49 protein-coding genes, 1 tRNA gene and 1 pseudogene (2 of these 51 running past the window's edge) are annotated in these 56,474 nt (G+C 66.9%); 18 read left to right on the top strand and 33 right to left on the bottom strand.

Translation table 11 applies throughout. The features are described 5' to 3' along the window. On the bottom strand, positions 1–101 hold the 5' end (the start) of the coding sequence (locus ASD75_RS19420; RefSeq protein ID WP_056646585.1) for a lipoprotein-releasing ABC transporter permease subunit. It extends 1,153 nt beyond the left edge of the window; 101 of the gene's 1,254 nt are visible here — the first part of the coding sequence; it begins with the start codon at positions 99–101; the stop codon falls past the left edge of the window. Between the two features lie 80 nt (positions 102–181). Between ASD75_RS19420 and ASD75_RS19415 the strand changes: the two genes are divergently transcribed. Both ASD75_RS19415 and recJ read left to right on the top strand, forming a co-directional pair. Further along, complete coding sequence (locus ASD75_RS19415; protein WP_056747736.1) at positions 182–1,144, top strand: hypothetical protein; 963 nt, start codon at positions 182–184, stop codon at positions 1,142–1,144. Next, positions 1,141–2,865 carry a single-stranded-DNA-specific exonuclease RecJ gene (recJ, locus tag ASD75_RS19410; RefSeq protein ID WP_056747445.1) on the top strand — a complete coding sequence of 575 codons (1,725 nt, stop codon included), beginning with the start codon at positions 1,141–1,143 and terminating at the stop codon, positions 2,863–2,865. The genes ASD75_RS19415 and recJ overlap by 4 nt, the downstream gene beginning before the upstream one ends. A gap of 11 nt (positions 2,866–2,876) precedes the next feature. Here recJ and ASD75_RS19405 read toward each other — a convergent pair whose 3' ends face one another. The 3 genes and pseudogenes from ASD75_RS19405 to ASD75_RS24170 all read right to left on the bottom strand — a co-directional run. After that, positions 2,877–3,101 carry a 4-oxalocrotonate tautomerase family protein gene (locus ASD75_RS19405; protein ID WP_056060909.1) on the bottom strand — a complete coding sequence of 75 codons (225 nt, stop codon included), beginning with the start codon at positions 3,099–3,101 and terminating at the stop codon, positions 2,877–2,879. Positions 3,102–3,515: 414 nt separating this feature from the next. After that, positions 3,516–4,303: pseudogene (locus tag ASD75_RS23965) on the bottom strand (methyl-accepting chemotaxis protein); the annotation flags it as partial. A 1-nt stretch (position 4,304) separates the two neighbouring features. Beyond that, a partial coding sequence (locus ASD75_RS24170) for a HAMP domain-containing protein (protein WP_235511660.1) occupies positions 4,305–5,201 on the bottom strand: 897 nt, incomplete at its 3' end. Between the two features lie 183 nt (positions 5,202–5,384). Here ASD75_RS24170 and ASD75_RS19390 point away from each other — a divergent pair. Then, complete coding sequence (locus tag ASD75_RS19390) at positions 5,385–6,242, top strand: 3',5'-nucleoside bisphosphate phosphatase (protein ID WP_056747443.1); 858 nt, start codon at positions 5,385–5,387, stop codon at positions 6,240–6,242. Between the two features lie 97 nt (positions 6,243–6,339). Then, positions 6,340–6,975, top strand: a complete 636-nt coding sequence (locus ASD75_RS19385) for an L-threonylcarbamoyladenylate synthase (protein ID WP_056060901.1) — start codon at positions 6,340–6,342, stop codon at positions 6,973–6,975. Between the two features lie 114 nt (positions 6,976–7,089). On the opposite strand, the gene ASD75_RS19380 is transcribed toward ASD75_RS19385, so the two are convergent. Continuing rightward, positions 7,090–8,238, bottom strand: coding sequence for a methyl-accepting chemotaxis protein (locus ASD75_RS19380; protein ID WP_056747442.1), 1,149 nt, complete (start codon positions 8,236–8,238; stop codon positions 7,090–7,092). A 245-nt stretch (positions 8,239–8,483) separates the two neighbouring features. Here ASD75_RS19380 and ASD75_RS19375 point away from each other — a divergent pair, with 245 nt between their 5' ends. Then, positions 8,484–9,152 (top strand): site-2 protease family protein, encoded by a 669-nt coding sequence (locus ASD75_RS19375; RefSeq protein WP_056060897.1) that lies wholly within the window; start codon positions 8,484–8,486, stop codon positions 9,150–9,152. A gap of 63 nt (positions 9,153–9,215) precedes the next feature. Further along, positions 9,216–10,517, top strand: a complete 1,302-nt coding sequence (locus ASD75_RS19370; RefSeq protein WP_056747441.1) for a tryptophan--tRNA ligase — start codon at positions 9,216–9,218, stop codon at positions 10,515–10,517. Between the two features lie 201 nt (positions 10,518–10,718). On the opposite strand, the gene ASD75_RS19365 is transcribed toward ASD75_RS19370, so the two are convergent. Together ASD75_RS19365 and ASD75_RS19360 are read right to left on the bottom strand one after the other, a co-directional pair. Beyond that, positions 10,719–14,135: a FecR domain-containing protein gene (locus ASD75_RS19365; protein ID WP_082565098.1), complete on the bottom strand. Its 3,417-nt coding sequence runs from the start codon at positions 14,133–14,135 to the stop codon at positions 10,719–10,721. Positions 14,136–14,170: 35 nt separating this feature from the next. Further along, positions 14,171–16,165, bottom strand: a complete 1,995-nt coding sequence (locus ASD75_RS19360) for a CHASE2 domain-containing protein (protein WP_162251098.1) — start codon at positions 16,163–16,165, stop codon at positions 14,171–14,173. A gap of 179 nt (positions 16,166–16,344) precedes the next feature. On the opposite strand from ASD75_RS19360, the gene ASD75_RS19355 reads away from it, so the two are divergent. From ASD75_RS19355 to ASD75_RS19335, 5 genes are all read left to right on the top strand, one after another. After that, positions 16,345–16,605: a hypothetical protein gene (locus ASD75_RS19355; RefSeq protein WP_056747438.1), complete on the top strand. Its 261-nt coding sequence runs from the start codon at positions 16,345–16,347 to the stop codon at positions 16,603–16,605. Positions 16,606–16,652: 47 nt separating this feature from the next. Continuing rightward, positions 16,653–17,660, top strand: a complete 1,008-nt coding sequence (locus tag ASD75_RS19350; RefSeq protein ID WP_082565096.1) for a formylglycine-generating enzyme family protein — start codon at positions 16,653–16,655, stop codon at positions 17,658–17,660. A 118-nt stretch (positions 17,661–17,778) separates the two neighbouring features. Next, on the top strand, positions 17,779–18,477 hold the full coding sequence (locus tag ASD75_RS19345; RefSeq protein ID WP_056060880.1) for a response regulator transcription factor: 699 nt from the start codon (positions 17,779–17,781) through the stop codon (positions 18,475–18,477). 128 nt (positions 18,478–18,605) lie between these two features. Next, entirely contained in the window at positions 18,606–20,294 is a 1,689-nt protein-coding gene (locus tag ASD75_RS19340; protein ID WP_235511659.1) for a FecR domain-containing protein, read from the top strand. A gap of 103 nt (positions 20,295–20,397) precedes the next feature. Continuing rightward, on the top strand, positions 20,398–22,734 hold the full coding sequence (locus ASD75_RS19335) for a CHASE2 domain-containing protein (protein WP_056747436.1): 2,337 nt from the start codon (positions 20,398–20,400) through the stop codon (positions 22,732–22,734). Here ASD75_RS19335 and mnmH read toward each other — a convergent pair whose 3' ends face one another. The 5 genes from mnmH to ASD75_RS19310 form a co-directional block, all read right to left on the bottom strand. Continuing rightward, a complete protein-coding gene (gene mnmH / locus ASD75_RS19330) occupies positions 22,735–23,841 on the bottom strand; it encodes a tRNA 2-selenouridine(34) synthase MnmH (protein ID WP_056747435.1) in 1,107 nt (368 codons plus the stop codon). Further along, positions 23,841–24,893 (bottom strand): selenide, water dikinase SelD, encoded by a 1,053-nt coding sequence (gene selD / locus ASD75_RS19325; protein ID WP_056747434.1) that lies wholly within the window; start codon positions 24,891–24,893, stop codon positions 23,841–23,843. The genes mnmH and selD overlap by 1 nt, the downstream gene beginning before the upstream one ends. Positions 24,894–25,179: 286 nt before the next feature. Next, positions 25,180–25,269 (bottom strand) — tRNA-Ser (locus ASD75_RS19320). Positions 25,270–25,302: 33 nt separating this feature from the next. Beyond that, on the bottom strand, positions 25,303–26,619 hold the full coding sequence (serS, locus tag ASD75_RS19315; RefSeq protein WP_056747433.1) for a serine--tRNA ligase: 1,317 nt from the start codon (positions 26,617–26,619) through the stop codon (positions 25,303–25,305). A 170-nt stretch (positions 26,620–26,789) separates the two neighbouring features. Next, on the bottom strand, positions 26,790–27,728 hold the full coding sequence (locus ASD75_RS19310; RefSeq protein ID WP_056747432.1) for a threonine/serine dehydratase: 939 nt from the start codon (positions 27,726–27,728) through the stop codon (positions 26,790–26,792). A 168-nt stretch (positions 27,729–27,896) separates the two neighbouring features. On the opposite strand from ASD75_RS19310, the gene ASD75_RS19305 reads away from it, so the two are divergent. Further along, positions 27,897–28,625, top strand: a complete 729-nt coding sequence (locus ASD75_RS19305) for an HPP family protein (protein ID WP_056747431.1) — start codon at positions 27,897–27,899, stop codon at positions 28,623–28,625. 131 nt (positions 28,626–28,756) lie between these two features. Here ASD75_RS19305 and ispH read toward each other — a convergent pair whose 3' ends face one another. Continuing rightward, on the bottom strand, positions 28,757–29,752 hold the full coding sequence (ispH, locus tag ASD75_RS19300; protein ID WP_056747430.1) for a 4-hydroxy-3-methylbut-2-enyl diphosphate reductase: 996 nt from the start codon (positions 29,750–29,752) through the stop codon (positions 28,757–28,759). Next, positions 29,752–30,216 carry a peptidylprolyl isomerase gene (locus ASD75_RS19295; RefSeq protein WP_056747429.1) on the bottom strand — a complete coding sequence of 155 codons (465 nt, stop codon included), beginning with the start codon at positions 30,214–30,216 and terminating at the stop codon, positions 29,752–29,754. Before ASD75_RS19295 ends, ispH begins: the two co-directional genes overlap by 1 nt. A gap of 88 nt (positions 30,217–30,304) precedes the next feature. Between ASD75_RS19295 and radC the strand changes: the two genes are divergently transcribed. Then, positions 30,305–31,018 carry a DNA repair protein RadC gene (gene radC, locus ASD75_RS19290; RefSeq protein ID WP_056747428.1) on the top strand — a complete coding sequence of 238 codons (714 nt, stop codon included), beginning with the start codon at positions 30,305–30,307 and terminating at the stop codon, positions 31,016–31,018. Beyond that, positions 31,015–31,731 carry a Smr/MutS family protein gene (locus ASD75_RS19285; protein WP_082565095.1) on the top strand — a complete coding sequence of 239 codons (717 nt, stop codon included), beginning with the start codon at positions 31,015–31,017 and terminating at the stop codon, positions 31,729–31,731. Before radC ends, ASD75_RS19285 begins: the two co-directional genes overlap by 4 nt. 97 nt (positions 31,732–31,828) lie before the next feature. Here the strand turns inward: ASD75_RS19285 and ASD75_RS19280 are convergent, their stop codons facing one another. From ASD75_RS19280 to ASD75_RS19255, 6 genes are all read right to left on the bottom strand, one after another. Continuing rightward, on the bottom strand, positions 31,829–32,356 hold the full coding sequence (locus ASD75_RS19280; protein WP_056747426.1) for a midcut-by-XrtH protein: 528 nt from the start codon (positions 32,354–32,356) through the stop codon (positions 31,829–31,831). Between the two features lie 262 nt (positions 32,357–32,618). Further along, the gene (locus tag ASD75_RS19275) at positions 32,619–34,616 is read right to left on the bottom strand and encodes a bifunctional 2',3'-cyclic-nucleotide 2'-phosphodiesterase/3'-nucleotidase (protein WP_235511669.1); all 1,998 of its coding nucleotides are present in this window, start codon (positions 34,614–34,616) and stop codon (positions 32,619–32,621) included. Positions 34,617–34,805: 189 nt separating this feature from the next. Next, complete coding sequence (locus ASD75_RS19270) at positions 34,806–35,039, bottom strand: hypothetical protein (RefSeq protein WP_056747424.1); 234 nt, start codon at positions 35,037–35,039, stop codon at positions 34,806–34,808. 11 nt (positions 35,040–35,050) lie between these two features. Continuing rightward, a complete protein-coding gene (locus tag ASD75_RS19265; RefSeq protein ID WP_056747423.1) occupies positions 35,051–35,464 on the bottom strand; it encodes a GFA family protein in 414 nt (137 codons plus the stop codon). Continuing rightward, complete coding sequence (locus ASD75_RS19260) at positions 35,461–35,934, bottom strand: RidA family protein (protein ID WP_056747422.1); 474 nt, start codon at positions 35,932–35,934, stop codon at positions 35,461–35,463. Before ASD75_RS19260 ends, ASD75_RS19265 begins: the two co-directional genes overlap by 4 nt. Positions 35,935–36,044: 110 nt before the next feature. Next, on the bottom strand, positions 36,045–37,466 hold the full coding sequence (locus ASD75_RS19255) for an MFS transporter (protein ID WP_056747421.1): 1,422 nt from the start codon (positions 37,464–37,466) through the stop codon (positions 36,045–36,047). Between the two features lie 103 nt (positions 37,467–37,569). Between ASD75_RS19255 and ASD75_RS19250 the strand changes: the two genes are divergently transcribed. Then, a complete protein-coding gene (locus tag ASD75_RS19250; RefSeq protein ID WP_056747420.1) occupies positions 37,570–38,427 on the top strand; it encodes a helix-turn-helix domain-containing protein in 858 nt (285 codons plus the stop codon). A 102-nt stretch (positions 38,428–38,529) separates the two neighbouring features. On the opposite strand, the gene ASD75_RS19245 is transcribed toward ASD75_RS19250, so the two are convergent. The 5 genes from ASD75_RS19245 to ASD75_RS19225 all read right to left on the bottom strand — a co-directional run bounded on the left by ASD75_RS19245 (position 38,530) and on the right by ASD75_RS19225 (position 44,003). Then, positions 38,530–39,621: a M48 family metalloprotease gene (locus ASD75_RS19245; RefSeq protein ID WP_056747419.1), complete on the bottom strand. Its 1,092-nt coding sequence runs from the start codon at positions 39,619–39,621 to the stop codon at positions 38,530–38,532. A gap of 19 nt (positions 39,622–39,640) precedes the next feature. Further along, positions 39,641–40,234 (bottom strand): LemA family protein, encoded by a 594-nt coding sequence (locus tag ASD75_RS19240; RefSeq protein WP_056747418.1) that lies wholly within the window; start codon positions 40,232–40,234, stop codon positions 39,641–39,643. A gap of 113 nt (positions 40,235–40,347) precedes the next feature. Continuing rightward, positions 40,348–40,770 carry a group II truncated hemoglobin gene (locus ASD75_RS19235; protein ID WP_056060835.1) on the bottom strand — a complete coding sequence of 141 codons (423 nt, stop codon included), beginning with the start codon at positions 40,768–40,770 and terminating at the stop codon, positions 40,348–40,350. A 124-nt stretch (positions 40,771–40,894) separates the two neighbouring features. Continuing rightward, positions 40,895–43,084: a cyclic nucleotide-binding domain-containing protein gene (locus ASD75_RS19230; RefSeq protein WP_056747417.1), complete on the bottom strand. Its 2,190-nt coding sequence runs from the start codon at positions 43,082–43,084 to the stop codon at positions 40,895–40,897. A gap of 34 nt (positions 43,085–43,118) precedes the next feature. Further along, positions 43,119–44,003 (bottom strand): neutral zinc metallopeptidase, encoded by an 885-nt coding sequence (locus ASD75_RS19225; RefSeq protein WP_056747416.1) that lies wholly within the window; start codon positions 44,001–44,003, stop codon positions 43,119–43,121. Between the two features lie 112 nt (positions 44,004–44,115). On the opposite strand from ASD75_RS19225, the gene pcp reads away from it, so the two are divergent. The 3 genes from pcp (at position 44,116) to ASD75_RS19210 (ending at position 47,598) form a co-directional block, all read left to right on the top strand. Continuing rightward, positions 44,116–44,790 (top strand): pyroglutamyl-peptidase I, encoded by a 675-nt coding sequence (gene pcp, locus ASD75_RS19220; protein WP_056747415.1) that lies wholly within the window; start codon positions 44,116–44,118, stop codon positions 44,788–44,790. A 121-nt stretch (positions 44,791–44,911) separates the two neighbouring features. Then, positions 44,912–45,901, top strand: a complete 990-nt coding sequence (locus ASD75_RS19215) for a delta(1)-pyrroline-2-carboxylate reductase family protein (RefSeq protein WP_056747414.1) — start codon at positions 44,912–44,914, stop codon at positions 45,899–45,901. Further along, positions 45,898–47,598 (top strand): sensor domain-containing diguanylate cyclase, encoded by a 1,701-nt coding sequence (locus ASD75_RS19210; protein WP_056747413.1) that lies wholly within the window; start codon positions 45,898–45,900, stop codon positions 47,596–47,598. Before ASD75_RS19215 ends, ASD75_RS19210 begins: the two co-directional genes overlap by 4 nt. Here ASD75_RS19210 and ASD75_RS19205 read toward each other — a convergent pair. The 8 genes from ASD75_RS19205 to ASD75_RS19170 all read right to left on the bottom strand — a co-directional run. Beyond that, the gene (locus ASD75_RS19205; RefSeq protein ID WP_056747412.1) at positions 47,550–48,026 is read right to left on the bottom strand and encodes a hypothetical protein; all 477 of its coding nucleotides are present in this window, start codon (positions 48,024–48,026) and stop codon (positions 47,550–47,552) included. The two genes, ASD75_RS19210 and ASD75_RS19205, sit on opposite strands and share 49 nt — an antisense overlap. 135 nt (positions 48,027–48,161) lie before the next feature. Next, positions 48,162–48,734, bottom strand: a complete 573-nt coding sequence (gene dcd / locus ASD75_RS19200; RefSeq protein WP_015012892.1) for a dCTP deaminase — start codon at positions 48,732–48,734, stop codon at positions 48,162–48,164. An 80-nt stretch (positions 48,735–48,814) separates the two neighbouring features. Beyond that, the gene (guaD, locus tag ASD75_RS19195) at positions 48,815–50,113 is read right to left on the bottom strand and encodes a guanine deaminase (protein ID WP_056747411.1); all 1,299 of its coding nucleotides are present in this window, start codon (positions 50,111–50,113) and stop codon (positions 48,815–48,817) included. A 112-nt stretch (positions 50,114–50,225) separates the two neighbouring features. Further along, positions 50,226–51,326 carry a BMP family ABC transporter substrate-binding protein gene (locus ASD75_RS19190; RefSeq protein WP_056747410.1) on the bottom strand — a complete coding sequence of 367 codons (1,101 nt, stop codon included), beginning with the start codon at positions 51,324–51,326 and terminating at the stop codon, positions 50,226–50,228. A gap of 178 nt (positions 51,327–51,504) precedes the next feature. After that, entirely contained in the window at positions 51,505–53,079 is a 1,575-nt protein-coding gene (locus ASD75_RS19185; protein ID WP_056747409.1) for a methyl-accepting chemotaxis protein, read from the bottom strand. 218 nt (positions 53,080–53,297) lie between these two features. Next, positions 53,298–54,350 carry an adenosine deaminase gene (locus ASD75_RS19180; protein WP_056747408.1) on the bottom strand — a complete coding sequence of 351 codons (1,053 nt, stop codon included), beginning with the start codon at positions 54,348–54,350 and terminating at the stop codon, positions 53,298–53,300. Continuing rightward, positions 54,350–55,333, bottom strand: coding sequence for an aromatic ring-hydroxylating dioxygenase subunit alpha (locus ASD75_RS19175; RefSeq protein WP_056747407.1), 984 nt, complete (start codon positions 55,331–55,333; stop codon positions 54,350–54,352). The genes ASD75_RS19180 and ASD75_RS19175 overlap by 1 nt, the downstream gene beginning before the upstream one ends. A 118-nt stretch (positions 55,334–55,451) precedes the next feature. Further along, on the bottom strand, positions 55,452–56,474 hold the 3' portion of the coding sequence (locus ASD75_RS19170; protein WP_056747406.1) for a BMP family ABC transporter substrate-binding protein. It continues 144 nt past the right edge of the window; 1,023 of the gene's 1,167 nt are visible here — the last part of the coding sequence; the start codon falls outside the window, past its right edge — the gene reads right to left on this strand; its stop codon occupies positions 55,452–55,454.

Genomic DNA, 56,474 nt, shown 5'->3' with positions numbered 1-56,474 from the left:
ATGGACACGCCCGAGATGAACGAGATGAAGCCATTGCGCCGCGTGGCGCGGCCCGCGCGCGTGTAGCGCCAGCCCAGGGCCAGTTCGTAGGGAATTTGCATGGATTAGGAAAGAAGGACCTGTACGGTGCGGAATGCACGCTACGGGCCGGGCCGATTGTGGCATCCCGGACAATACGCCCATGTCGGACACCACCCATTTGCTCATTCCCTACGCCGCCAGCGCCTCACCGGGATGCCAGCAAGCCCAACAGGGCCTGGCCCTGCCCCACCTGGACCGGCTGCTGGCCCGGCTCAGCCCCCGCCCCGAACACAACGACACCGGCGAAGAAACCAGCTTCTCAGCCCCCCATGAACGCGCCCTCGCCCGCGCCCTGGGCCTGCCCGCACAAGACGGCCGCATCCCCTGGGCGGCCTGGCACCGCCACCAGCAAGGCCTGACGATCCACGGCGAGGCCTGGGCCTTCGTCACGCCCTGCCAGTGGCAGGTCAGCACCGACCACGTCACCCTGCGCGACCCCGAACAGCTGGGGCTGGACGAAGCCGCGTCCCGCGCGCTGCTGGCCATCGTGGCGCCCTGGTTTGCCGAGGACGGCATCACCCTGCACTACGACCAGCCCACGCGCTGGCTGGCCAGCGGGCCGCTGTTTGCCGACCTGGCCACCGCGTCGCTGGAACGTGTGCTGCTGCGCGACGTGCGCGCCTGGATGCCCGATGTCAAACAAGCCCGCACCCTGCATCGCCTGCACAGCGAGATGCAGATGCTGCTGTACACCCACGCCTTCAACGACGAGCGCTCTACGCGCGGGCTGCCCGTCGTCAACTCGTTCTGGGTGCATGGCACGGGCGCACTGTCCAATCCACCGCCCGCCCCCCCATCCCCCCACATGCCCCACATGCCCACCACCCTGCGGGACGCCGCCTTGCACGACGACTGGCGCACCTGGGTCAGCGCCTGGGCCGCGCTGGACGCAGGCCCCGTGGCCGACCTGCTGCGCCGGGCCGAAAGCGGCACGCCCGTGCAGCTGACCCTGTGCGGCGAACGCAATGCGCTGGGCTTCCACACCGCTCCACGCAGCCTTGCACAGCGGTTTCAAGGTCTTTTTCGCCCCATGCGCTGGTCGAATATGCTGGTGCAGCTATGAAAATAATAGCAAGAGACATTCCGCCCCGCGCCGCCTGGGCGCTGGAGCAGGCCGGCGTGCACCCGCTGCTGGCGCGCCTGTACGCCGCGCGTGGCGTGCGGGCCAAGGACGAGTTGGACGATGGCCTGGGCCGCCTGCTGCCGCCCAGTGGCGACCACGGATTGAAGGGCATTGACGCTGCAGCCCGCCTGCTGGCCGATGCCATGGCACAGAACCAACGGCTCATCATCGTGGCCGACTACGACTGCGACGGCGCCACCGCCTGCGCCGTGGGTGTGCGCGGCCTGCGGCTGCTGGGCGCCCAGAACGTGGACTACCTGGTGCCCGACCGCGTGACCGACGGCTACGGCCTCACCGCCTCGATCGCCCGCCGCGTGGCCGAGCGGGGTGCCGACATGCTCATCACCGTGGACAACGGCATCGCCAGCGTGGACGGCGTGGCCGAAGCCAAGGCGCTGGGCCTGCAGGTGCTGGTGACCGACCACCACCTGCCTGGCCCCGAGCTGCCTGCGGCGGACGCCATCGTCAACCCCAACCAGCCCGGCTGCCCTTTCGAAAGCAAGTCCATGGCCGGGGTGGGCGTGATGTTTTATGTGCTGCTGGCCTTGCGCGCCGAGCTGCGTGCGCGTGGCGTGTTTGACGCCGCCACGCAACCCAAGCTCGACCCCTTGCTCACCCTGGTGGCGCTGGGCACCGTGGCTGACGTGGTCAAGCTGGATGCCAACAACCGCCGCCTGGTCGCCCAGGGCTTGAAGCGCATCCGCGCGGGGCAGATGCCCGCAGGCATCGCCGCCCTGTTCCACGCCGCCGGCCGCAAGGCGCCCGTGGCCACCACCTTCGACTTTGGCTTTGCTTTAGGCCCACGCATCAACGCCGCAGGCCGCCTGGCCGACATGACGCTGGGCATCGAATGCCTGCTGACCGACAACGCAGGCCGCGCCGCAGAACTCGCCAGCACGCTCGACGGCATCAACCGCGAGCGCCGCGAAATCGAAGGCGGCATGCGCGAGCAGGCCATGCTCATGGCCGAGAGCCTGTTTGATGAGAGCGAAGAGCCGCCCCCAGCCATCAGCGTGTTCGACCCCGACTTCCACGAAGGCGTGGTCGGCATCGTGGCCAGCCGCATCAAGGACAAGCTGCACCGCCCCACGTTCGTGTTTGCCGCGAGCAGTGCGCCGGGCAAGGAGCATGAGCTCAAAGGCTCGGGCCGCTCCATCCCCGGCTTTCATCTGCGCGACGCTCTCGACCTGGTGGCCAAACGCCACCCGGGCGTGATCCTCAAGTTCGGCGGCCACGCCATGGCGGCGGGCTGCACCGTGGCGGAGGAATCGTTCGACGTGTTCGAGCAGGCCTTTGCCCAGGTGGCGCAGGAATGGCTGGACGCCGCCACCCTCACCCGCCGCATCGAAACCGACGGCCCGCTGGCCCCCGAATATTGCCGCGCCGACATCGTGGACACGCTGCACCGCGAGGTCTGGGGCCAGGGCTTTGCGCCCCCGACCTTCAGCGAAGAGGTGCAGATCGTGAGCCAGCGCCTGGTGGGCGAGGCCAAGAACCACCTGTCGCTCAAGCTCATCCACCAGGGCAACCCCGTGGATGCCATCTGGTTCGGTCACACCGAGCAGTTGCCTGCCCGGGTGCTGCTGGCCTTCCGCCTGGATGTGAACGAGTGGAAGGGCGAGCGCAAGGTGCAGTTCCTGGTCGAAGGCGCGCAGGTGTAGCGCGCCACCGCTCAAGCCTGCGTCGGCCCCTTGCTTCGCTGGCGGATCACGGTCACCGGCTCTCCGCCTTGCCCCCAGTTCTCGGGGTCCACCTCGTCGATGATGACGGTGACACTTTCCGGCCGCTTGTCCAGCACCTGCTGCATGAGCTGGGTCACGCCCGCAATCAGGGCGGCTTTCTGGGCTGCGGTAGTCGGCAGGTCGCGGCGCGCAAGGCGGATGTTGACCAGGGGCATCGGAGAATCCTTTCAAGGTGCACCAAAACAAAAGGCAGCTCACGCTGCCTTGCTGTCAAATCGGCCGGAATACCGACCACAAAAAATAGCCGCCAGCGCTTGATGGTCATGCGCTGGCCGCTATCGATTTAGAAGCTCTCCCAATCGTCATCGCCACCCTGCGCCGCTGCCTTGGCAGCAGGTGCGGGGGCGGGTGCCTTGGCCGCAGGCAGGCGCGCCGGTGCGGGCGCTGGGGCCTTCGGCGCGGCGGCCGATGCCACGCGGGGCGCGCTGGCCGCTGCCTTGACCACGGCGGGCCGTGGCGCAGGCGCCGGCGCTGCAGCGCGGGGTGCCGCTGTCGGCGCCCGGGTGGCCACCGCTCCCACGTTGAATACCGACACCACCTGCGCCAGGTGCTGTGCCTGGTCACGCATNGCTGCAGCGCGGGGTGCCGCTGTCGGCGCCCGGGTGGCCACCGCTCCCACGTTGAATACCGACACCACCTGCGCCAGGTGCTGTGCCTGGTCACGCATCGAGGCGGCTGCGGCCGTGGACTCTTCCACCAGCGCCGCGTTCTGTTGCGTCATCTGATCGAGGTGTGTGACGGCCTGGTTGACCTGCGCGATGCCGTCGCGCTGTTCTGTCGAGGAGGCCGTGATCTCGCCGATGAGGTCGCTCACCCGCTGTACGCTGGCAACGATCTCTTGCATGCTTTGCCCTGCCTGCGCCACCTGGGCCGAGCCCGATTCCACGTTCTCCACGCTGGCGCTGATCAGGGTCTTGATCTCTTTGGCCGCCTCGGCGCTGCGCTGCGCCAGGCTGCGCACTTCGCTGGCCACCACCGCAAACCCACGGCCCTGCTCGCCTGCTCGGGCGGCTTCCACCGCTGCGTTCAGCGCCAGGATGTTGGTCTGGAAGGCGATGCCGTCGATGGTGCCGATGATGTCGCTGATCTTGCGGCTGCTGTCGGTGATCTGCTGCATGCTGGTGACCACCTGGCCCACCACTTCGCCGCCCCGCGCTGCAGCCTGGGCTGCCGTGCCGGCGAGCTGGTTGGCCTGGCGGGCCGTGTCGGCCGACTGGCTCACGGTGGCCGTGAGCTGTTCCATGCTGGCTGCCGTCTCTTCCAGGTTGGAGGCCGTCTGCTCGGTGCGCGCCGACAGGTCGTGGTTGCCGTTGGCAATCTCCACCGAGGCCGACGAGACCGAGTCCACCCCCTGGCGNTTCCAGGTTGGAGGCCGTCTGCTCGGTGCGCGCCGACAGGTCGTGGTTGCCGTTGGCAATCTCCACCGAGGCCGACGAGACCGAGTCCACCCCCTGGCGTACTTCGCTCACCACACCACGCAGCCGTGACGACATGGCCGACAGCGCCCGGGTGAGCACGCCCAGTTCATCCTTGCGGTCATCGTGGATGTCTTGGGTCAGGTCCCCGGCCGAAATGGCTTCGGCCAGCACCACGGCCCGATCCAGCGGCCGCGTGATGGAGCGCACCAGCAGGGCCGCCAGCAGCATGCCCAGGGCCACCACCGCGATGGCTGCGGCAGCCCCGATCAGCACCAGGTTGCCGCGCGTGGCACGTGCGGCCTGCACCGCATCGTCACGCTGGCGCTCCTGCACGGCCACGAACTTGTCGATCGACTCCAGATAAGCCAACACCTTGGGCCGGTAAACCTTGTCCACATAGGCCTGCTTGGCGGCTGCATCGCCCGCATCGGTCAGCTCCTTGAGCTTGTCGGTCTGGCCCCGGACATCGGCACGCGCAGCGGCCACCGCGGCCAATACCGCCTTGTCCTCGGGGGACACCGCCGCCTTGTTGATCTTTTCCTGCACCGGGGTGATGCGTGCGGTGAGCGCAGCCACCCGAGTATCAAAATCTGCCTTGAGCGCCTGGTCGGTGGTCACAAACCCGGCCATCGACATGGTGACCGCCACTTCCGCCAGGCCACGCCAGCTGACCGCCGTGGTGATGGCGGACTCGTATTTGTTGACGGACTCTTCGGTCGCAGCAGTGACCTGCCGCCCATACCACTGGGTCCAGACGGCGGCCACCAGCATCAGCGCCAGCAGGCCAAGAATCACGCTCCACATCTTGTGGGCGACGCGCAGGTCATTGAATTTCATGGTTGCTCCTGATGCTCTGCAAAAACCCCGAGGTTCCGCGTTGTTGTATCTTGCCCAAGGAAAACCACCACACTGCCGGCGTTCGACCCGGCTGAACACCCGCCAGCCAGGCGAAGTGTGCATGTAACAAGTGTTAATGGATTCCGTGGGGCGCGTTATCAGTACAAGCCCTAAAATGAATCGGTGACCTCCATACTCAACGCCGACCTGCACTGCCATTCCGTCGTTTCCGACGGAACCCTGACGCCCGAAGACCTGGCCGCGCGGGCCAAGGCCAACGGGGTGGAGCTGTGGGCGTTGACGGACCATGACGAGATCGGCGGCCAGCACCGTGCGGCCGCTGCCGCCCGCGCCCAAGGCATGGCCTACCTCACCGGGACCGAGATTTCGGTCACCTTTGCCGACACCACCGTCCATATCGTGGGTCTGGGCTTTGACCCTGACGACGCCCAGCTGGCCCAGGGCCTGGCCGCCACACGCGGCGGGCGCGGCGAACGGGCGCAGGAGATGGCGGCCCAGCTGGCCCAGGTCGGCATCAAGGGCGCCTACGAAGGGGCGCTGCAGTTTGTGGGCAACCCGGCACTCATCTCGCGCACCCATTTCGCGCGTTTTCTGATGGAAACCGGCGTGTGCAAGGACACCTCCGAGGTGTTTCGCAAATTCCTGACCGAAGGCAAACCGGGCTATGTGCCCCACCGGTGGGCCAGCCTGGGGGATGCCGTGCGCTGGATCACACAGGCCGGGGGCATTGCGGTGATCGCCCACCCGGCGCGCTACAAGTTCAGCGCCAATGAAGAATTCGCGCTGTTCTCCGAATTCAAGCAGCACGGTGGCCGGGCGGTCGAGGTCGTCACGGGCAGCCACAGCGCAGCCGAGTACGTGACCTACGCCGACATGGCGCAGGAGTTTGGCCTGGCCGCATCGCGTGGCAGCGACTTCCACAGCCCCGACGAGTCGCACACCGACCTGGGCACGTTGCCCCTGCTGCCCGGCGCATTGACCCCCGTGTGGGAACTGCTGTCCGACCGAATTTTGCGATGACCCCGCGCCGCCGCAGGCGCGCCAGGCGCCCTCTGGACGACCTGCCACCAGGCAAGGCACCCACGCGCAGCGCCACGCATCACTGAGAACCTGCCCCATGGCCCAGTATTTCGAAGCCCATCCCGACAACCCGCAGCCCCGGCTGCTCAAGCAAGCCGCACTGCTGCTGCAAAAGGGCGGCATCGTGGCCGTGCCCACGGATTCGAGCTATGCGCTGGTCTGCCACCTGGACGACAAGGACGCAGTGGACCGCCTGCGCCGCATCCGCCAGGTGGACGAAAAGCACCACCTCACGCTGCTGTGCCGCGACCTGTCGGAGCTGGCCAACTACGCACGGGTGGACAACCGGCAGTACCGCCTGCTCAAGCTGGGCACGCCAGGCCCGTACACCTTCATCCTCGAAGCCACCAAGGAAGTGCCCCGCCGCGTGAGCCACCCCTCGCGCAAGACCATTGGGCTGCGGGTGCCCGACCGCAAAGGCCTGCAGCTGCTACTGGAGCTGCACGGCGCCCCGCTGCTGGCCACCACGTTGATCCCTGCGGGTGAGACCGAGCCCCTGAACGACCCGCAGGAAATCCGCGAGCGCTATGAAAAGCTGGTGGATGCCATCGTCGATGCCGGGGCCTGCCCCCTGGAGCCCACCACTGTGGTGGACCTGACCCCCATGGGCACGGGCGGCGACCCGGTGGTGGTGCGCGAGGGCCGGGGCAGCCTGCAAGCGCTGGGGCTGTAAGAGCCCCCCCGAAGCGGCGCCACCCCCAATACATTCGCTGCGGTGCAGCGGGCTTCGCTCAGCCACCGATAGCGCGCCTTGGAGGGGAGAGCCGCGCGGCGGCTCAGAGACTCGTCAGAGCTTGAACGCCCCGACCGCCTGCTCCAGGTCGCGGGCCTGCGCCGACAGGGCCGACGCCGTGCTCACCGCATGCTGCACCAGTGAGGCCGTCTCCTGCGTGCTGCCGTCCATGTGCGACACCGCCCCGTTGACATGGCTGATGGCTTCGCTCTGCTCGCGCAGGGCGGTGGAGATTTCGCCCAGCAGCGCGCTCACCTGGCCCACAGCGCCGACGATCTCTTCCATGGTCTTGCCCGCCTTGCCCACTTGACCGGCGCCGCTTTCGACCTGCTCGACCGACGCGCTGATCAGCGCCTTGATCTCACGCGCGGCCACCGCGCTGCGTTGCGCCAGGTTGCGCACCTCGCTGGCCACCACGGCAAAACCCCGGCCCTGTTCGCCGGCACGCGCGGCCTCCACGGCAGCATTGAGTGCCAGGATATTGGTCTGGAAGGCGATGCCCTCGATCACCTGGATGATGTCCACGATCTTGCGCGAGCTGCCACTGATGGCCTGCATGGTCTGCACCACCTCGCCCACCACCGACCCGCCCTGCTCGGCAATCGCCGACGCTTGCACGGCCAGGCCGCTGGCCGAATGGGCGCGCTCGGCGTTCTGGCGCACGGTGGCTGTCAGCTGCTCCATGCTGGCTGCCGTCTCGGTCAGGGACGACACCTGGTCTTCCGCCCTACGCGACAGGTCGGTGTTGCCATGGTCAATGTCTGCCGCAGAGGCCGTGATCGAATCAGTGCTTTGCTTGATGCGGGACACCAAGTCGGTCAGCGTGTCCTCCATGGTGCCCAGCGCGCCCAGCAGTCGGCCAAAGTCGCCCTCCAGGTCGGAGTTGAACTCCTGGCTCAGGTCGCCAGACGCCACCGTTTCGGCAATCAGGATGGCCTGGTTGAGCGGCGCCACGATGCTGGCGCGCAGGCTGAGCGTGGCCACCAGGGCCAGCACAAACACCACCACGCTGCAACCGATGACCCAGTTGCGCGCACTTTGCAACTGTGCCAGCGCCGCCTGGGCCGGGGGCGTGGCGCCCTGCAGCGCCTGTTCGGCACCGCCGATGCCGGACAGCGCCATCACCATCAGCAGCAGCACGACGAGTGCGAGGCCGCCAAACGCCAGCAACAGGCGCGTTCCTATCTTCAAGTTGTTCCACATGGCTTCAATGTCTCCAGGCCTGTTGTATGTCGTTGTGGGAGGGGCCGCCGCGCAGCGCAACGCACCAAGGGGCACAAACTGGCACGGGCTGCGGGCAAAAGGTTGATGCTAGCAACGAACACCCCGCCTGGAGACCCGTCAGCATACGTACAACCCACAATACGCGGTTGCCGCCGGGCGCCTGAACACCCGCCGGGTCACCCTGGCAACGCCGGGGGCAGCGGGGCGTCTGAGACAATCCCGGCGTGGACACCTCCAATCTCATCCAAACCGTTCTGATCTACGCCCTGCCGGTGCTGTTTGCCATCACTGTGCACGAGGCGGCCCATGGCTACGCGGCGCGCCACTTTGGCGACAACACCGCGTACATGATGGGGCGCATCACGCTCAACCCTTTCAAGCACATTGACCCGGTCGGCACCATCCTGATGCCGCTGCTGCTGTACTTTGCGACCTCGGGCGCCTTCCTGTTTGGCTACGCCAAGCCGGTGCCGGTCAACTTCGGCAATCTGCGCAACCCCAAGAAGCACATGGTGTGGGTGGCCCTGGCCGGGCCCGCGTCGAACTTCATCCAGGCCATCGCCTGGGCCGTGCTGCTGGTAGTGCTGGTGGGCACGGGGATTGAGGAGCGCTTCTTCCTGGAAATGGCACGCGCCGGGGTCATGGTCAACCTAGTGATGTGGGCCTTCAACCTGTTTCCGCTGCCGCCGCTCGATGGCGGGCGCATTCTGGTGGGCCTGCTGCCCTGGAAACAGGCCCATATGGTGTCGCGCATCGAGCCCTGGGGCTTTTTCATCGTGATGGGCCTGGTGATCGCCGGGGTGGTGGGCACGCTGTGGCTGCGCCCCCTGATGGCCGTGGGCTACACCGCCATCAACCTGTTGCTCACCCCGTTGACGGCCTTGCTGCGCTGAGCGCAGCACAGCCTGTGAGCCCGCCACTTCCTGTTCATTTGATCTGCTGAGTTTTTGTTTCCCATGAGCACCACCCGTTTTCTCACCGGCATCACCACCACCGGCACCCCCCACCTGGGCAACTTCGTCGGCTCCATCCGCCCGTCGGTGGCGGCCAGCCTCACGCCCGGCGTGCAGAGCTTTTACTTTCTGGCCGACTACCACGCGCTCATCAAGTGCGAAGACCCGGTGCGCATCCAGCGCTCCACGCTGGAGATCGCGGCCAGCTGGCTGGCCGCAGGGCTCAACCCTGAAAAGGTCACCTTCTACCGCCAGTCCGACATCCCCGAGATTCCCGAGCTGACCTGGCTGCTGACCTGCGTGACCGGCAAGGGCGTGCTGAACCGTGCCCACGCCTACAAGGCCAGCGTGGACAAGAACACCGCCGCCGGGCGCGAGCATGACGACGGTGTCACCGCAGGCCTGTTCATGTACCCGGTACTGATGGGCGCGGACATTCTGATGTTTAAGGCCCACAAGGTGCCGGTGGGCCGCGACCAGATCCAGCACATCGAGATGGCCCGCGACATGGCGGCCAGCTTCAACCACCTGTACGGCGAGCACTTTGTGCTGCCCGAGGCGGCTATCGACGACCATGTGGCCACACTGCCCGGGCTGGACGGCCGCAAGATGAGCAAGAGCTACGACAACACCATCCCGCTGTTCAGCTCGCGCGCGCAGCTGCAAAAGCTCATCGGTGGCATCCTGACCGACTCGCGCGCGCCCGGCGAGGCCAAAGAGGTCGAAGGCTCGGCCCTGTTCCAGATCTACCAGGCCTTTGCCACGCCTGAAGAGACCGAGGCCCTGCGCAAGGCCTATACCGACGGCATTGCCTGGGGCGACGCCAAGCACCTGCTGCTGGAGCGCGTGGACCAGGTGATCGCCCCCATGCGCGCGCAGTACGAAGAACTCATCCACAACCCCGCCCGCATCGAACAGACCCTGCTGGCCGGTGCCGAGCGCGCCCGCGCGCTGGCCACGCCGTTCATCCGCGAACTGCGCAGCGCCGTGGGCCTGCGCAGCCTGGTGCAGGCCAGCACAGCCGCCAAACCGGCCAAGGCCGCCAAGGCCGCACTGCCCGCTTTCAAGCAGTACCGCGAGGCCGACGGCAAGTTCTACTTCAAGCTCGTGGCCGCCGACGGCCGCCTGCTGCTGCAGAGCACGGGCTTTGACGCACCCAAGGAGGCTGGCCAGGCGATTGCCCAGTTGCAGAAGGACAGCGCAGCCCTGCAGACCCTGGCCCCGCGTTTGGCCCCCGTGGACGGCGTGGAAGCTGCCGAAGTGACGGCCGCACTGCAGGCGCTGGCCGAGGCCGCCGCTGCATAAGCCGGCGCGCCACCGAGCGCAGCGTGCAAGACACACAGCCCGAGCCGCAAGGCTGCGGGCTTTTTTTGTACGCCTTTCAACGCCTATTTGCTACATTTTTGATAGCTACTTGGGCATATCGCACTGGCGCTACCGGCCAAAAAGGCCTCACACACCCTTCCATCACCCGGTAAAGGCGCCCTCTGCACACTGGGCGCCCCTTCAGTCCCGGTACCGCACCAGGGCCCACAGCGTGGGCCGCTCCCCGGTGCGCAGCCCGGTCTGCACCGTGCCGGTAAAGCTCCAGCGCCGGTCCTGCAACTCCCAGCCATGGGCCAGGGCCAGGCTCCAGCCCGGGGCGCGTTGCACAGTGTTGGCCTCGTCGATGTAGCGCATACCGCGCCAGGTCAGGCGCAGCAGCGAAAAGCTGCGCGCCTCATGGCGCCATGTGGTCTGGCCCAGCACCACGTGGCGGGCAAAGCCGGGCAGCCAACGCCCCTCCAGACCCGCCCCGATGTTGCGCGATGTGGTGTGGATGTAGCTGCCCAACACGCTCCAGCGCGGACCCAGCAAATGGTTGACGGACACCGTGGCCTGCGCCAGCTGCCCCTGCCCGAAGAGGGGCGTTTCCTCATAGGTGTTGAGCGTGGTCTGGGCATTGAGCACCACGGGCGCAATGGTGGCCACGTTGTCGAACAGCGCCCCCGTGTTCTGTGCAAACAGGCGACCGTTGGCGGCCACCAGGTTGCTGATGCGCTGCCCCGACAGGCTGGCACCCCAGAAGGTGGTGGGGCTGGCCTCCCAGTCCAGTTGCACCGCGTGCTTGCGGGCGTAGCTGCCCGCCAGCAGGTACTGGTTGTCCACGGCAATGGCGCCCGTGGCGACGGGCGACAGGGTGTGCGTGCCGGGCGCCCGCACGCTCTCCTGCCAGGCCCAATGCAGTGCGCGGCCCGGGCCCAGGCGCAGGCTGGCGCCCAGGCGCGGCAGCAGCCGGTGGTGGTGCGCCGCGCCGTCGTCCTGCGCGGGCAGCAGGTCTTGCCCCGTCGCCGTGTCTGCATAGCGGTCGCGCTGCCGGGTGGTGAACCGGGGCCAGTACGCCTCGGCCATCCAGGTCCAGGCACCGCTGCGCCATTCGCCCGCCACCCAGGGCATGTGGTAGCGCTCGGTGTTGGTGCGCGGCGTGGTGATGCCGGGGTCAGAGATCGCGCTGACGGTGTCCCGGTCCACGCGCTCCCAGCCCACACTCATGCGGTGCGCGCCCCAGAGCACCGTGTGGCGCAGGAACAGGCCCTGCTCGTCACTGGCATAGCGGTAGTCCTGGGGACCCCAACGCGCATCGTCCAGCACCAGGCCGGAGGTCTGGCGCCCGCTGTGCACCTTGAACCAGGTCTGGCTGTCGGCCGACCAGCGCCACGCAGCGCCCAGGTCGGTGCGGCGGGTGCGCGTCTCGGCGCCGCCGGTGAAGGTGATGCCGTTGCCGAAGTCCAGGCCTTGCGGAAAGCGATAGCGCAAGGTGGTGTCACCATGCAGCGCGAACAGCGACAGGCTCTCGTTGGGCCGCACACCCAGCGCCAGGTCCACCCCGGGCGACGACAGGCGGTACTGCGTGGTGGCGGAGCCTTCGCGGGGCCACATCTGCACGTCGTTGGCGCGCACCAGCCAGGCCACAGGCACGCTGCTGGCGGCAAAGCCGCGGTAGCCCACATCGGCCGTGGCGTTGTGGCGCAGCGGGTTGCGTTCAGCGCTCGTGCCCATCGACCATTCACTGCCTGCAGACAGCAGGAGCGGTGCGCGCTTGTCGCTGGCGCCAAACACGGTGGGGTCGGTGAGGTAGCCCTGGAACAGCTCGGAGCGGCGGCTGAAGTCGCTCTCGTACCGGTCGGCCAGAAAGAAGTGGCTGCCCGCCCACAGCGGGTAGTACGACGCGCTGGCGTAGGCCCGTGCCCAGTGCTCCATGCCGAAGTCGCCCAGCGCCTTGCCCAGGTTGGCAGAGCCCTGGCTGTCCGAGGCCAGCGGGTTGAGCGACTTCAGGTAGGGCAGCCGGGTGAGTGCCTCGCGCGCTGCGGCCATGGCCGCCGCGGGCTCGCCGCTGTCGTTGCGCAGCATGGCCTCCACCTGCCAGGGCAGCGGGTCGCGCGCGTCAGCCAAGCGTGCGCGGTCCAGTGCGTCCATCGCTGCGGCGCGCTCGCCCAGCGTGTATTCGGCCACCGCCAGCCACACCTGTGCGCGGGCGTATCGCGGCTCGATCACCAGGGCCTTGAGCAGCGCGGTGCGGGCGGCCTCGGCATCGCCCTGCCGCAGCGCCAGTAGTCCGGCAGCCGCCAGGGCCACGTAGTCGTCGCCCGACTGCACCAGGGCGGCATCCAGGTCGGTGCGCGCCTCGGCCAAGCGCAGGGCTTCGATGGCCGCCGTGGCGGCTTCGCCCCAGTAGGCCGCTTGGTCTGGCGCCAGGGCCACGGCCTGCGCCAGTGCACTGCGGGCCGCACGCAGGTCTCCGCGCACTTGCAATGCGCGGCCCAGCCCTGCCAGGACGGCAGCCCGCTGCGCATCGCCCTCCGCGTGGGTCAACGCCTGCCGGTACAAGGCCAGGGCAGCGTCGCCCTGCCCTTGCAGCCGGTGCCAGTCGGCGTCGGCCTGCAGCAATGGCGCAAAGCCGGGCGACGCGGCCCGCGTGGTATCCATCCAGGTGCGCGCTTCTGGCAGGCGGTCCAGCGCCATCAGCAGGTCGGCGCGGCCTGCAGCGGTGCGGGGGTCTTGCGTGCGCTGCCAGGCCAAGGCCAGGCGCTGCTGAGCGGCGTCGGGCTGGCCGTCCAGCACCTCCAGGTCCGCCAGGGCCAGCTCGACCACCGCCCCACCATCCCCCTGCGCCGACAGGGCCTGCAACATGGCACGCGCCTGGGCCCATTGCCCCGCGCGCAATGCGGTGTGTACCTCCGCCAGAGCGGCTGGCGCCGTTTTCACGGGCTGGAACTCGGTCCAACGCGTCAGGTCGCCCGGGTAGGCGGCCACCCACTGCACCCGCTCGCGGGGGTTGACCAGCAGCCGCTTTACGGGCGCCTGGCCGGGCTCGGCCACGCCCTGCTCGGCGGGCCCCAGTTGCACGCTGCCCAGGTCGTTGCGCAACTCCACAGCGCCGGACAGCACGGTGAGCGTGGTCCGCCCCGCTCCGTCCACCTCCACGTCCCAGTCGGTACCCCGCACCACGGCCAGCGCTGCAGGCGTTTGCAGTTGCAGGTTGGCCGGGGCCTTCTTGGTGCGCGCCCACAGCCGGCCCGCAGCCAGTTCCAGCAGGGTGCGCGCTGGCTGGGCCTCGCACAGCCTCAATTGCGCGTTGGCCGACATGCGGATCTGCGTGCGGTCTGCCAGCAGCAATGCGGCGGATGACAACGCCAGCGTGCGCATGTCTGCCCCCGGTCTCAACGGCTGGGCGAGCGTGGCAGGCAGCCAGGGCTCGGTGCCCGGGGGGCGCGTTTCGCCTTGGCCGCTGAGCGCCACAATTTGCGCAGCCACTGCGTCAGGCGCCAGAGGTACACCGGCACATTGCGCGCTGGCACTGGCAGCACTCCAGGCCGACAGGGCGACACCCACCGGCGTAAGCCACGCCAGGCGTGACGGGGATGACACAGGAGGGATGGGCATGGTGGGCCTCTCTGGGGGAGTCTTGCGCCGGGGACTCAGGTCTTGTCCAGCGCCCGCGCGGTGAATACGGGGGTGGCGCCCACTGCAGGGCCATCCGCCAGGGCCTGCACCCGGGCCTGCCAGCGCAGCGCCTGCCCGTGCCACTGCGGGGCATGCGCTGCCGCGTGTGCGCACGCATCGGCACAGCACTGCAGGGCCTGCGCCCAACGCGCAGCCTGCCAATGGCCCCGCAGCGTTTGGCTGATGGAGGCCAGCGTGGTGTCACCGCACGGGGTGTACACATCCACGCCGGTGCTGCGCCCGGCCAGCACCACGGTGTCCAGCCACATCAGCATCGCCTCTGGGGCACCACCCGCCTGCTGCGCTTCCATCGCATCGCGCGTGGCGCCCGACAGCAGGATGCCTGTACCAAAGGCCTTGTTGGCCCCCTCCAGCCGCGCGGCAGTGTTCACCGCATCGCCCACGGCGGTGTACGTAAAGCGCTCATGCGACCCCAGGTGTCCCACCGCCGCCTCGCCCGTGTGCAAGCCAATGCGCAGTTGCACCTGGGCAAACGGTGTGCCCTGCCACTGGGCCCGCAGGTCCACCATGTCGGCCTGCATGGCCAGTGCGCAGGCCAGAGCTCGGTCCGCATGCCGGGTATCAGGCAACGGTGCGTTCCAGAACGCCATGACGGCGTCGCCGATGAACTTGTCCAGCGTGCCACCGTGCTGGTGCACCGTGTGGGTCATGCGCGAGAAGTAGGCATTCAGCGCCTGGGCCACGGCCTCGGGCGGCAAGTGCTCGCTGGCGGCGGTGAAGCCTGCCAGGTCAGAGAACAGCAACGTCAGCACACGGCGCTCGCCATGCAGTTGCGGCTGGGCTCCGTCGGCCACCAGGGCGTCGACCACAGCGGCAGGCACGTAGCGGGCAAAGTCCGCGCGCAGCTGTTCGCGGCGGCGGTGCTCGCGCCAGTAGCTGTCGGCTGCACCCACGTTCAAATGCAGCGCCACGCCCACCAGCGTGGGCAGCGCCGTCCACCACACCCCTGCCAGGTAGGCCCACAGCCCACCCACCAGGGCCAGCACTGCCAATGCTGCGCTGAACAGCACCGCCCGCCCACCGCGCCAGCGCCGGGTCAAAGCGGCCACACAGCCCACGGCCAGAATGGCCTGCAGCCAAGGGCCTGCCGGGTGGGCGGGCACCACCCAGTCCCCCGCCAAGCCGTTGACCAGGGCCGTGGCATGCACCAGCACGCCGGACTGCGTGCCCGCGCCCAGTGCACGCAGGGGCGTGGCGAACTGATCGACTCCATCCACCGGCGTGTTCTGTCCCAGCATCACCAGGCGCCCCTGAACGGCCACAGCCGGCAGCGCCCGGCCGGCCTCCAGCGCCTGGGTGTAGTGGGCATAGGGCAGCGGGACTTCTGGGGCGTAGTAGCGCAGCAGTGCACCCGGCGGTGGGGGCTGAAAACTGCGCCCGCCGCTGCGCGCCAGCTCCTTCCACAGGGCATCGCCCTGGGTGGGCGCAAGGCGCAGCACACCGTCATCGTCTGGCTGCACGGCCACACTGCCCTGGCGTGCCATGGGGAAGACCGAGGGCACGGTCTGCCGGTACTGGGCTACCTGCGAGGTGTTCACCGCCACATCGGCTGCCGCCAGCACCACTGGCATGCGCCCTTGCAGGGCCGCCGCAAGCGCGGCATCGTCCTCAGAGGACTGTGGTGCGGCAAACAGCATGTCGATGCCCAGCGCCGAAGCGCCTGCCGCAGACAAGGCCTGGACCAGTTGCGCGTGCAGGCGGCGCGGCAGGGGCGGGGTCAGGTTCAGCGCCGCCAGACTGGGTTCGTCCAGCCCGACCACCAGGACGCCCACATCGGGCGGCGGCGCAGCGGTCCAACTGGCCAGCAGGTCTTGCTCCAGCCGCTGCAGCGGCGTCCACACCGGCAGAGCGGGCAGCAGCGCCATGAAGCCCAGCGCGAGCAGTACCCGCAACGCCCAGGGCCGCCAGGCGTCTTGTGTAACCGGTGCTCGCGTACTTGCACTTGCCATCCCGCCCCTCCACCGCTGCATGCAGCAGTGCACGCAGCACCCACTGTAGTGGCTGTGCCTGCGCGTGCACAGTGGGGGCTTACACGCATGACTCGCGCCATGGATGCCCCGCACAACACCTATGGGCAGCCACCGGGCATGTGCGTAAACTGGTCTTTTGATCGGTTTGGGAGACTTCCATGAAACTGCTATGTGCCTCCGTGTCCGTGCTGGCCCTGCTGGCGGGCTGCAATGCCACCAACCCCTACGGCCCATCGGGCCCCATGGCCTCGGGCCGCGACCGCACCTTCAGCGTGCCGGTCTACGGGCCCGACACTTCCCAGGCGTATGCGGCGGCCAGCCGCGAATGCCAGCGCATGGCCTTGCACGCCAAACTGTTGCGCAACGATGGCTCGCGTCTGTTGTTTGAATGCGTGAGCGAGTTGCAGGACAAGCCTTGAGGCCAGCGGCCCCACCAGCGTGCCGCCGCTGGGCGAGCGGTGCGGCCTTGCTGGCTCTGTCCGCACTGCTGGCGGGCTGCCAGCACACACCGTCCACCCAGGCGGGCACAGTCACATCGCCCTGGGTCAACAGCCTGGGCATGGCCTTTGTCCGTGTGCCTGCGGGCACCTTCTGGATGGGGGGCGTGCCCCCCGTCGAAACGCTGGAAAAGAACTTCCCGCTGCTGGAGCGCAAGCGCCTGACCGACCTGGCAGATGAATCGCCAGCGCACGAGGTGCTGATCACCCGCGATTTCTACCTTGGCCAGCACGAGGTCACGGTGGGGCAGTTCCAGCGCTTCCTGGAGGCGTCCGGCTACCGGCCAGAGTCTGAGGCCGACGGCACTGGGGGTTATGGCTACAACCCCGCCTACGACCCGGCCACCACGCGGCGCGGCGATGCGTTCGAGGGGCGCGACCCGCGCTACTCGTGGCGCAACCCCGGCTTTGCGCAGGGCCCGGACCACCCCGTGGTGAACGTGACATGGAACGACGCGCAGGCCATGGCCCAGTGGCTCAGCCGCACCGAGGGCCATCGCTACCGACTGCCCACCGAGGCGGAGTGGGAATACGCCTGCCGCGCGGGTAGCCGCAGCCTGTACCCGCATGGTGACAACCCGCAAGAGCTGGTCTCAGCGGGCAATACCTTCGACCAGGCCGCAGCCCCTCAGTGGTCACGCTGGCGTCAGCACGCGCTGGTGGGCAACGACGGATACGCGTTTACCGCGCCGGTAGGCCGCTTTGCCCCCAATGCCTTCGGGCTGTACGACATGCTGGGCAACGCCTGGGAGTGGACGGGCGACTGGCATGGCGACACCTACTACGCCGAGTCTCCACGCAACGACCCCACCGGTCCGGCCACGGGCAGTGTGCGTGTGCGCCGGGGTGGCTCGTGGCACACCTGGGCGCTCTATGCACGCTGCGGCTACCGCAACTGGAACAGCCCGGAGACGCGCTACACGCTGGTCGGCATGCGACTGGTGCGTGAAGTAGCGGCAGAGCCCCCCGCGCAGTGACCACCACGGGCCGGGAGGGTTAACAAATGTCAAATCCCCTCTCGTTCCGCTCGGCGCGAGCCCGCGCCGTGGTAGTTATCGCCAATAATCCGCAGTTCGATTTTGGATGGGGAGAACCATGCGCATAGCCGCTTTGGACGACGATGCGCTTCAGCTGGATCTGATCAAGCAGGCCACGGAGGCGATGGGCCATGTGTGCCATACCCACCTGACCGGTGCGGAGCTGATGCGCACGCTGCGCCGCGAAACCTTTGATCTGCTGATCGTGGACTGGCACCTGCCCGACACCACCGGACCCGAGGTGGTGCGCTGGGTGCGCCAGAACGTTGCGGCCCGCGTGCCCATCCTGTTCGTCACGCACCGCCAGGAGGAGCGCGATATTGTGGAAGGCCTGGGCAGTGGGGCGGATGACTTCATGGTCAAGCCCGTGCGCATCGGCGAACTCAATGCCCGCGTGGCCGCCCTGCTGCGCCGCGCCTACCCCGACAACACCGGCGGCGTGATGGAGTTTGGCCGCTACCGCTTCCTGCCCGAAACCCGGTCCATCGAAATGGACGGAGTGGCGGTGGAGCTGAAGAACCGCGAATACGACCTCGCCCTGTTCCTGTTCCAGAACATGGGGCGACTGCTGTCGCGCGACCACCTCAAGGAAGTCGTCTGGGGCCAGGTGGCCGATGTGATGTCGCGCTCGCTGGACACCCACATCTCGCGCCTGCGCACCCTGCTCGACCTGCGCCCCGCCAACGGTTTCATCGTGACAGCGGTGTATGGCGTGGGCTACCGTTTTGAAGCCGTCGAAGCCCAGCACAAAGGCTGAAGGCCGCGACAGAGTCCGGCGGGCTCTGCCACCAGCATGCCTGCCCGTTCCGTGCCCCATGAAGGAGACATGACTTGATCACCCCCCTGCCATTTCGCATGCACTCAAGTGCTGCAGCCCTGTTGTGCGTGGCAGCAACCACCGCCTTCTCGGCCCAGCCGGTCGCTGCCCCGGCAGCCCCCCAACAAGGCGATGAAATTGCCCACGCCGTGAAAGAGGGCGACACCCTGGAAGGACTGGCCCGCAGCTACCTCGCCAACCCGCGCCAGTGGCCGTTGCTGCAAGCTCGCAACAAGGTGGCCGACCCCAAGCGTCTGCAGCCGGGCTCGTTGATCTTCATCCCCGTGCGACTGCAGCCCAGCGAATCGGCCACCGTACAGTTTGTGCAGGGCGAGGTCACGGCGCAGGCGCGGGGCAGCGGCACGCCCGCCCCCATTGCGACCGGCAGCAAGCTGGAAGAAGGCACCGAGCTGAAGGTGGGCCCCGAGTCGTTCGTGGCAGTGCAGCTGGCCGATGGCACCGTGGTGCGGGTACAGGCGCAGTCCGAGCTACAGCTGCGCCAGCTGCGTCGGCGGGGGCGCGCAGGCAGCGTGCAGTCAGTGCTGGAGATGCACAAGGGCGGCGTGGAATCGACCGTGCCCCTCAGCGCCGAGCCCCTGCGCCGCATGGAGATCCGCACACCGCTGGCGGTGACCAGCGTGCGGGGCACGCAGTTCAGCGTGGCACTGGCCGATTCGGGCCAGACCACGGCGTCGGTAGAGCATGGCTCTGTCGCGGTGCAATCGCGGCGTGACACTGACAGCGAGCCCGGCGCTGCACTCGAGGCGCCGACCGCGCTGCTGGCTCCGGGCCAGGGTCTGGCAGTGGCCACGGATGGCACGGTGGGCGCCCCCCGTCCTTTGCTGCCCGCCCCCGATACCTCCGGCATGCCCACCACACTGGGCGATGCGGGACTGCTGGCCATCGACCTGCCCATGGCCTCCGGGGCCACCCGGTATGTGGCGCAGGTGGCGCAGGACCCGACGTTCACCCAGGTGCTGCGCCATGGCAGCTTCCCCGACGGCCGTCTGCGCTGGAAGGCGCTGGACGATGGCCGCTACTACCTGGCCGTTCGGGCACTGGACGATGCAGGCATCGCGGGCCTGCCCGCCGTGCAGCCGTTCACCGTCAAAACACGCCCGGTCGCACCGCTGTACCAGCACCCTGCGCCCGGCGCCGTCGTACCCAGTGGCGCGGCCGAGCTGCGCTGCACGGAAGTCCCCGGCGTGCGCTGGTACCGCGTGCAGGTGGCCGCCGACGCCCAGTTCACCCAGCCCCTGCGCGACGAGCAGCGCCTGACCGAATGCCGCCTGCCCCTGGGGGCGCTGCCCGCAGGCAGCTACTTCTGGCGCATCGCCAGCCTGCTGGCGCTGCCCGACGGGCAGGCAGACCAGGGGCCGTTTGCACCGCCACAGCCTTTCACGGTGGCCGACCGGCCGACCGCCTTGTCCCTGCAAGCTCTGCAGGCGGAGGACGGAGACCCGACCGTGCGCCTGCACTGGCCTGCCCAGGCGGGCCAGCGCTTCCGGCTGCAGCGCACTGTGGCTACCGATCTGGACTTTGCCAAGGTCGCAGAGGACACCGTGCTCGACGCCCCGACCTGGACGGCCAGCAACCTCGCCGCCGGCGAGTACCTGGTGCGCATCCAGGTGCTGGATGCCAGCGGGCTGGAGAGCGATTTCTCCCCCCCGCGCAAGATCCGCGTGGGCACTGGCATCCGCACCGGTGCGGGTTTGCCGGTGTCCACCAGCAGCGGCACGCCCGTGGGGCGCCCTTGAGCGGGGCATGGAGCCCGTCCAGCCCAGCCGTGCGGGTCGCACCAGCGCGCGCAGCGGCCCTGGCATGCGCTGAGCAGACGCCCCGCATCCCACCACCCCTTTCATGCTGACCATCGCCCACCTGCGCCGCCGCCGACGCCGCCTGGAATGGGCGCTGCTGGCCTGCGCGCTGATGGCGCTGGTGACCTGGCTCAGCACCGCGGATAGCCTGAGCCGCGTCAACCACCTGGTGCAGGATGCAGGCATGCGACTGGTCTCGCGGCCCGCACACCCCGACATCGTGATGGTGGCCATCGACGACGCCAGCATCGCCGCCATCGGCCGCTGGCCCTGGCGCCGGGCGCTGCATGCCGAGCTGATCTCGCGCCTGACCACCCAGAACCCCCGTGCCATCGGCATGGACGTGCTGTTCAACGAAGCCGACCTGGACTATCCCGAGGACGACGTGCTGCTCACCGACGCCATCCGGCGCAGCGCCCGTGTGGTGCTGCCCGTGCTGCGGCGCGGCTATGGCTCGGTCAGCAACCAGACCGACCTGCCCTGGCCCGCATTTGCCGAGGCTGCCGCCGGCCTGGGCCATGTGCATGTGGCGCCAGACAGCGATGGCGTGGTGCGCAGCCTGTACCTGCAGGAAGGCCCGGCGGCCGCCCCCTGGCATCACTTCAGCACGGCGCTGCAGTGCGTGGCAGACCGTCAATCTGTGGCCGCCTGCGCGCCCTCGCCCGCCAGCGCATCGGATACCAGCCCCTGGCAACGCAATGACCCCACGCTCATCGCCTACGCCGCCGGGCCATCGCCCTTCACCACCTACTCCTACATTGATGTGCTGCGTGGCCAGGTGCCAGCCGGAGCACTGGAGGGCAAGTACGTGCTGGTCGGCGCTGCAGCCTCGGGGCTGGGCGACATGTTTGCTACGCCCGTCAGCCAGCAGTCGCGCCTGATGCCGGGCGTGGAGGTGGTTGCCCATGTGCTGGATGCCCGCCTGGTCGGCGAACACATCGTGCGCGCACCGCAGGCCTTGAACATCGCCTTCAACCTGGTGCCTGTGGCCTGTGCGCTGGTGGCCTTGCTGCTCATCGGCCCCCTGGCCGCCTTGCTGACCAGCGCCGGGCTGGCCCTGGCCACCTTGCTGCTGAGCATGGCCCTGCCCTGGTGGGCAGGTCTGCAGTTCGCTCCGGCCGCCGCCTTGCTGGGCCTGGCGCTGGCCTACCCGCTGTGGAGCTGGCGGCGCCTGAGCGCGGCTGCGCACTTTCTGCGGCTGGAGATGGAGAACCTTCAGCGCCAAGGCCTGGCCATGCGCTTGCGCAGACGGCCCGGAGACTCCGCCGACTTTCTGGAGCGCCGCATCAACGCCGTGGAGCGCGCATCCCGCCAGCTGCGTGACCTGCACCAGTTCGTGAGCGAAAGCCTGCAGCAGTTGCCCTCACCCACCATCGTCTGCGCCCCCGACGGTGAAATCCTGCTGGCCAACCAGGCGGCCCGCCAACACCTGGGTGGGTCCGCCCAGCCCTCCTTGCAGGGCCTGTCCGTGGTGGACCTGCTGGCCGACCTGGTGCAGACAGGGAATCAAGAGCCGATCGTTACCCAGGCAGCCTTGCAACATGCTGCCTTGCCAGAACAGACCGAGGGCACCGACGCCCGGGGCCGCAGCCTACTGGTGCAGTGCAAGCCTTTCACCAACCTGGCCAATGCAGGCTGGCTGCTGACCCTGGTGGACCTGACCGAGATGCGCCGTGCGCTGCAGCAACGCGACCAGGCGATGCACTTCATCTCGCACGACATCCGCGCGCCCAACGCGTCCATCCTGACGCTGCTGGAGATGCAGCGTGCCTACCCCGGCCGCCTGTCGGACCACGAGTTGCTGGAGCGCATCGAACGTTATGCACAGGCTTCGCTGGGCATGGCCGAAAGTTTTGTGCAACTGGCCAGCGCGCAGACGCAGGAATACCGCATGGCGCCGCTGGACCTGGCCGCCCTGCTATCCGAAACCACCGACGACCTCTGGACCCTGGCCCGTGACCGCAACGTGGACGTGCGCACGGTGTCCACCCCAGACACTGCGCCCTGCCTGGGCGACCGCGCCCTGCTGTCCCGCGCGCTGACCAACGTGATCCACAACGCCATCAAGTTCAGCCCCGATGGCGGCACGGTGCAATGCGCCATCGTGGCGCGAGGTACGCACTGGGTGGTGTCGGTACGGGACCAGGGCCCGGGCATTGCCCCCGAGCAGCAAGGCCGTCTGTTCACGCCCTACCAGCGGTTGCACGACCACAGCCACCCGGCCATAGCAGGGGTCGGCCTGGGCCTGGCACTGGTGCAGACCGTCGTGCTGCGCCACGGCGGGGCGCTGGAGGTGGACAGCGACGTAGGGCGGGGGGCCGAGTTCCGGCTGGTGCTGCCGCAGCGGTTGGATGCGCCGCCGGACGAGCACGAGCAATAGCTAGCGGCGAGGGGCTGACTGCGACTGCAGAAAATCGAGCACCGCCCGGTGGTCGCCCTGGAAAACGATGCGATCAGCCCGGCTTTGCCGCTGGTAGGCATACATCGGGTCGTAATAGTCGCGCATGAGTGCAGCAATCCAGCCGCGGTGCAGAGACAGGTCACCCTGATTGCGTTGCTGTACCAGCGCTGCCTGCATCGACCCACGAAGCGCCTGGTAGCGGTCGCCCCCAAGGCGCTTGGCGAGTTTGCCCAAGCTATCGAGCAACCGCGCTGCAAACAGGTCGGTACCCGCCACCTCGCCATGGACAGCCACAAAATCTGCGCACTGCTGCCACACATAGTCGCGCAAGATGCGCTCCACACGGGCATCGAAAGCGTCCTCCAGGCAGACGATGGGCACCTGCTCCAGCCGCTGCCGCAGCTCCAGGGGCACCGAGCAGCTGCCCACATGGCGACCCTCGTCCTCCAGCACAAAAGTCGCATGGCCCCGTGCTCGTTTCTTCAGCACATCGATGGCCAGCAGGTTCTCAAAATCGATCTGCGTCGGCTGGCCGCTGACGCGCTGGCCAAAACTGGAGCCACGGTGGTTGGCATGGCCTTCCAGGTCCAAGCCGTTGGACAGTTGCGCAATCACTTCGGTCTTGCCGGTGCCGGTCAGGCCACTGAGCACCACAAACCCACACTCCGCCGCCGCAGCCTGCGTGGTGCCGATGAGGAACCCGCGCATGGCCTTGTAGCCCCCCACCACCCGGGGGTAGTCGATGCCCGCCTCGTTCAGCAACCATTGCTGCACGATCTGCGAGCGCAACCCGCCGCGAAAGCAGTACAGCACGCCTTGTGGATGCTCCTGCGCAAACTGCGCCCACGCCTCAATGCGCTGGCGCTTGATGCCGCCAGACACCAGCTGGTGCCCCAGCGCAATCGCGGCCTCCTGGCCCTTGTGCTGGTAGCAGGTGCCCACCTGCTGACGCTCGCCGTCGTCCATCAGGGGAAGGTTGGCAACCCCAGGAAACGCGCCCTGCCCAAACTCCACCGGCGCGCGCACATCCATCATGGGCACATCGTTCAGGAAGATGTGCCGGTAGTCCGTCAGGTTGTCGGGCATCAGCGCAACTCGACGGCAAAGGCCTGTCGCGGGATGAGTTGACCGATGGGCTGCAGCGCCAGGCCCATTTCCGCGGCCACCTGCAGGAACTCGGCCTCGCCCTCCGGCCTCACGGCCACCAGCAGACCCCCGCTGGTCTGAGGGTCGCACAGCAGGTGCTTTTGCACTTCTGTCAGAGGCGCAATCTTCGCGCCGTAGCTGTCAAAGTTGCGCAGCGTGCCGCCGGGCACACAGCCCTGGTCCATGTAGTAGTCCACTCCCTCCAGGCGGGGTACTGCCGCGTAGTCAATCACAGCGCTCAAGCCGCTGCCCTCCGCCATTTCGACCAGATGCCCCAACAGGCCGAAGCCGGTCACATCCGTCATGGCTGCCACGCCTGCCAGCCGGCCGAATCGGCTCCCTGGCCGGTTGAGCGTGCACATCAGGTCGCGCGCCACCCCCACATCCTGTGCGCGCAACTTGGCCTTTTTCTCTGCGGTGGTCAGGATGCCGATCCCAAGGGGCTTGGTCAGATACAGGCGGCAACCCGCCGTGGCCGTGTCGTTGCGTTTGAGATGGCGCTTTTCGACGATGCCCGTCACCGCCAGGCCGAAAATGGGCTCCGGCGCATCGATGGAGTGACCGCCTGCCAGGGGAATGCCCGCCGCGTCGCACACCGCACGCCCCCCGCGCACCACCTCACGCGCCACCTCGGGCGGCAGCACATTCACCGGCCACCCCAGGATGGCAATGGCCATCAGCGGATCGGCACCCATGGCGTAGATGTCGCTGATCGCATTGGTGGCAGCAATGCGCCCGAAGTCGTACGGGTCATCCACGATGGGCATGAAGAAATCGGTGGTGGACACCACGCCGCGCTCTGCATCCAGGGCATACACCGCCGCATCGTCCCGCGAGGTGTTGCCCACCCAGAGCCTGGGGTCCAGGTGCTGCGCCCCACTGCCCGCCAGGATCACGTCCAGCACCTTGGGGCTGATCTTGCAGCCACAGCCCGCCCCGTGGCTGTACTGGGTCAGGCGGATGGGGGATGTTGTCAGGGTCTCAGGGAGCATGCGAGGTTCTTTCGTGGCATCAGGCGCGGGGCGCGCTACCCGTATTCTGGCGCTGCGCGGAACGCGGCCATGCAATGCAACGAATACCCTACCCGTCCTGCGTCTGCACAGCGATACGAACACCATGGCGAATCTGCGAGCCGCTTCACCAGCGCCATCCGAAGCGGGCCAGCGAGCCGCTTCACCAGCGCCATCCGAAGCGGGCCAGCGAGCCGCCTGAATTGTTCCAACGGACCCAAAAAAAAGGCCCTGTGCTATTGATTAGATAGCTACAGGGCCTTGATGCTGGCGGAGAGGGTGGGATTCGAACCCACGGTAGTGTTGCCACTACGCCTGATTTCGAGTCAGGTACATTCGACCACTCTGCCACCTCTCCTATGTGTCGAAGCCTTCGATTATAGCCAGATTTTCAGGGCTTGAGCACAGCGGTGCCGCCCAGGTAGGGGCGCAGCACCTCAGGCACCGTCACGCTGCCGTCGGCCTGCTGGTAGTTTTCGAGCACTGCCACCAGCGTGCGGCCCACGGCCAGACCCGAGCCGTTCAGAGTGTGCAGCAGCTCGTTCTTGCCTTGGGCATTCTTGAAGCGGGCTTGCAGGCGGCGCGCCTGGAAGGCTTCGCAGTTGCTCACCGAGCTGATCTCGCGGTAGGTGTTCTGCGCGGGCAGCCACACTTCCAGGTCGTAGGTCTTCGCGGCGCCAAAGCCCATGTCGCCGGTGCACAGGCTCATCACGCGGTAGGGCAGGCCCAGCTTTTGCAGCACGGCTTCTGCGTGGCGGGTCATTTCCTCCAGCGCTTCGTAGCTCTTGTCGGGGTGCACGATCTGCACCATCTCGACCTTGTCGAACTGGTGCTGGCGGATCATGCCGCGCGTGTCGCGGCCGTAGCTGCCGGCTTCGGAGCGGAAGCACGGCGTGTGGGCCGTGAGCTTGATGGGCAGGTCGGCCTCGGCGACCACCACGTCGCGCACAAAGTTGGTCAGTGGTACTTCGCTGGTGGGGATGAGGTAGAGGGCCGCGTTGTCGGGCACGGGCTCGCCATCCTGGCCGCCCTTCTTGGCAGCGAACAGGTCGCCTTCGAACTTGGGCAACTGGCCTGTGCCCTTGAGCGAGTCGGCGTTCACGGCATAGGGCACGTAGCACTCGGTGTAGCCGTGCTCTTGCGTCTGCACGTCCAGCATGAACTGGCTCAATGCGCGGTGCAGGCGGGCGATGGGGCCCTTCATCACGGTGAAGCGCGAGCCCGACAGCTTGACGCCCATGTCGAAATCGAGGCCCAGCGGGGTGCCGACATCGACATGGTCTTTCACCTCGAAATCGAAATTGGCAGGCGCGCCCCAGCGGCGCACTTCCACATTGCCAGCTTCGTCGCTGCCCACCGGCACGGACTCGTGCGGCAAGTTGGGCACGGCCACCAACATGGCCAACAGTTCGGATTGGATCTGCTCCAGGCGCGCGGCGGATTGCTCCAGCTCCACCTTGCCTGCGGCCACCTGGGCCTTGACGGCTTCGGCGCCGTCCTTGTCACCCCGGCTCATCAGCATGCCGACCTGCTTGGACAGCTGGTTGCGCTGGGCCTGCAGCTCTTCGGTTCGGGTCTGCAGCGTCTTGCGTTCAGACTCCAGGGCCTGGAAAGCGGAGACGTCCAGGAAGGCCTGGGGCTTTTTGCGGGTTTCCAGCCGCGCGATGGCGGTGTCGAGGTCTTTGCGGAGGAGAAGAATGTCAAGCATGGGGTCGATTTTAGAGGGCTGGCAGAAAAGCCAAGTTCAGAGCAACGGCACAGCTGTCGTGCAGAGCCCTGGCAACTGGCACGTACCAGATCAGGGCCCCCGCGCAAGGGCCGTCCCGCCGCGCTGGGGGCGTCCCCCTTGAGGGGGAAGACGCGCAGCGGCCCAGGGGGCTATAGATTTGTCGGATCAAAGTTGGCGCCGCAGAGAATCAGGGCCACCGTTTCTTGTGGCTGGGGCTTGTAGGCGCCGGTTTGCAGTGCGGCCAGGCCCAGCGCGGCGGCGGGCTCCACAGCCAGTTTCAACTCCTTCCACAGCCACAGCTGGGCCGCGCGGATGGCGTCATCGGGCAGCAGCAACGCGTCGTGCACATGGCGCTGGCTCACCTCCCAGCCAATGGCACCGATGCGCTTGGCACCCAGCGAGTCAGCGGCCACGCCGCCCACATCCACATCCACGGGCTGGCCCGCAGCCCGCGCGGCGTGCAGCGTAGGCGCGCGTTCGGGCTCCAGTGCGACCACATGGGCGCGGCTTTCCACCCACGCGGCCACACCGCCAATGAGGCCGCCACCGCCCACGCTGACCAGCACCGAGTCGGGCAAGCGGCCGCCCTGCTCTTCGATCTCCAGCGCCAGTGTGCCCGCGCCTGCCACCACTTCGGGCTGGTCGTAGGCATGGGCCTGCAGCGCACCCGTGGCCTTCTGACGGGCCACGCAGGCTTCAAAGGCTTCGGAATATGCGGCGCCGGTGACGACCACCTCTGCCCCCAGCGCGCGCAGGCGGGCACGTTTGGCCTCGGGCGAGACCTCAGGCACAAAGACCTCGCAGCGCACCCCCAGGGCCTGGGCGGCCGCCGCCACGGCAATGCCGGCGTTGCCGCCGGAGGCAATGATCACACCGCTCTCTGGCACCGGGTTGGCCAGCAGGCGGTACAACATGCCGCGCGCCTTGAAGCTGCCGCCCACCTGCAAATGCTCCAGCTTGAGCCAGACCTCTGCACAGTCCGCGCCCAAGGACTTGCCGGACAGGCGCATCAGCGGCGTGGTGCGCAGAAAGTCGGGCTGGGTGGCCAGTTGGCGGCGGGCAGCGGCAATGGCGGCGCGGTCGATCATGCAGGGGCTCCGAATGGCAGATGGTGTCAAAAGAAGGGGGCAGTGTAGGGGCTGCCCGCAACATGCAGACACAACGCTGACTGCACGCGCGCCGCACAACTGCCGATAACATGGGCAGAGCAGTCCCCACCCCACCGCGCTGGCCGGCCTGCGCGCAGGAGAAAAATCATGTTCTTTGTTTTCGGCCCGTCAGGCCAGATGTACCGGGGTGGCCCCGAAAACCTGGCACGTATTTCTGCGGTGCGCAGCGTGCAGCGCCCGCAGGCCCTGCGCACGCGGGCCATGGACGCACAAGATGGCCAGCCAGGGCCCGTCTTCACGGCCCCGCCCCGCCCCACTGCGGCCGACACCAACGCTGCTGCGCCTGCAGCCATCGTCAACCTGCGCATGCACGACGCCGTGAGCGCCTACGCACAGACCGAGCAAGGCCCACAGGCCAGCACCCGCCAGCCGCTGACCAAGGTGAGCGATGTGATGACCACCGGCGGCGTGAGTGTGGCGCCCGACGTGCGTGTGAACGATGCCTGGCAGACCCTGGCCGAGCACAAAGTGGCGCAGGCGCCCGTATTGGACGCGCTGGGCCGTGTGATCGGACTGCTGCTGAGGGCCGACATGGCGCCACTGGACCTGCTGCCCGAGCCCGGCGCCGTCAAACAGGCCATTGACCTGGCCCGCCGCCCGGTGGCCGAGGTGATGGTGAGCCCGGTGCCCACGGTGTCCCCCGACACCGAGCTGCGCCGCGTGGCCGCCGTGCTGCTGGACACGGGCCTGCCGGGCCTGCCGGTGACGGACGAGGCGGGCGTGCTGTCGGGCTTTATCTCGCGCACCGACATCCTGCGCTCCGTGGCAGCCGACCCGCCACTGGACCTGTGGAGCGGGCCCGCCGTGCCCCTGTAAGGGAATATTTGAATAAAAATGGCCGCTGGTGCTAGAAGAATATGCGCCGAACGCTATCAATTCAGGAGTAAACAAAAAAAGGGCGCCTGATGGCGCCCTTGCACGATCACCGGCGGCCCTTCACGCCACCGTCAGTGGGCCGATGGACCTGTCTCTGGCGTGCGCTCACGAATCTCCAGCCCCGTGGCCGCGTCGATCTTGAGCCCCTTGGGCAGCGGGAACTTGATGGTTTCCTCGATGCCCGCCATGGTGCGGACCGACACAGCGCCCAGCGCCTTGATGCGGTCGATGACCTGCTGCACCAGGATTTCAGGCGCCGATGCGCCCGCCGTGAGCCCCACGCGCGAACGGCCCTTGAACCACTCACCCTGCAGCTCATCAGCACTGTCCACCATGTAGGCGGTGGTGCCCAGCTTGGCCGCCAACTCGCGCAGGCGGTTGCTGTTGGAGCTGGTGGGGCTGCCCACCACGATCACCACATCCACCTGAGGGCTCAGCACCTTGACGGCGTCCTGCCGGTTTTGCGTGGCGTAGCAGATGTCCTGCTGCTTGGGCTCGCGCACACTGGGGAAGCGCGCACGCACGGCGGCAGAGATTTCGGCCGCATCGTCCACCGAGAGCGTGGTCTGTGTGACCACGGCCAGCTTTTCGGTCTGCGCAGGCTGCACGCGCGCCACGTCTTCCACGTCTTCCACCAGGTGGATGCCGTGGTCCAGCTGGCCCATGGTGCCCTCCACCTCGGGGTGGCCCTTGTGGCCAATCATGATGAACTCGTAGCCCTCTTTGGCGAGCTTGGCCACTTCAACGTGCACCTTGGTCACGAGCGGGCAGGTGGCGTCAAAAATGCTGAAGCCACGCGCCTCGGCCTCTTGCTGCACCGCCTTGCTCACGCCGTGGGCGCTGAAGACCAGCGTGGCCCCAGGCGGCACGTCCGACAGCTCTTCGATGAAGATCGCGCCCTTGGCCTTGAGGTCGTTCACCACGTAGGTGTTGTGCACGATTTCGTGGCGCACATAGATGGGGGCGCCAAACTTCTGGATGGCGCGCTCCACGATCTCGATGGCGCGGTCCACCCCGGCGCAAAAGCCGCGCGGCTCGGCCAGCAGGATTTCTTTCGGCGCCAGCATCACAGGATCCCGATCAGCTGCACTTCAAAAGTCACGGGCTGGCCCGCCAGCGGGTGGTTGAAGTCGAACAGCACGGCGCCGTCGTCACGCACCTGCATCACGGCCCCGGCGTAGCTGCCCTGGCCGTCGGGCGTGGGGAACTGCACCACGTCGCCCACGTTGTATTTTTCGTCGGGGTCACCCAGCTCGTTCATCAGCTTGCGCGCCACCCACTGCTGCATGTCGGGGTTGCGCTCGCCAAAGGCCTCGCCCGCAGGCAGCTCGAACGTGGTGCGCGTGCCCTCGGCCAGGCCCAGCAGGCGCTGCTCCACGGCTGGCGACAGCTCGCCCGTGCCCAGCGACAGGGTGGCCGGCTTGTCGGCAAAGGTGTTGATCACATCCCCCACCGGACCAGCCAGGCGGTAGTGCAGCGTGAGAAAGGAGCCCGGCTGAACGGTGGGAAGGGGGGTGGCGGTAGAGGTCATGAGAGTCCCGATAAACTGCCCCGATTGTAGAAAACCGGGCAAACCCCTACCGCAGCCACCGCTGCTGGCGCGTACCACCTCCTCTTCCATGGCCATCAAAGACCTGCCCGCCGACGCCCAGCCCCGCGAAAAACTGCTGGCGCGCGGCCCCGCCGCGCTGGCCGATGCCGAGCTGCTGGCCATCCTGCTGCGCACGGGCATCGTGGGCAAGGGCGTCCTGCAGATGGCGCAGGAGCTGCTGGACCCGCCCGGCATTGACCCGGACACGGGCGCCTTCACCGGCGGCTTTGGCGGCATTGCCGGGCTGTTGCACACCAGCGCGGCCGACCTGGAACGCATCAAGGGCCTGGGCCCCGCCAAACGCGCCGAGCTGGTGGCCGTGCTGGAGCTGGCCCGCCGCGCCCTGGCCCAGCAGCTGCGCGAACGCGAGGTGTTCGACTCGCCCGATACCGTCAAGCACTATTTGCAACTGCACCTGGCCGCCAAGGGACACGAGGTGTTTGCGGTGCTGTTTCTGGACGCACAAAACCGCCTGTTGGCGCTGGAGGAGCTGTTTCGCGGCACGCTCACGCAGACCAGTGTGTACCCGCGCGAGGTGGTGCTGCGCGCCCTGCACCACCAGGCCGCCGCTGTGGTGCTGGCCCACAACCACCCCAGCGGCAGCGTGCAACCCAGCCGCGCCGACGAGGCGCTGACCCAGACCCTGAAGACCACGCTGGCCCTGGTGGATGTGCGCGTGCTCGACCACGTGATCGTGGCGCCGGGCCAGGCGCTGTCGATGGCAGAAAAGGGCCTGGTATGAGCCCTCGGCCATCTCGTTCCTCCATCGCTGACACCTCGGTGACCAATGCTGCCAATGTCATACATTCGCTGCAAGACCTGAAGCAGATTCGCAAGCAACTGGAACAAGACCGCGCCGAGGCCGCCGCACACGAGAAGGCCCGTCAGGAGGCCGATCTCCGCGCCCGCGATGCCCACCGCTTTTTCGAACTGGCTGTGGGCCCGGTGCACCGCATGCGCCCCCCCGGCACCGTGGAGCATGAGCCCAAGTTGCCCCCTCCCATCCCCGTGCAACACCAGTTGGACGAACAGCGCGTGCTGCTCGAATCCATCAGCGACGACTTTGATGTGAGCTCTCTGCTCGAAACTGACGAGGCCCTGAGCTTTCGCCGCCCCGGCGTGGGGCCGGACATCACGCGGCGGCTGCGCAAGGGAGAGTGGACACTGCAGGCCCAGCTGGACCTGCACGGGCTGCGCACCGACGAAGCCCGCGAGGCCCTGGGCCAGTTCCTGCGCGACGCGCAAAAGCAAGGCAAGCGCTGCGTGCGCGTGGTGCACGGCAAAGGCCTGGGTTCACCGGGGAAAAGTCCGGTGCTCAAAGGTCGGGTACACAGCTGGCTGGTGCAGAAAAACGAAGTCCTGGCCTTTGTGCAAGCCCGGGGAGATGAAGGTGGAGCAGGTGCGTTGGTGGTGCTGCTGCGCTCAGCGCGGAAGATGTTGCGAAATAGGCCCTAGCGCTTGCCATAAAAGCACTGATCGCTATATATTTCAGAGCAATCATACGGCATCACCCGCACGATATTCTTCTAAGATTTGACCGTAAAGCTTCCGCTCAAACCGGACCACCCTGAACCCGGACGTAGCAAAAGGGAATGGCGCTATGGGCTGGGATCTTCATTCCTACCTGGCATTGGGGCAGGGTATTGGGCGTCACGACCGTATAACCGGGAGTCGCCTGAATGCTCAGGATAAACACATCTTTATCCCCGGCGTTGTAGACCACCTCGTCAATATTGGCCGGGAAGTTGTACGAAGACCCAATGTAGTTGGCAGCATTGATGCTGCCATTCGAGTAGGCATTGCGTGCGCCAAAGACACTACCCAATACCAGGGTCACCACCACCGCCGCAGCCAACAGAGAGTAGAACTTGGCTCCGTGCCCCGCAAGGCGGAAGGCATTCCAGGCAAACAGTCCCAAGGCACCGACCAAAGCCATCATCCCCCAATCCGACAAGGTGGGAATGGAGGAACCCAATCCGAAGCTGATGACTCCGCCGGAAGCCGGCTGGGCCAGCACCGCAAACGAGGAAAACAGCCCCAACCCTGCGCAGGCCGATTGGCGGATGGCGATTCGGTTCATAGTGACTCCAAGAGAGAATGGCGGGAGATGGGCCCTGATGGGGAGCCATGGTTAGCCCATGACGGTCACTCTAACACGTAACACTTTGTCTCCAAGAGACGGCATTTGTGCCCATCATGAGCCGCCGCTGACAACACCGTCAAGGAGATTCCGTGCACCGAAGCTGCCGTTCGGCCACCCATAGGCAGTCGCAGAACGGCCCCGCCCTCGGCCAACCCGGAAAGCGGGAACTGTGGAGAGCGACCGCCCCTTCACTCCCGCATTACTTCGAGAGGTCGATCCCGTACTTTGACGTGCCCTTGCCCGAGCCGTCATCGGCCGCCAGCAGCGACACGTTGCCCAGCCCGGCCGCCTGCGCCACGCTGAGGGCATTGGCGCCTGAGCTGAACACCACCGGCCCCGCCACCGTGGCCTTGGCAAAGCGCCAGCTCTTGGCAGCGCCGTTGGCCGCGCGGGTCACTGCCGGGTTCTTGCGGATGTAGTCGATGACCACGTCGCGGTTGGCGTCGGGCGAAGCCCAGATGGTGCCCGAGCCGTCGAGCTTGTCGATGAAGCTCTTGCCGCTGGTAGCGCGATAGTTGTTGGTGGCGATCACAAACTCCTGCGCCACATCGATGGGTTTGCCCAGATACGTCAGGTTCTTGATGCGGCTGCCCACGGGCTGGGTCACGTCGATCTCATACTGCATGTCCGCCGTGGTGAACATGTCGAAGTTGTAGCCCGGGAAGGTGCTGATGAGCTGTTGCTCGGTGGTCTTGACCGGGTCGATCTGGTTGAAGCGCTTGGCGGCGGCTTCGAGCCAGTTCTTGATGTCGCCACCGTTGACCTTCACCGCGTACACGGTGTTGGGGTACAGGTACAGGTCGGCCGCGTTGTTGATGGCCAGCGGGCCCACGGCCACGTCGGTGTAGTCCGCCCCGCCCTGGAAGCCGCTCTTGAACGGTGCGCTCACCGACAACACCGGCAGCTGCGCATACTGCGGCAGGCTGGCCTTGATGTAGGCCGCCACATAAGCCTGCTGCGCCTGGTTCACGATCTGGATCGCGCCGGGGTCACCTACATCAGCAAACAGCGTGCTCATGCGGAAGTCGGTCTGGCCGATGGGTGTCTTCACGTACTTGATCGCGGCCTGGTGCTGGGTCTCGATCAGCGGGGCGATGGCGGGGTCGGCGTCCACGGTCACCGTGGCGCCTGCGGCATTCTTGTTCTGGATGTTGCGCAGCTCGCTCTTGCTGGCGGACTTGTTGACCACCCACTTGCTGCCGTCCCATTGCAGCGCCAGTTGCACCACACCCAGGGCCTTGCCCCAGGAGCTGGCCATGACGGCAGGCACGCCGTTGATGGTGCCCGCCTTGTGGTCCACGCCGGCCAGGTTGAAGCTGGGCGTGGCGGCCGTGTCGGGGAACACGCCATGCTGATGGCCCATCACCATCGCGTCGATACCTGCCACCTTCGACAGGTACAGGCCCGGGTTCTCCATGGTGGCCGAGTAGGCGGCACTGTCGAGCCCGCCGTGCAACAAAGCCACCACGATGTCAGCCCCCTTGGCGCGCAGCTCGGGCACGTACTTGTTGGCGGACTCAACGGCGCCTTCGGTGTAGACCTTGCCTTCCAGGTAGCGCTTGTCCCAGTTCATGATGCCGGGTGTGGTGAAGCCGATCACGCCGATCTTGATCGGCAGCTTCACTTCCTTGCCATCCGTACCCTTGGCCACCAGCGTGCGCTCCAGCAGCGTGTAGGGCTGCACCAGCGGCTTCTTGGTCTTATTGCTGTACACGTTGGCCAGCACGGCGGGGTAGCCAGCGCCAGCGCATTTCTTGGAGGGGTCCACGCCGTCCACCTCCAGCCCACCGCCCAGCACCTGGTTCAGGAAGGGCAGGCCGTAGTTGAACTCGTGGTTGCCCAACGTGCCCGCATCAAAGCCCAGCGCGCCCATGGCCTTGTACATGGACAGCTGCTGCGTGCACGGGATAGGGCTGATGCTGGCCTCGTAGTCGGCCAGCGCAGTGCCCTGGATGGTGTCGCCGTTGTCCACCAGCAGCGTGTTGGCAAACTCCTTGCGGGCCGCGCGCACCAGCGTGGCCGTGCGCTCAAAGCCGTAGCTTTTGTCTTCGGCCAGCTTGAAGTAGTCGTAGCTGCGCACGTTGAAGTGCAGGTCGGTGGTCTCCAGAACGGCCAGCGTGGCCGTGGCGCCCGCGTTGCTGCTGGCGTTGTCGCTGCTGCCGCCGCAGGCAGCCAGCGACGCGGCCAGCGCCACCATGCCCCATGCAGCCAGGCGGCGTGAAACATGCGAAGGAGAAATCAGAAAGCCCAGAGTGCGTTCAGACATGAACAGTCCCGAATTGAAACAAGGGACCGAGTGTCTGGGCCGGGTTTGACAGCGGTGTGACGTGGCAACGTGGCCGCAACACTTGTGCTTCGTGCTGCGGTCAGTGCGCCTTGCAGCGACTCACTCGATGCGGTACACGTCGCCGTTATGCGGCGAGGCGCTTTCGTGAAACAGGTCTTCCAGAAACTGTGCCAGCTCATGCTCTTGGACAAAGTCGGGGATCACAAAGCCCGACGGTGAGCGCTTGCCATCTGCGCCCACGCGGTAGGCCTGCCACAGCGCACCTTCGCGGCGCACTTCGACGATCCGGCCGAAAACATTAAAACGGGGGTAAGAGTTCAACGGTGCTGCCATGGGGTACCGATCTATCCTTCGGCCTCTTGCCGAAAACCATCACAGATCACTACCCATGCGGCTTTGGAGGCCACATGGATGTGCTTTTGGGGCGGGGTCTCGTAGGCGGTGTCCAAGGTACCCAGCGGCACGGCCACCCACTCGGTATAGGGGCCTTCGCTGTGCCACAGCAAGGGCGAGCCACACACCGAGCAAAACGTGCGCGTGACCTGGGGCGAAGACCGGTAGGTGCGCGTCAGCCCTTGCCCAGACACGAAGCGATGGTGCACACGCAACACGCTGCCATAGCTGCCAAACGCCGCACCATGCGCCTTGCGGCACATCGAGCAGTGGCAGTGCGATGCACCCTGCAATGGCGCCGTGGTCTCGTAACGCACGCCACCACACAGGCAACTACCTCGGTGCACAGCAGCAGGCGTCGTCATGGCGCCACCGACGCGATCAAGTCCACCTCCACCGTCGCGTTCTTGGGCAACTGCAGCACACCCACCGAGGTGCGGGTGTGGGCACCAGCCTCGCCCAGCACGGCAAACAGCACCTCGGAGGCACCATCGGCCACCTCGCTTTGCTGCGTGAAGGTGGGCGCCGACTGCACGTACACAGTGATGCGCAAAATGGATTGCACGGCATCAAGCGAACCCAGCGAGCGCTGCAGCAAGGCCAGCGCCCGCATCACACACACCTTCGCGGCTTTTTGCGCGTCGGCCAGCGAGGCACCGGCCCCCGCCGCGCCCGTGGCGACCACCGTGTCGCCCACGCGCGGGATCTGCCCGCTCAGGTAGATGTGGTGGCCGTCCCGCACGAGCGGGACGTAGTTGCCACCAATCTTGATCTCGCCATCAAAGCAGTAGCCCAGTACCTGGGCTTGTTCCTCAAAACGGGCATCGCGTGACATGGCGGAAGTTCTCCTGAAAATGGGTGGCGAAGTGGGGACGCGATACCAGCCGAACGACGGGCGGAATACGAGCAACCTCCATCATAGGCAGGCACCAGCACGCCACACCCCTACCCCCTGTGCAAACCCATGGACACCCATCCACACAGGAGGCTGAGAACGGCCGTCAAGTCAAACGCCACGTGGTAACCCGCCAGCAGGGCGGCCTGCGGCACCACCGCTTCTACCCCTTGCCCCACGGACCCGGCCAGTGTGGCCACACAGGCCACTCCCAACGCACCCCCCAGTTGCCTGGCGGTATTGGCCAGCCCCGATGCCAGGCCCGCATCCTGCGGCGGCACGCCCCGCGTCACAGCCAGGGTGGCCGACAGAATCAGCGCGCCCAGACCACAGCCCACCAACAGCACGGGGCCCAGCACGTCTGCCAGGTAGTCGGGCTGCGGCGGCAACACACACAGCCACACCAGCCCGGCTGCAGCCACCAAGGAGCCCCACAGCGGCAGTCGCCCGGCCTTGCCAGCCGCCATGGGCCCCGCAAAACACTGGCGCATGGCCGCCAGGGCCAGCGCCATGGGCAGCAGGGCCAGGCCCGTATCCAGCGGGCCGTACCCCACCCCATGCTGTAGCGCTGCCGACAGCAGATAGACGGAAGCCGCCAGCGTGGCCCCCAGCACCAGCATGAGCACGTTGCCAACGCGCAGCCCGGGCAGATCAAACACCGACAGGCGCACCAGCGGGTGGGCGCTGCGCCGCTCCACCACCACGAAACAGGCACACAACAGCACCGCAGCCCCCAGGCTACCCAACACCCACGGGTTGCCCCAGCCCCGCTGCGCCGACTGCGTGATGCCCCATACCAGAGCTGCACAACCCAACGTAGAGAACAACGCGCCCGGCAGATCCAGCCGCTGGACCTGGCCAGCGCGCAGGGGCGGCAGCAGCCCCCAGGCGACACCCGCCATCAAAGCAACCCCTACGGGCACGTTGACGAACATGACCCAACGCCAGCCCAAGGCTTCGGTCAGCAGGCCCCCAGCCACCACGCCCAACGCAAATCCCGCCGAGTTCAGCGCCGCCCACAGCGATAGCGCGCGGGCGCGTGCCTGCGGGTCATGATGGGTCGCCGCCATCACCAGTGTCATGGAAGAAGTGGCCAATACGGCGGCGCCCATACCCTGCACAGCGCGCGCAACCAACAGCATGGGAGCACCCTGAGCCCACCCGGCAGCCAAACTGGCCACAGTGAACAGCGCCAGCCCCCACTGCAGCACGGGCCGGCGGCCATAGAGGTCGCCCGCACGGGCTGCCAGAAGCATGCAGCCGCCCAGGGTGAGCAAGTAGGCGTCGATCACCCATTGCTGCGTGCCGTGCGCCAGGCCCAGGTCACGCTGCATGGCGGGCAGGGCCACGTTGACGATGGAACCGTCCATCACCACCATGAACGAGGCAATGCAGGCCATGGCGACGATGAGCCAGACAGGAAGCCCCGGGCGCAGCAGTGCGGCGGGAACGGGAGGGGAAACGGAAGACATGGCAGTTGCTCCAGAAGTCAAACAGAAGAAGCCTGCAGTCTCCCGCCAGCACGCGGTATCGTGATAACGTTGTTCAGACCATAAACAATGCATTTGGGCCACAATGCCAGAACCCCTAGCGCGCAATCCATCCAGTCCGGTGAACGCGGCTCTGCGTGAACTCAGCGAGCGGGCGGACGGCCCACCGCTATATGCAGTCTGGGGCGACCATCGGCCTTCTAGCGACTTTCAGCTCGGAACACGCGAGACCGACTGGCACAGCCACCTGCGTGGCCAGATGTTCTGCATCGAAAACGGGCTGATCCATGTACGCACGCACCAGGGCTCGTGGCTGCTTCCCCCGCACCGCGCGGGCTGGATCCCACCCGGCATGCCCCACACCGCCAGCATCAGTGGCGTGACGCGCGGGTGGAATGTGGTCATCACCCCCGAGGCATCGCGCAGTCTGCCGCCGCAACCTTGCGTTTTTGGAGTGAGCGAACTCCTGCGCGCACTGGTGCGCCGTGCCACAGACTGGGACGCACAAGACACACCGACACCCGCACAGCGCCGACTGGTGAAGGTTCTTCTCGACGAAATCCAGGCGGCACCCCACGAGCCACTGCACCTGCCCAGGCCCACCGACCGACGCCTGCTGCGTGTGGCCCAGGCCGTGCTAGCGGCGCCGGGCGACACGCGCACCTTGGCCGACTGGGCCGCATGGGGCGGTATGTCACCGCGCACACTCAGCCGCCTGTGCCAGGCCGAACTGGGCTCCAGCTTTGCGCAGTGGCGTCAGCAGGCAGGGCTGGTGCATGCGCTGGAGGCCCTGGCACGCGGAGAGACGGTGGCCCAGGTGGGCGACACCCTGGGCTACGCCACGCCCAGCAACTTCATCGCCATGTTCCGTCGCTTGTTTGGTACGTCACCCGCCCGCTACTTTGCCCAGCGAGGGAGGGAGGACAACGGGACTGCGGCGTAAGTGCCTGCCTTTAGATGCCCGCACCGCAAGCTGGGCCAAACCGCCATCCTGCAGTAACCACCGCATCCCAACGCGTGCCCCAAGGCTCCGACCGCGTCTGCGCTACATAAATCGTGCAAACGGGTCTACCAGCGAGGCGATTGACACGGCACCGGGCGCCCCACCCTCGTCACGCCGCGCCGATTCATGCCCTGCATGCACGGGCACGGCGGGCAAAGGCTGCATGCGGCGGCCATACACGCGCTGCACGCGGTCGTCGAGCGTGGGGTGGGTATCCAGCCAGCGCTCCATGCGGCTGCGGCCGGGTACATCCACCAGCAGCATGTGTTGCACGGCCGGGTGGGCCACGCCGGTGTGGACGGGGTTCTCGGCATACCCGGCCGGGGTGTCACGACGCTGGGCCATGACCTTGCGCAGTACGCCACCCAGGCCATCGCGGCTGCGGGTCCATTGCACCGCGCGTGCGTCGGCCAGGTATTCGCGCTGTCGCGATACTGCGGCCTTGAGCATGCGGCCGGTGAGCCAGCCCGCAAAGCCCGCCACCATGATGGCCGAGCCGAACCACCAGGCCAGGCCCCGACGCTCGCGCATCGTGTCGCCAAAGTTGTAGACCAGCTCCAGCCCGAACACCATGCCCGCCAGGCGCATCTTCAGGCGGGTGTCGCCCTCATGCAGATGGCTCAGCTCGTGCGCCACCATGCCCTGCATCTCTTCGCGGGTGAGGTAGTCCAGGGCACCCTGCGTCACGGCAATGACGGCGTCGCTCTCGTCCCACCCGGCAGCGAACGCATTGATGGCATCGGTGCGCGGCATGACCATGATCTGCGGGCGCGGCATGTGCGCGGCAATGCACAGCTCGTCCACGATGTTGGACAGCCGCTGCTCGGCGTGCGACAGCGACGGGCGCAACTCGCGCGCGCCCACACGCTGCGCCAACTTGACACCGCCTGCGCGCAAGTTGGACGTCTCCACCCACCAGCCCCCCAGCACCAGCATCAGCGAGACACCCACATTGGCGGCCAGAAAACCTTGTGGAAAGGGCAAGTGCACGGGCAGCACCGCCACCATCAGCCACCAGGCCAACGCCAGGGCAGCGTGCACAGCCGCTACCAGAACGACCACAGCGAAGGCAAAACCCAGCAGCAAGCGACGCGTCTCGCTGCGCGCGTTGTGCTGGTGATCCCAGAACTTCATGCGAATGGAAGCGGAAGGGTCAGAACTTCACCCGGGGTGCGGCGCGCTCTTCATCGGACTGCGTGGATGCCAGCATGGGCGCGGGCGTAAAACCCAGCAGGCGCGCGACGATGAGGTCCGGGAACTGCGCCGCCGCGTCGTTGAACTCCAGCGCCTGGTCGTTATAGGCCTGACGTGCAAAACCGAGGCGGTTTTCCGTGCTGGTGATCTCTTCGGACAGCGACTGCATGGAGGCGTCGGCCTTGAGTTCAGGGTAGCTCTCGGCCACCACCATCAGGCGGCCCAAGCTGCCGCCGAGTACACCCTCTGCCGCCGCCAGCGCGCCCATGGCGCTGGCGCTTTGCGGTGCGGCACGCACCGCCGCAGCCGCGCCCTGCGCCTGGGTGCGGGCCTTGATCACGGCTTCCAGCGTGGCGGCCTCGTGCGCCAGATAGCCACGCGCCACCTCTACCAGGTTGGGGATCAGGTCATAACGGCGCTTGAGCTGCACGTCGATCTGGCCAAACGCGTTGGCAATGCGGTTGCGCAACTGCACCAGCCGGTTATAGACCGCCACCGCCCACAAGCCCAACGCGACCAGCACAACGACCACGACCCATGCGGTTGCCGACATACCCCACCTCCTGTATTTGTTGGAGGGAGCATCTTAGAGCCTGTGGAGGCGGCCCCAGGAAACATACCAGGGCGCCATTCAACGGCGCAAACGGGCACCACCTCGCGGGCGGGCTACACCCCTTTGTTGCGCATCCAGTCCGCCGTGCCCATGAAGCTTTCCTTCAGCCGCACGCGCAGGTCGGAGGGCACGCCGGTCTCGCCCATGGCCTGGTCCATGCAGGCCACCCATTGATCGCGCTCCTTGATGCCGATGGCAAACGGCATGTGGCGCGCGCGCAGGCGCGGATGGCCAAACTGGTCGGTGTAGTACGAAGGGCCACCCAGCCATCCGCACAGAAACATGAACAGCTTTTGCCGCGCCTGGCCGAGGTCGCTGCCATGGGCGGCACGCAGCTCGGTGTAGCCGGGCTCCAGGTCCATCAGGTCATAGAAGCGCTCGGTCAAGGCGCGCACGCGTTCTTCGCCGCCGATCCATTCAAAAGGGGTGGTGGCCACGGGGGCATCTGCGGCGGAGGACGAGGGAGTGGATTCCATGGGGTTGGCAAGGAGAGGTTGCCAGGCGGTGTCGGGAAGCCTTTGATTATAGAAATCAAGGGCCTTTCATTCGCCTTGTGGGACCTTGGGACAGCCGCACTCCGACACCCGATGCCCTGCCCTGCTACTCCAGCACCGCCCGCAGCTGCCGCGTGGTCACCGCCAAGCGCCGGGCGCCGATCTGGGCCAGGTTGTTCATCACCGTGAGGGCCGCCTCGGGGTATTGCCTTGCCCAGGCATCAAAATGCGCGCGCGACAAACGCACCAGATGCGCCGGGCCACGTTCCGCGCCCGCGCAGGCACTGCGGGCCGCACCATTGAGGAAGGCCATTTCGCCAAACGCCATGCCCGGACCGACGGTGGCCAGGCGCAAGCCCTTGTCAGGCGGCCACTGGGTGACCAGCGTGATGTGGCCGGACTTGACCACGAGGAGGTCATGGTCCGTATCCCCCGCATGGAACACCACGCCATGGGGCGGGACGGCCTGGGACACCAGCAGCGCCTGCAAGGCCTCGGCAGCGGCCCTGGGCACGCCCTCGCCCACCTCGCCCAGCACATCGCGCTCGGGGTGCGCAGGGCGTTGCTCGATGGGCCGCTGCGACAGGATACCCACCTCTGCCCATTCCAGCGCCCGGTCCAGGTCGGCAAAAGCGCGCACATGCTCCCCCGCATGCTCGGCGGCCATGGGGTCCAGGGCTGCCACGGCCGCGGCGATGCCCTGCTGGTCCAGGTCACGCACCAGCGCCCGCAGTTGGGCCATTGCCGTGCTGTCCCACGCGGGCACGCGGCCCGCGTCCAGAATGACCCAGCGATGGCGCGGCAGCAGCAGCATGCGCACCTGCTCGGCCAGGTGGGCAGCCACGCCAAAAGACATCACACCTTGCAGTTCAAACACCGCCACCTGGTTCATGCGCGGCGTCAGCCAGCTGTCCGATCCGGCACGGCGCAAGCGCCGCGAGCGCAGCTCGCCATCCAGACGCACATGGCGCAGCACCGTGGCGGCAGAGTCGTGCAGCAGCACAAACGTGGCCACCACCAGGCCAGCCACCAGCGCCCCCACGCCCCCCATCACGGCAAACACCAGCGCCACCAGCCAGCTTTGCGCCCAGGTCACCCGGGACCGGCGGGCATAGCCCAGCGACCACATGAGGCCCGGCACCTGCATCAGCCCCGCCAGCACCAGCCCCCCGGCAAGACAGGCCATGGGCACCCAGTGCAGCCACCACGCCCCGGTGACCGCCACACCCAGCATGATGGCGGCGTGCCAGCGCGGGGCATCGCGCGAGGCCCCCGCCTGCGCCAGCACAATGCGCGAACGCGACGCGCTGGTGGACGCGGGAATCATGCCCATCAGCCCACACAGCGCACCCAGCAAACTCTCGCGGCGCAGCGCCAGGTTGGCATTGCCACGCAGGCCATGGTCCAGCTCCAGCTCCTGGTTGAATACCAGAATCTCCAGGCTGTTGACCAGCGCCATCAGCACCGCCAGCACCACCAGAGCGGAGCCCTGCTGCCGGGCCAGGGCCATCCAGGGAATGCCCGTCCAGTCGGGCAGCATGGGCCAGGCAAACACGCTGGGCGGCACGGCCGGCACAAACACAGTGCCCAGCCCCACACCCCATACCCCCGCCAGCGCCACGGCCAGTGCCACCAGGGCCACGGCCGACAGCAGCCCTGGCATGCGGGGCCAGCGCCGGCGCAGCCCCCAGGCCAACCCCACCACGGCCAGCGCAGCCAGCAAGTGCCAGCCGGTGCGTGCGTCCCACAGCGCATCGGCACCCGCGCCAAAGCCATTGCGCACCTGTCCCACCACCATCGACAAGCCCACACCGGCTGCAAACCCGTGGGTGACCGAGATAGGAAGAAACCGCGCCACCGACGCCAGCCGCAACACCCCCAGCAGCCACTGGAACACAAAGGCCAGCGCCACCGTGGCACCGCTGACCGCCAGCACCTGGCGCGCGCTCAGGCCCAGGCTCGGGGCCGCACCGTGGGCAGTCGCCAGCACGGCGGCAAACAGCAGGGCCACCACCGTGGTCGGTGCATACACCACCCCGGCACGGGGTGTCGCCAGGGTCAGCAGCAGGCCGGGCAATGCAGCCGACCACAAAGCCAGCGCGGCCAGCGAATGTTCGCCCGCCAGCGGCGCAAATGCCAGCAGCCCCAGCCCCACGGCGTGGGGCACGGTGACCGCTGCCGCAGACCACGCCGCCGCTGCGCCCGAGGGCTGCGGCGCCGAAGGCCCGACCTCAGCCCCCGCCGAAGGCCCGGCACGGCGATGCAGCGAGGCAGTCACGGGTGCGGTCGGCGGCATGGAGAAGGTCTAATAATCCCTGGGCATTGCGCGCCTACAGGCTGCGCGCCGCAAAGGTGTCGCAGGTCTTGACACTGCCACTTTGCAGGCCGCTGTTAAACCAGCGCTGCCGCTGGGCGCTCGTGCCATGCGTGAAGCTCTCGGGCACCACCGCGCCGCCATTGGCCCGCTGCAGTGCATCGTCACCAATCTTGGCGGCGGCGTTCATGGCTTCTTCCACGTCGCCCTGCTCCAGGATCTGGCGGGACTTCTGGGCGTGGTGGGCCCACACCCCCGCAAAGCAGTCGGCCTGCAGCTCCAGCCGCACCGACAGCGCGTTGTATTCCACCTTGCTCACACGGCCCCGCATCTGGTCCACCTTGGCGCTGATGCCCAGCTGGTTCTGCACGTGGTGTCCCACCTCATGGGCAATCACGTACGCCTGGGCAAAGTCGCCCGGGGCACCCAGCCGGGTCTTGAGAGTCTCGTAGAACCCCAGGTCGATGTAGACCTTCTGGTCAGCGGGGCAGTAAAACGGCCCCATGGCTGCCTGCCCCGTACCACATGCGGTGGGCGTAGCGCCCCGGAACAACACCAGCCGCGGGTCCTGGTAGCGCCCGCCGCCCTGGCGGAACACCTCGCCCCACACATCCTCCGTGTCGGCAAGCACCGTGGACACAAAACGTGCCATGGTGTCATCGGCCGGTGGGCGGTGGGCCGGGGCATGGGGCTGCGTCTGCACCTGGGGCGCCGGACCGCCGCCGCTGAGCAGCCCCAGGATGGTCAAGGGGTTGATGCCCAGCACCCAGCCCCCCACCAGCGCGATCACGATGGTGCCAATGCCGATGCTGCGCCCACCAAACACCGGCGATCCACCGCCGCCGCCCTCGTCACGGCGGTCTTCCACGTTGTCGGACTCGCGATTGCCTTCCCATTTCATTGCGTCTCTCCAGCGCCCTCCAGGTGGGGCGGCCAAGCCTGCATGTTACGCGCGGGGCCGCCCTGGCGCGGACGATTTACGATGTGTTCCACCCCGCTTTTGCCTGCCTTTCATGACATCTGCCGCACACCATAGCGCGCCCCATGCCGGGCCCACCATTCTTCTGACCGGTTTTGATCCGTTTGGTGGTGGCGCGCACAACCCCAGCTGGCTCATTGCGCAAGCGCTGCACGGGCAACGCATCGCAGGACACCAGGTGGTGGCTGCGCAATTGCCCACGGTGTTCGGGCAGTCGTTGCAGCGGCTGCAGTCGCTGTTGCTAGAACACCGGCCCACCGTCACGCTGTGCCTGGGCCTGGCAGGTGGTCGGGCAGCGCTGTCCATCGAGCGCATCGGCATCAACATCAACGATGCGCGCATTCCAGACAACGGTGGCGCACAGCCCATAGACACCCCGGTGCAGCCCGGCGGACCTGCCGCCTACTTCGCCAGCCTGCCCATCAAGGCCATGCTGCGCGCCGTGCAACGCGCAGGCGTGCCCTGCGAGGTGTCGCAAACCGCTGGCACCTTTGTCTGCAATCATGTGCTGTACGGCCTGATGCATCTGCTGGCACAAGGCATAGGCCCAGAGGGCGCACGGGGTGGTTTTGTGCATGTGCCCTGGCTCAGTGGCCAGGGGGATCCCCATCTGCCCCTGCGCGACATGGTGCGCGGCATGCATGCCGCCCTGTGGGCTGCGATGCTGACGCCGCAGGACATCGCGCTGCAGGCGGGGGCCACGCATTGATGGGCATGGCAGCCATGGCGAACCTGATCCCGCGCGCATCACACGCTGGGTGACCTTGGGCACTGCACAGGTGAGGGCTTCTCCGCTCCCACGAGAGCGGCATGCTGTGTACAGTCCGCCTATGCTTTTTGCCCCCTCTTCAGCCCCCTCGGGCGTGCTGGACGCAGCAGCCACCGCTGCGCGGTTGCCCTGGTCCGATCTGGCTGACGAAATAGCGGCCTTGCTGAAGGACTCCACAGTCGTGGTGCCGCAACGCGCCGTGCTGCCGCTGGCGCAAGGCGGCAGCTTGTTCGTGATGCCCGCCACGGATCAATCGGTGGCCATGACCAAGCTCATCACCTTCACCCCGGGCAACGCGGGCACAGGACGCCCGTCGATCCAGGGCGATGTGGTGGTGTTTGACATCGCCACGGGCGAGCGTCGGCTGGTGCTGGACGGGCCCACCGTCACCGCACGGCGTACCGCCGCGGTCTCTCTGCTGGCCGCCCGGCATCTGGCGCAGGTGCCACAGGGCCCTTTGCTCATCGTCGGCGCAGGGGTGCAGGGCCTGGCACATGCCGAGGCATTCATCCACGGCCTGGGCGTGCGCGAGGTGTGGATTGCCTCGCGCAGCAGCGCCAGCGCCCAGGCCCTGGCAGCGCAGGTTCGCGACCTGGGCGTCGACGTGCAGGTGGTGGCCGATGCCGATGCCGCCGTGCCCCACTGCCCGCTGATAGCGACCTGCACCACGGCCAGCGCACTGGTGCTGAGCGCCCCGCCCCGGCCCGACGCATTTTTGGCGGCCGTGGGCGCTTTCACGCCCGCCATGGCAGAGCTGGCCCCAGCCCTTTGCCAGCATGTGGCACGGCACGGACGCATCCTGGTGGACACCAGCGATGCACTCCATGAGGCAGGTGACCTGCTGCAGGCAGGCCTGGATGTGGCGGCGCTGCCGACGCTGGGTGAGATGGTCCGGAGCCCTGGTGCCGCAGCCCCCGAGCGGCGTTCGGGCCCGGTGCTGTTCAAGAGTTGCGGCTGGGCCGGCTGGGACTTGGCAGCAGCCCGGCTGGCCCTGCGCCGCGCCAGCCCGGCACCGGCCGCGACGGCACACTTGGCAGACCCTTCCGCATGATGCTCATCACACGTTTTTCAGACCACAGCCTGCGCATGCAGATCGCGCTGGTGTTTGGCACGCTGGTCGTGACCCTGTCAGTGCTGCTGTCGCTGGGGTTTGGCGAGTTGCTCAAGCACCGCATTCAGCGCGATGCAGGCAGTTCCTTGCAGGTGGTCGCCGAAAACGCAGGCAAGCTCCTGGCACTGGGCCTCATGCAGCGCAGCCTGGAGGCCGAGGTGATGGCCAGTGCCGAAGTGGTGTGGTCCAAGGGGCTCGACTCTGCCGAGGCCCAGCACATGCTGGCCCGCAGCCAGGCCATGCAGCCCACCAACCTCTGGATCGGTGTGGCCGATGCGCAAGGCGTGGTGCGCAATGCCACACGCGGCCTGCTGGTGGGCCAGAGCGTGGCCCAGCGGCCCTGGTTTCAACACGGACTCGAAGGAGTGCATGTGGGCGACGTCCACCCCGCCAAGCTGCTGGAGTCCCTGCTGCCCCCCACCGCCACCGGCGAACCGCACCGGTTTGTGGACTTTGCAGCGCCCATACGCATCGGTCCCACCACGGTAGGCGTGCTGGGAATCCACGGCAGCTGGCAGTGGACACGCGAGGTACTGGAGAGTCTGACCCCTGCGTCATCCGATGAAAGCGCGCTGGAACTGTTCATCTTTGACCGCGAAGGCCAGTTGATTTTTGCGCCTGGCGGACAGACCGAGGTGATGCGGTCTGCCGGGCAGCGACTGCCCGAGGACATCAGTGTCAACAACAACCGTGATGGCGACCGCACTCAGACCACCGTGGTGCAGTGGAGGGATGGCAAGCGCTACCTGACCGCTGCCACGCAGCTGCAGCCGCGCAACGCGGCCAGCGATCTGGGCTGGCGCATCGTGGCGCGCCAGCCTGTCGAATTGGCTTTCGCGGAGGCAGACAACACCGTGCAACTGGCACTGGTGATTGGCCTGACGGCCGCGCTGCTGGCATCGGCCCTGGCCTGGCTCGCCGCCCGGCGCCTGAGCGTGGACCTGTATGCACTGGCCGACGCGGCCAGTGCGGTGGAGGCCGGGCTCCCCGGCAGCGACATTCCGACCATGCAAAGCAGCCGCGAGGTACAACAGCTGTCTCAGTCTCTGGGCCGCATGACGCACCGCCTGCTGGCCGCCCGCGAGGCGATGGAAGAAAAAGTGCGCCTGCGTACGCTGGAGCTGGAGGCCGCGAACCGCGCGCTGGACCTGCAGGCGCGCACCGACGCCCTCACCGGGTTGCTGAACCGGCGCGGCTTCGAGACACAAATGGCCTTTGCGGTGGCGCTGGCTCGGCGCAGCAGCCGTCCGCTGAGCCTGATCACCGTGGACGTGGACCACTTCAAGCGGGTGAACGACACCTACGGGCATGAAGCCGGAGACGAGGTCCTGCGGCGACTGGCACGCACGCTGGAGTCCCGCCTGCGTGGCTCCGATGTGGTGGCGCGACTGGGGGGAGAAGAGTTCGTGGCGTTGCTGCCCGACACCGACCTGGAGGGCGCCCAGTCCATTGCGCAGGCCCTGGTCACCGCCATGGCAGAGCAGCAGAACCCGGTCGTGGGCACCATCACCGTCAGCGCAGGTGTCGCAACCATGCGCAGCGCAGACGACAACGGCGCCGCCATGCTGCGTCGGGGCGATGCAGCGCTCTACGAGGCCAAGGGCCAGGGACGCAACAGGGTCTGCGTGGAGGCGTGAGGGCTGCCCGAGCCCGCAGTGGCTCCGTCCCCCGGTGTTGCGGGCCGTGGCTCCGGGCTTTCGGCTTGCAGCACGGGTGCCTCAAAATACGGCTGCAGCTGGGCTGACAGCTCTTGCAGGCCAGCGTCCGGCACGCCGGACGCCAACGCCAATCGCTCCAGGGCATAGGGCCGGTGGCCCAGCATCATCGACATGTTCACGCAGTGGCCGTGTGCTGCCATGCGCAGCACAAAGGCATTGAGCAACTCACAGGGCCAGTAGGTGTGGTGTGCCTGGCAGTCGGCGTCTGCGGAATGCGGCGCAGCGTCTGGGCGTCGGGGCGGCGGGATGACAGAAGGCGCAGGGGCTGGAGCGGGATCGGCCAGCGCTGGCGCCAGAGCGCGGATGGGCGCAAAGAACAAGGTTGAGGCGGCAGCGGACATCAGCATGGTGAAACTCCATCAGCCTCCATCTCCCGGGAGGCGTGTCACCGATGCTAGAAAACTTACCGATGCTTGCATTTCAGCCAAGGCGCATGGCGCGTGTAGGACACAACCCCTGCCACCGCCGGCCATGTGCGCCTGTCAGGCCTTGGGCAGTGTCACGCCCACCTGGCCCTGGTACTTGCCGCCCCGATCTCGGTAGCTGACCTCGCACACGTCGTCCTTGTCGCTCTCGAAGAACAGCACTTGTGCGCAGCCCTCGCCCGCGTAGATGCGCGCTGGCAGCGGCGTGGTGTTGCTGAACTCCAGCGTCACATAGCCTTCCCACTCGGGCTCGAACGGCGTCACGTTGACGATGATGCCGCAGCGGGCATAGGTGCTCTTGCCCAGGCAGATGGTGAGCACATTGCGCGGGATGCGGAAGTATTCGACCGTGCGGGCCAGCGCGAAGCTGTTGGGCGGGATGATGCAGCTGTCACCCTCGAAATCGACAAAGCTCTTTTCATCGAAGTTCTTCGGGTCCACCACCGTGCTGTGGATGTTGGTGAACACCTTGAATTCGGGCGCACAGCGGATGTCGTAGCCGTAGCTGCTGGTGCCGTAGCTGATGATCTTGCGGCCTTCGACCTCGCGAACCTGGCCAGGCTCGAAGGGCTCGATCATTCCGTGCTCGGCCGCCATGCGGCGGATCCATTTGTCGCTCTTGATGCTCATAGCAGAACTCCCTGCGCTGTGGCCCGCTCAGTGGTGGACTGCCGGGCGCTATTAAATACGTAGCTGGTAGCGCATGAATATCAAGCGCTAGAGCCGTATTTTGCTTGAGAAATCACCGTTTGCTGCACCACACGGTCGTCGCCGAGCACGATCAGCGCAAACAAAAGCTCATCGAGGTTGCGCGCCTGGCGGGTCTTGCGCGCCAAAAGCGGCGTGGCTTCGGGGTTCATCACCACAAAATCGGCCTCGCAGCCCGGCTGCAGATTGCCGATCACACCCGCCAGGCCCAGCGCCCTGGCCGCGCCCGCCGTGTGTTGCCACCACAGTTGCTGGGGTGACAGACTCAGGCCCTGCTTGGTCTGGCCCTCACGCCCCACATAGTACGCGGCCAGCATGGTGTGGAACGGGCTGAAGCTGGTGCCCCCGCCCACGTCGCTGGCCAGGCCATAGCCAAACCCCACGCGGTCGGCACCGGCATAGTCGAAAAACCCGCTGCCCAGAAAGAGGTTGCTGGTGGGGCTGACCGCCGCCACCGCGCCGGTGTCGCGCATCAGCGCGCGGTCGTCGTCATCGAAGTGAATGCAGTGCGCATACACCGCACGTTCGCGCATCAGGCCAAAGTCGTCGTACACGCCCAGGTAGCTGCGCGCGGCGGGGAACAGCTCGCGCGCCCAGCGGATCTCGTCGCGGTTCTCGGCCACGTGGGACTGAATCCACACATCGGGGTAGCGCGCAGCCAGCTCGCCCGCGCCGCGCAGTTGTTCATGGGTACTGGTGGGCGCAAAACGCGGGGTGATGGCATAGCCCAGGCGGTCCACGCCGTGCCAGCGCTGGATCAGCGCCTCGGTGTCGATGAGGCTTTGTTCGGTATCGTCGCGCACTCCATCGGGCGAGTGGCGGTCCTGCAGCACCTTGCCGGTGATCAGGCGCATGTGCTGGCGTTGCCCCTCGGTGAACAAGGCATCCACTGAGGCGGGGTGCGAGGTGGCAAAAGCCAGCGCCGTGGTCACGCCATGGCGCAGCAGCTCGGCCACAAAGAACTCTGCCACCTGCGCGCTGTAGTCGGATGCGACAAAGCGCGATTCATGGGGAAAGGTGTAGTTCTCCAGCCAGGGCAGCAGACCATCCGCGGGCGAGCCAATCACGTCGGTCTGCGGAAAGTGGATGTGCATGTCCACAAACCCAGGGGCCAGGATGCGACCCGGCAGGTGCGTGACGGGCTCGTGGGCATACTGCGGCGACAGCGCCTGCCAGGCACCGGCTGCCAGCACCCGCTGGCGGCCCTGGGCATCCGGGCCAATGGCCAGCAGGCCATCTTCGTCATAGAGGGCGTGGCCATCGTCGGCAAAACGCAAAAGGGCGGAACGGTAAACAGGCATGGCGGCAAGCTTAGCGGCAGGGGGCGCCGTTTGTATATGCAGCACCCCATAGTGGCTATGGGGTTGGGGGAGCGCCGACAGGTGATAACGACGGGCGATATGCCTTGCAGGATCAGCGGGACACCTTGCCCACGACACCTTCCACCAGCCAGTTCATCTGCAGGATCTGAGCATCCGACAGCGCTTGGCCCGCAGCAATGCGCTCCTGCCCTTCGTTGTCGCGTACCGGTGCCTTGCCCGCACGGAAGGGGTGCAACTTGCCCGCGCCCACGGCCTTTTGGGCATTCAGCACCTCCTGCTGGACGGCGGCTGGCACCCGGGGGCCAAAGTCGCCGACGCGGATCATGCCCTCGCGCACGCCGCCCCACAGGTTGGCACTCTTCCAGGTGCCGTTCTGCACGGCGCGCACGCGCTCGGTGTAGTAACTGCCCCACTGGTGCGTCACGGCCACGATCTGGGCGTCAGGCCCGGTCTTGCGCATGTCGGAGTGGTAGGCCACGGCCATCTTGCCGCGCTCTTGCGCAGCCGCCATCACGGCGGTGGAGCCCGTGTGGAACGCAATGACGTCCACGTCCTGGTTGAACAGCGCCATGGCCGCATCACGCTCCTTGGGTGGGTCGAACCACACATTGAGCCACACCACCTTGACAGTGGCCTTGGGGTTGACCGAGCGCATGCCGAGCGTGAAGGCGTTGATGCCCTGCAGCACTTCGGGGATGGGAAACCCGGCCACGAACCCTGCAACGCCGGTCTTGCTCATGCGACCTGCGGCAATGCCCGCCAGGTAACGCCCCTCGTAGTAGCGCGCATTGGCGGCGGCCACATTGGGAGTGGTCTTGTAGCCCGTGATGGACTCGAACTTCACCTGCGGATAGTCCTGCGCCACCTTGAGCGTGGGCTCCGTGTAGCCAAAGCTGGGGGTGAAGATGATCTGGTGGCCCGTGGCCGCCAGATCACGGATCACGCGTTCGGCATCGGCGCCTTCGGCCACGTTCTCGACAAAGGTGGTCTTCACCTGATTGCCCAGCGCGGCCTCGACGGCCTTGCGGCCTTCGTCATGCTGGCGCGTCCAGCCTGCCTCGGTGATGGGCGAGACATAGACAAAACCGGCTTTGACCGGATCGGCCGGACTCCCCTTGGCGGGCGTGGTCTGGGAAAAAGCGGGGGAGAAAAAACAGGCGGCCACGAGCGTGGCAGCGAGGTTTTTGTACATGGTGTTCCTCTACATGGCCCTGATGAAATGGACCGGAAGCACCGCAGGACGACGGTGCCACCGGGAAGGTCAGACTGTGCGAAAACTACATGAAGCGATGTTGCAGAGACTGCCGGAAAAAAACGCTTTCAAGCACGTGCGGGGCGCTGCGGCAGCGCGCAGAGCCCCGTGAGCAATTTCAGTTCAGCCGCAGCGCCTGCGGGCCCGCGCCCAAGCGGAAGGCACCGACGACTTCGGCCAGACGCGAAGCCTGGTCCTTCAGGCTTTCGGCGGCGGCGGTGGACTCTTCCACCAGGGCTGCATTTTGCTGGGTCATCTGGTCCAGCTGGGTCACTGCCACATTCACCTGGCCAATGCCCTGGCTCTGCTCCGAAGCGGCTGCGCTGATCTCGCCAATGATGTCGGTCACGCGGCGCACGGAGCTCACGATCTCGCCCATGGTGGTGCCGGCGTTCTGCACCAGGGCAGCACCCGACTCGACCTTCTCCACCGACACGCCGATCAGCGTCTTGATTTCCTTGGCCGCCTGGGCCGAACGCTGGGCCAGCGAGCGCACTTCGCTGGCCACCACGGCAAAGCCACGGCCCTGCTCGCCCGCACGGGCGGCTTCCACGGCGGCGTTGAGGGCCAGGATGTTGGTCTGGAACGCGATGCCGTCGATGGTGCCGATGATGTCGGCAATCTTCTTGCTGCTGGTGTTGATCTCGTCCATGGTGGTCACCACCTGTGCCACCACATCGCCACCGCGCTGGGCCACCTGCGCCGCCGACACGGCCAATTGGTTGGCCTGCACGGCCGAATCGGCGCTCTGGCGCACGGTGCTGGTCAGCTCTTCCATCGAGCTGGCGGTCTCCTGCAGGCTGCTGGCTGTCTGCTCGGTGCGCGCGCTCAGGTCCTGGTTGCCAATCGCGATCTGGGTGCTGGCGGTGGAGATGCTGTCCACCACGCCCCGCACTTGCTGCAGCGAACGATGCAGCGCGCTGCGCATGGCATCCAGCGCGCGCAGCAGGTGGCCGGTTTCGTCATTGGCGTAGCTCGCCTGGGGGGCACCCGTCAGGTCCATGTTGGCGATGGTCTCTGCAATGGCCTCTGCCTTGCGCAGCGGGCGCGTGATGCTGGTGGTCAGCAGCCAGGCCAGCAAGGCGCCCAGCAGCAGCGACACGCCGGTGCAGATCTGCAGCAGCAGAGTGGTCTGGGCACGCAGCTCTTCGCTGCGCTTGCCGGCAGCATCGAGCTCGGCGCGCTGGCCATCCACCATCTGCTGCACACCCGCCAGATAGCTGCGGGAGGTGGGCTCAAACCGCTCGGTGAAAACCTTGTTGGCGTTCTCGGCATCGCCCGCCTGCTTGAACTTGCTCACTTCCTCGCGGGCCGCCAGGTAGTCCTTGCGCAGGTCACCCACCTTGGCAAAAAGCTGCTTCTTCTCCGGCGTGTCCATCTTGGACTCGATGAATTTCTGCAGCTCGTTGGTATCGCGGATCGACGCGGCCGTGGCGGGCGCAAAGTAGGGGATCAGGCTCGCGTCGCTGCTCTTGGCAATGGCTGCCGCGCGCTGCACGCCCGATGTGGTGTGGCGCAGCCAGTCCGAGCCCGCGCGCTCGGTCTTGATGTTGTCGTTGACCATGGCGTCGATCTCCCTGCCCAGCTGGCTGAGCTTGACCACGGCCACCACGCTGCTGGCAAAAAACAGCGCCAGGATGAGGCCAAGCACCAGGGTCAGGCGCTTGCCAATGGAGAGTTGACTGAGAAACATGGAAGGCTCCAAAAAAAGGGGGCAACACGGCACCCGTGCACTCCACAAGGGAGCGCAGGGTAAGGGCCATGGTGGTGGATCACCCCTTGGGCCTGGGCCGGACGCAATTCGAACGAATACTTACTATTTTAAGGGTTTACCCAGATCAGGCCCCTGCCGCACTGGCGACAGTCCCTCTGGCGCCATTTCCCAAGCCCACTGCGCGCGCTACCCGAAGCTCAGTAGTCGTGCTCCACGCACCGCTCGAACGCTTCCTTGAGCTTGTGCTCCCACACCCGCTTGTCGGCATTGCCTGCAAAGCTGGCTTCAAAACTGTTGAAAGCCAACTGGTAGGCATGCTTGGCCGTGAGGCCCGTGGCCGCAAACACCTGGGTGAAGTTCTCGTTGATGTAGCCGCCAAAGTAGGCAGGGTCGTCCGAATTCACGGTGGCAGCCAGCCCGGCATCGAGCAGCTTGCCGAGGTTGTGGTCTGCAAGGTTGGGGAAGACGCACAGCTTCTGGTTGGACAGCGGGCACACCGTGAGCGCAATGCGGTCTTGCGCCAGGCGCTGCATCAGCGCCGCGTCGTGTACCGCCTGCACGCCATGGTCGATGCGCTCGACCTTGAGCACATCCAGCGCACTCCAGATGTAGGCGGGAGGACCCTCCTCCCCCGCATGGGCCACCAGGTGCAGGCCCAGCTCGCGGCAGCGGGCGAACACGCGGGCAAACTTCTCGGGCGGGTGCCCCAGTTCGCTGGAGTCCAGGCCCACACCCACGATCTTGTCGAGCAGCGGCATGGCCTGCTCCAGCGTTTCGAATGCCGACTCCTCGCTCAGGTGGCGCAGGAAGCACAGGATCAGCGTGGCGCTGATTCCCAGTTCGGCGCGGGCATCCTGGCAGGCACGGTGCAGACCGTTGATGACGGTCTCCATCGCCACGCCGCGTGCGGTATGGGTTTGCGGGTCGAAGAAGAGTTCGGTGTGCAGCACGTTGTCGCGCGCCGCACGACCCAGGTAAGCGCGCGCCATGTCGTAAAAATCCTGTTCATGCAGCAGCACACTCGCACCGGCGTAGTAGATGTCCAGAAAACTCTGCAGATTGGTGAACGCATAGGCGCTGCGCAAGGCGTCCACGCTGGCATAGGGCAACGTCAGCCCATTGCGCTGCGCCAGCGTAAAGATCAGCTCGGGCTCCAGCGAGCCCTCGATGTGGATATGGAGCTCGGCCTTGGGCATGGCACGCAGCAGGCTGGGAAGGCGCTCGGCGGAGATGGGGGGGATCTTGAACATCAGCAGACTCCAAAGGTGATGCCACTCTGGCGCAGAAAGCGGCGATACGCAGATGATGCCTTGTCGGCAGCGGTATGCAACTCCGCGCGCAGGTCAAGCGGCAGGCACTGTGGCGTCTGCGACTCCAGCACGGGTTGGTCCTGCGTGAAGATGGTGTGCTGGAAGGCCTGCAGTTTCTCGTCCGGCGAATCGAAATCCGCCACGGCCAGCCGGAACCACACCCGGCTGCGCACCGGCGTCACCGGGCAGATGAACAGCGCAATGGACTCGCGCCAGCCATCCACCGCCGTGGTGCCCGCCTCGGGCACCTTGGTCAGCACGGCTGCATAGGGGGCGGTGACTTCGTAGGTGTATTCGACCTGGGCGGCCGCCGTGGAATGCAGGTTGGATTGCGGTTGCCAGGCCTTGCAGCCCGTGGCCAGGAGGCCCGCGGGCGTGGGCTCCACGCGGTAATCGTCGATGGCCGTTGCCTCACGGCTGCCGAGCCAGCCTTCGTGCACAAAGCCGAAATGCGACATGTCCAGAAAATTTTCGACGATGCGCGGCGCGCTGGCCGCCACGTCGTAGGGACCGCAGTTGAGCTTGCGCAGGCGAGCATCCCCCTCCGCCGCAAACCCAGGCAGTCCCTGCTCGCCTGGTGCGATGCGCACCCACACAAGGCCATAGGCCTCCTGCACCTCGAAATGGCGGGCGCAGTGCGTGGCCAGGGGCACAAAGGTGGGTAGTGCAGGCACGTGCGTGCATTGCCCACCGGCCGCAAACTGCCAGCCATGGTAGGGGCACTCCAACTGGCCCTGGGGCGTCACGCGGCCCAGCGACAGGCGGGCGCCCCGGTGCGGGCACTGGTCGGCCAGCGCGTGCACGGCGCCTGGGCCATCGCGCCACAACACCACGGGTTGCTCCAGCAATTGCACCGCCAGCGGCGCCTCCCCAGCCACGGCCCCTGACAGGGCCACCGGATGCCACAAAGTTGATTCCACCATCGTCCCTGCTCCTCAAAAGACTGCAGGTCACAAAATGCCCCTGCAAAACAAAAGGGCCACCCCAGGGCGGCCCTTTGTCACAGCAGCTCGCAAGAACTGCTGATGAACGCGGTGCGAATTACTTCTTGTCGCCGCCAGGGATCTTGCCTTCCACGCCCTTGACGTAGAAGTTGATGCCGCCCAAGAACTTGTCGTCGGCCACAGTGTCCTTTTCCAGCACGGGCTTGCCGTCCTGACCCACGATGGGGCCCTTCCAGATGCTGAAGCTGCCGTCGGCCAGGCCCTTCTTCACGGCTTCGACCTTGGCCTTGGTGTCAGCAGGCACGTCTTCAGCGATGGAGACGATGTCGATAGCGCCTTCCTTCACACCCCACCAGCTTTGGCCCGAAGCCCAGGTGCCGTCCAGCACGTCCTTGGTGGCCTTGACGTAGTAAGGACCCCAGTTGATCACCGCCGATGCCAGGTGGGCCTTGGGGCCGTAGGCGGTCATGTCGCTGTCCCAGCCGAAGGCGCGCTTGCCCTTTTCCTGGGCGGTCTTGAGCACGGCGGGAGAGTCGGTGTTCTGGAACAGGATGTCGGCGCCGCCGTTGATCAGGCTGGTCGCAGCTTCGGTTTCCTTCGGTGGGCTGAACCATTCATTCACCCACACCACCTTGGTCTTGATCTTGGGATTGACCGACTGCGCACCCAGCGTGAAGCTGTTGATGTTGCGGATCACCTCAGGGATCGGCACCGAGCCCACCACGCCCAGCGTGTTGGACTTGGTCATGGCGCCAGCGATGATGCCGGCCATGTACGCGCCTTCGTAGGTGCGGCTGTCGTAGGTGCGCAGGTTTTCGGCGGTCTTGTAGCCGGTGGCGTGTTCGAACTTCACACCCTTGTTGTCTTCCGCGACCTTGAGCATGGACTCCATGTAGCCGAAGGTGGTGCCGAAGATCAGCTTGTTGCCCTGGCCGGCCAGGTCGCGCAGCACGCGCTCTGCGTCAGCAGACTCGGGCACGCTTTCCACAAAGCTCGTCACGACCTTGTCGCCGAATTCCTTCTCGATGGCCTTGCGACCGTTGTCGTGCGCGAACGACCAGCCGCCGTCGCCCACCGGGCCGACATAGGCAAACGCGATCTTCAGTGGCTCGGGCTTGGG

The sequence above is a fragment of the Acidovorax sp. Root568 genome, assembly GCF_001427445.1.
Taxonomy (GTDB): Bacteria; Pseudomonadota; Gammaproteobacteria; order Burkholderiales; family Burkholderiaceae_C; genus Acidovorax; species Acidovorax delafieldii.
This window is presented reverse-complemented; position numbering and strand designations above follow the sequence as displayed.

What these genes read in the sequence shown, in the direction of transcription:
- ASD75_RS19185 (WP_056747409.1), bottom strand. Translation starts at nt 53,079, where the DNA reads ATGTTTCTCAGTCAACTCTCCATTGGCAAGCGCCTGACCCTGGTGCTT.
- ASD75_RS19180 (WP_056747408.1), bottom strand. Translation starts at nt 54,350, where the DNA reads ATGTTCAAGATCCCCCCCATCTCCGCCGAGCGCCTTCCCAGCCTGCTG.
- ASD75_RS19365 (WP_082565098.1), bottom strand. Translation starts at nt 14,135, where the DNA reads ATGCCCATCCCTCCTGTGTCATCCCCGTCACGCCTGGCGTGGCTTACG.
- ASD75_RS19415 (WP_056747736.1), top strand. Translation starts at nt 182, where the DNA reads ATGTCGGACACCACCCATTTGCTCATTCCCTACGCCGCCAGCGCCTCA.
- ASD75_RS19230 (WP_056747417.1), bottom strand. Translation starts at nt 43,084, where the DNA reads ATGCCGCCGACCGCACCCGTGACTGCCTCGCTGCATCGCCGTGCCGGG.
- ASD75_RS19310 (WP_056747432.1), bottom strand. Translation starts at nt 27,728, where the DNA reads ATGATCGACCGCGCCGCCATTGCCGCTGCCCGCCGCCAACTGGCCACC.
- ASD75_RS19240 (WP_056747418.1), bottom strand. Translation starts at nt 40,234, where the DNA reads ATGTCGGCAACCGCATGGGTCGTGGTCGTTGTGCTGGTCGCGTTGGGC.
- guaD (WP_056747411.1), bottom strand. Translation starts at nt 50,113, where the DNA reads ATGCCTGTTTACCGTTCCGCCCTTTTGCGTTTTGCCGACGATGGCCAC.
- ASD75_RS19360 (WP_162251098.1), bottom strand. Translation starts at nt 16,165, where the DNA reads ATGGCAAGTGCAAGTACGCGAGCACCGGTTACACAAGACGCCTGGCGG.
- ASD75_RS19280 (WP_056747426.1), bottom strand. Translation starts at nt 32,356, where the DNA reads ATGAACCGAATCGCCATCCGCCAATCGGCCTGCGCAGGGTTGGGGCTG.
- selD (WP_056747434.1), bottom strand. Translation starts at nt 24,893, where the DNA reads ATGCTCCCTGAGACCCTGACAACATCCCCCATCCGCCTGACCCAGTAC.
- ASD75_RS19380 (WP_056747442.1), bottom strand. Translation starts at nt 8,238, where the DNA reads ATGTGGAACAACTTGAAGATAGGAACGCGCCTGTTGCTGGCGTTTGGC.
- ASD75_RS19250 (WP_056747420.1), top strand. Translation starts at nt 37,570, where the DNA reads ATGCCAGAACCCCTAGCGCGCAATCCATCCAGTCCGGTGAACGCGGCT.
- dcd (WP_015012892.1), bottom strand. Translation starts at nt 48,734, where the DNA reads ATGAGCATCAAGAGCGACAAATGGATCCGCCGCATGGCGGCCGAGCAC.
- ASD75_RS19285 (WP_082565095.1), top strand. Translation starts at nt 31,015, where the DNA reads ATGAGCCCTCGGCCATCTCGTTCCTCCATCGCTGACACCTCGGTGACC.
- ASD75_RS19270 (WP_056747424.1), bottom strand. Translation starts at nt 35,039, where the DNA reads ATGGCAGCACCGTTGAACTCTTACCCCCGTTTTAATGTTTTCGGCCGG.
- ASD75_RS19205 (WP_056747412.1), bottom strand. Translation starts at nt 48,026, where the DNA reads ATGCTGATGTCCGCTGCCGCCTCAACCTTGTTCTTTGCGCCCATCCGC.
- ASD75_RS19215 (WP_056747414.1), top strand. Translation starts at nt 44,912, where the DNA reads ATGCTTTTTGCCCCCTCTTCAGCCCCCTCGGGCGTGCTGGACGCAGCA.
- ASD75_RS19335 (WP_056747436.1), top strand. Translation starts at nt 20,398, where the DNA reads ATGCTGACCATCGCCCACCTGCGCCGCCGCCGACGCCGCCTGGAATGG.
- ASD75_RS19235 (WP_056060835.1), bottom strand. Translation starts at nt 40,770, where the DNA reads ATGGAATCCACTCCCTCGTCCTCCGCCGCAGATGCCCCCGTGGCCACC.
- ASD75_RS19305 (WP_056747431.1), top strand. Translation starts at nt 27,897, where the DNA reads ATGTTCTTTGTTTTCGGCCCGTCAGGCCAGATGTACCGGGGTGGCCCC.
- ASD75_RS19190 (WP_056747410.1), bottom strand. Translation starts at nt 51,326, where the DNA reads ATGTACAAAAACCTCGCTGCCACGCTCGTGGCCGCCTGTTTTTTCTCC.
- pcp (WP_056747415.1), top strand. Translation starts at nt 44,116, where the DNA reads ATGACATCTGCCGCACACCATAGCGCGCCCCATGCCGGGCCCACCATT.
- serS (WP_056747433.1), bottom strand. Translation starts at nt 26,619, where the DNA reads ATGCTTGACATTCTTCTCCTCCGCAAAGACCTCGACACCGCCATCGCG.
- ASD75_RS19255 (WP_056747421.1), bottom strand. Translation starts at nt 37,466, where the DNA reads ATGTCTTCCGTTTCCCCTCCCGTTCCCGCCGCACTGCTGCGCCCGGGG.
- ASD75_RS19345 (WP_056060880.1), top strand. Translation starts at nt 17,779, where the DNA reads ATGCGCATAGCCGCTTTGGACGACGATGCGCTTCAGCTGGATCTGATC.
- recJ (WP_056747445.1), top strand. Translation starts at nt 1,141, where the DNA reads ATGAAAATAATAGCAAGAGACATTCCGCCCCGCGCCGCCTGGGCGCTG.
- ASD75_RS19210 (WP_056747413.1), top strand. Translation starts at nt 45,898, where the DNA reads ATGATGCTCATCACACGTTTTTCAGACCACAGCCTGCGCATGCAGATC.
- ASD75_RS19355 (WP_056747438.1), top strand. Translation starts at nt 16,345, where the DNA reads ATGAAACTGCTATGTGCCTCCGTGTCCGTGCTGGCCCTGCTGGCGGGC.
- ASD75_RS19225 (WP_056747416.1), bottom strand. Translation starts at nt 44,003, where the DNA reads ATGAAATGGGAAGGCAATCGCGAGTCCGACAACGTGGAAGACCGCCGT.
- ASD75_RS19175 (WP_056747407.1), bottom strand. Translation starts at nt 55,333, where the DNA reads ATGGTGGAATCAACTTTGTGGCATCCGGTGGCCCTGTCAGGGGCCGTG.
- ASD75_RS19385 (WP_056060901.1), top strand. Translation starts at nt 6,340, where the DNA reads ATGGCCCAGTATTTCGAAGCCCATCCCGACAACCCGCAGCCCCGGCTG.
- ASD75_RS19295 (WP_056747429.1), bottom strand. Translation starts at nt 30,216, where the DNA reads ATGACCTCTACCGCCACCCCCCTTCCCACCGTTCAGCCGGGCTCCTTT.
- radC (WP_056747428.1), top strand. Translation starts at nt 30,305, where the DNA reads ATGGCCATCAAAGACCTGCCCGCCGACGCCCAGCCCCGCGAAAAACTG.
- ASD75_RS19275 (WP_235511669.1), bottom strand. Translation starts at nt 34,616, where the DNA reads ATGGTGGCGCTGGCCGCGTCGCTGGCTGCCTGCGGCGGCAGCAGCGAC.
- ASD75_RS19245 (WP_056747419.1), bottom strand. Translation starts at nt 39,621, where the DNA reads ATGAAGTTCTGGGATCACCAGCACAACGCGCGCAGCGAGACGCGTCGC.
- ASD75_RS19265 (WP_056747423.1), bottom strand. Translation starts at nt 35,464, where the DNA reads ATGACGACGCCTGCTGCTGTGCACCGAGGTAGTTGCCTGTGTGGTGGC.
- ASD75_RS19405 (WP_056060909.1), bottom strand. Translation starts at nt 3,101, where the DNA reads ATGCCCCTGGTCAACATCCGCCTTGCGCGCCGCGACCTGCCGACTACC.
- ASD75_RS19370 (WP_056747441.1), top strand. Translation starts at nt 9,216, where the DNA reads ATGAGCACCACCCGTTTTCTCACCGGCATCACCACCACCGGCACCCCC.
- mnmH (WP_056747435.1), bottom strand. Translation starts at nt 23,841, where the DNA reads ATGCCCGACAACCTGACGGACTACCGGCACATCTTCCTGAACGATGTG.
- ASD75_RS19260 (WP_056747422.1), bottom strand. Translation starts at nt 35,934, where the DNA reads ATGTCACGCGATGCCCGTTTTGAGGAACAAGCCCAGGTACTGGGCTAC.
- ispH (WP_056747430.1), bottom strand. Translation starts at nt 29,752, where the DNA reads ATGCTGGCGCCGAAAGAAATCCTGCTGGCCGAGCCGCGCGGCTTTTGC.